Origin of the sequence: Streptomyces sp. NBC_01498, from assembly GCF_036327775.1 — a bacterium.
Lineage (GTDB): Bacteria > Actinomycetota > Actinomycetes > Streptomycetales > Streptomycetaceae > Streptomyces.
The window spans coordinates 1,038,086-1,095,756 of record NZ_CP109598.1 but is presented as its reverse complement, the minus strand read 5'-3'; the positions used below and the strand labels follow the sequence as shown (position 1 = coordinate 1,095,756).

The 57,671-nt window shown below is 72.8% G+C and carries 48 protein-coding genes and 2 pseudogenes (2 of these 50 running past the window's edge); 35 read left to right on the top strand and 15 right to left on the bottom strand.

Features of this window, described 5'->3' with window-relative positions:
- On the bottom strand, positions 1–1,277 hold the 5' portion of the coding sequence (locus OG875_RS04205; protein WP_330172857.1) for a PucR family transcriptional regulator ligand-binding domain-containing protein. Its footprint begins 481 nt before the window's first position; the window shows 1,277 of its 1,758 coding nt (coding positions 1–1,277); the start codon lies at positions 1,275–1,277; the stop codon falls past the left edge of the window.
- Between the two features lie 314 nt (positions 1,278–1,591).
- On the opposite strand from OG875_RS04205, the gene OG875_RS04200 reads away from it, so the two are divergent.
- The 5 genes from OG875_RS04200 (at position 1,592) to OG875_RS04180 (ending at position 8,991) form a co-directional block, all read left to right on the top strand.
- Positions 1,592–2,482, top strand: coding sequence for an FAD binding domain-containing protein (locus OG875_RS04200; RefSeq protein ID WP_330172856.1), 891 nt, complete (start codon positions 1,592–1,594; stop codon positions 2,480–2,482).
- Positions 2,483–2,484: 2 nt separating this feature from the next.
- Complete coding sequence (locus OG875_RS04195) at positions 2,485–3,108, top strand: (2Fe-2S)-binding protein (protein WP_330172855.1); 624 nt, start codon at positions 2,485–2,487, stop codon at positions 3,106–3,108.
- On the top strand, positions 3,105–5,606 hold the full coding sequence (locus tag OG875_RS04190; RefSeq protein ID WP_330172854.1) for a xanthine dehydrogenase family protein molybdopterin-binding subunit: 2,502 nt from the start codon (positions 3,105–3,107) through the stop codon (positions 5,604–5,606). Before OG875_RS04195 ends, OG875_RS04190 begins: the two co-directional genes overlap by 4 nt.
- A 220-nt stretch (positions 5,607–5,826) precedes the next feature.
- Positions 5,827–6,978 carry an XdhC/CoxI family protein gene (locus OG875_RS04185; RefSeq protein WP_330172853.1) on the top strand — a complete coding sequence of 384 codons (1,152 nt, stop codon included), beginning with the start codon at positions 5,827–5,829 and terminating at the stop codon, positions 6,976–6,978.
- 174 nt (positions 6,979–7,152) lie between these two features.
- Positions 7,153–8,991, top strand: coding sequence for a glycoside hydrolase family 9 protein (locus tag OG875_RS04180; RefSeq protein WP_330172852.1), 1,839 nt, complete (start codon positions 7,153–7,155; stop codon positions 8,989–8,991).
- A 51-nt stretch (positions 8,992–9,042) separates the two neighbouring features.
- On the opposite strand, the gene OG875_RS04175 is transcribed toward OG875_RS04180, so the two are convergent.
- On the bottom strand, positions 9,043–10,077 hold the full coding sequence (locus OG875_RS04175) for a LacI family DNA-binding transcriptional regulator (RefSeq protein WP_330172851.1): 1,035 nt from the start codon (positions 10,075–10,077) through the stop codon (positions 9,043–9,045).
- A 249-nt stretch (positions 10,078–10,326) separates the two neighbouring features.
- Between OG875_RS04175 and OG875_RS04170 the strand changes: the two genes are divergently transcribed.
- Together OG875_RS04170 and OG875_RS04165 are read left to right on the top strand one after the other, a co-directional pair.
- The gene (locus tag OG875_RS04170) at positions 10,327–11,100 is read left to right on the top strand and encodes a VOC family protein (RefSeq protein ID WP_330172850.1); all 774 of its coding nucleotides are present in this window, start codon (positions 10,327–10,329) and stop codon (positions 11,098–11,100) included.
- 79 nt (positions 11,101–11,179) lie between these two features.
- A complete protein-coding gene (locus OG875_RS04165) occupies positions 11,180–12,352 on the top strand; it encodes a winged helix DNA-binding domain-containing protein (protein WP_330172849.1) in 1,173 nt (390 codons plus the stop codon).
- Between the two features lie 43 nt (positions 12,353–12,395).
- Here the strand turns inward: OG875_RS04165 and OG875_RS04160 are convergent, their stop codons facing one another.
- Positions 12,396–13,298 carry an SDR family NAD(P)-dependent oxidoreductase gene (locus tag OG875_RS04160; protein ID WP_330172848.1) on the bottom strand — a complete coding sequence of 301 codons (903 nt, stop codon included), beginning with the start codon at positions 13,296–13,298 and terminating at the stop codon, positions 12,396–12,398.
- A gap of 45 nt (positions 13,299–13,343) precedes the next feature.
- Here OG875_RS04160 and OG875_RS04155 point away from each other — a divergent pair, with 45 nt between their 5' ends.
- Positions 13,344–14,084, top strand: coding sequence for a TetR/AcrR family transcriptional regulator (locus tag OG875_RS04155; RefSeq protein ID WP_330172847.1), 741 nt, complete (start codon positions 13,344–13,346; stop codon positions 14,082–14,084).
- 292 nt (positions 14,085–14,376) lie between these two features.
- Complete coding sequence (locus OG875_RS04150; RefSeq protein WP_330172846.1) at positions 14,377–14,550, top strand: hypothetical protein; 174 nt, start codon at positions 14,377–14,379, stop codon at positions 14,548–14,550.
- Between the two features lie 55 nt (positions 14,551–14,605).
- On the opposite strand, the gene OG875_RS04145 is transcribed toward OG875_RS04150, so the two are convergent.
- Positions 14,606–15,427 carry a response regulator transcription factor gene (locus OG875_RS04145; RefSeq protein WP_443079243.1) on the bottom strand — a complete coding sequence of 274 codons (822 nt, stop codon included), beginning with the start codon at positions 15,425–15,427 and terminating at the stop codon, positions 14,606–14,608.
- 153 nt (positions 15,428–15,580) lie between these two features.
- Between OG875_RS04145 and OG875_RS04140 the strand changes: the two genes are divergently transcribed.
- Entirely contained in the window at positions 15,581–17,338 is a 1,758-nt protein-coding gene (locus OG875_RS04140) for an AMP-binding protein (RefSeq protein ID WP_330172844.1), read from the top strand.
- Between the two features lie 113 nt (positions 17,339–17,451).
- Here the strand turns inward: OG875_RS04140 and OG875_RS04135 are convergent, their stop codons facing one another.
- Both OG875_RS04135 and OG875_RS04130 read right to left on the bottom strand, forming a co-directional pair.
- On the bottom strand, positions 17,452–17,988 hold the full coding sequence (locus OG875_RS04135) for a GNAT family N-acetyltransferase (RefSeq protein WP_330172843.1): 537 nt from the start codon (positions 17,986–17,988) through the stop codon (positions 17,452–17,454).
- 328 nt (positions 17,989–18,316) lie between these two features.
- The gene (locus OG875_RS04130; protein ID WP_330172842.1) at positions 18,317–18,967 is read right to left on the bottom strand and encodes a hypothetical protein; all 651 of its coding nucleotides are present in this window, start codon (positions 18,965–18,967) and stop codon (positions 18,317–18,319) included.
- Positions 18,968–19,160: 193 nt separating this feature from the next.
- Between OG875_RS04130 and gcl the strand changes: the two genes are divergently transcribed.
- Positions 19,161–20,948, top strand: coding sequence for a glyoxylate carboligase (gcl, locus tag OG875_RS04125; RefSeq protein ID WP_330172841.1), 1,788 nt, complete (start codon positions 19,161–19,163; stop codon positions 20,946–20,948).
- A 661-nt stretch (positions 20,949–21,609) separates the two neighbouring features.
- Here the strand turns inward: gcl and OG875_RS04120 are convergent.
- Together OG875_RS04120 and OG875_RS04115 are read right to left on the bottom strand one after the other, a co-directional pair.
- On the bottom strand, positions 21,610–22,500 hold the full coding sequence (locus OG875_RS04120; protein ID WP_330172840.1) for a 2-hydroxy-3-oxopropionate reductase: 891 nt from the start codon (positions 22,498–22,500) through the stop codon (positions 21,610–21,612).
- Positions 22,501–22,660: 160 nt separating this feature from the next.
- Positions 22,661–23,527 carry a TIM barrel protein gene (locus OG875_RS04115; protein ID WP_330172839.1) on the bottom strand — a complete coding sequence of 289 codons (867 nt, stop codon included), beginning with the start codon at positions 23,525–23,527 and terminating at the stop codon, positions 22,661–22,663.
- A gap of 124 nt (positions 23,528–23,651) precedes the next feature.
- On the opposite strand from OG875_RS04115, the gene OG875_RS04110 reads away from it, so the two are divergent.
- From OG875_RS04110 to OG875_RS04085, 6 genes are all read left to right on the top strand, one after another.
- Entirely contained in the window at positions 23,652–23,903 is a 252-nt protein-coding gene (locus tag OG875_RS04110; protein ID WP_330172838.1) for a hypothetical protein, read from the top strand.
- Positions 23,904–23,956: 53 nt separating this feature from the next.
- Positions 23,957–24,316, top strand: a complete 360-nt coding sequence (locus OG875_RS04105; RefSeq protein WP_330177600.1) for a helix-turn-helix domain-containing protein — start codon at positions 23,957–23,959, stop codon at positions 24,314–24,316.
- A 142-nt stretch (positions 24,317–24,458) separates the two neighbouring features.
- A complete protein-coding gene (gene uraD / locus OG875_RS04100; protein ID WP_330177599.1) occupies positions 24,459–24,977 on the top strand; it encodes a 2-oxo-4-hydroxy-4-carboxy-5-ureidoimidazoline decarboxylase in 519 nt (172 codons plus the stop codon).
- Between the two features lie 70 nt (positions 24,978–25,047).
- Positions 25,048–25,488 carry a hydroxyisourate hydrolase gene (uraH, locus tag OG875_RS04095; protein WP_330172837.1) on the top strand — a complete coding sequence of 147 codons (441 nt, stop codon included), beginning with the start codon at positions 25,048–25,050 and terminating at the stop codon, positions 25,486–25,488.
- Between the two features lie 3 nt (positions 25,489–25,491).
- Positions 25,492–26,397, top strand: a complete 906-nt coding sequence (gene pucL / locus OG875_RS04090; RefSeq protein ID WP_330172836.1) for a factor-independent urate hydroxylase — start codon at positions 25,492–25,494, stop codon at positions 26,395–26,397.
- 47 nt (positions 26,398–26,444) lie between these two features.
- Positions 26,445–27,821 carry an 8-oxoguanine deaminase gene (locus OG875_RS04085; RefSeq protein ID WP_330172835.1) on the top strand — a complete coding sequence of 459 codons (1,377 nt, stop codon included), beginning with the start codon at positions 26,445–26,447 and terminating at the stop codon, positions 27,819–27,821.
- 171 nt (positions 27,822–27,992) lie between these two features.
- Here OG875_RS04085 and OG875_RS04080 read toward each other — a convergent pair whose 3' ends face one another.
- Entirely contained in the window at positions 27,993–28,826 is an 834-nt protein-coding gene (locus OG875_RS04080; protein WP_330172834.1) for a chitosanase, read from the bottom strand.
- 140 nt (positions 28,827–28,966) lie between these two features.
- Between OG875_RS04080 and OG875_RS04075 the strand changes: the two genes are divergently transcribed.
- Positions 28,967–31,177, top strand: a complete 2,211-nt coding sequence (locus OG875_RS04075; RefSeq protein ID WP_330172833.1) for a HEAT repeat domain-containing protein — start codon at positions 28,967–28,969, stop codon at positions 31,175–31,177.
- 589 nt (positions 31,178–31,766) lie between these two features.
- Here the strand turns inward: OG875_RS04075 and OG875_RS04070 are convergent.
- From OG875_RS04070 to OG875_RS04055, 4 genes are all read right to left on the bottom strand, one after another.
- Complete coding sequence (locus OG875_RS04070) at positions 31,767–32,381, bottom strand: TIGR03086 family metal-binding protein (protein WP_330172832.1); 615 nt, start codon at positions 32,379–32,381, stop codon at positions 31,767–31,769.
- A 108-nt stretch (positions 32,382–32,489) separates the two neighbouring features.
- Complete coding sequence (locus OG875_RS04065) at positions 32,490–33,113, bottom strand: GNAT family N-acetyltransferase (RefSeq protein ID WP_330172831.1); 624 nt, start codon at positions 33,111–33,113, stop codon at positions 32,490–32,492.
- Positions 33,114–33,243: 130 nt separating this feature from the next.
- Positions 33,244–34,866, bottom strand: a complete 1,623-nt coding sequence (gene aceB, locus OG875_RS04060; protein ID WP_330172830.1) for a malate synthase A — start codon at positions 34,864–34,866, stop codon at positions 33,244–33,246.
- A 285-nt stretch (positions 34,867–35,151) separates the two neighbouring features.
- On the bottom strand, positions 35,152–35,817 hold the full coding sequence (locus tag OG875_RS04055) for a nucleotidyltransferase family protein (RefSeq protein ID WP_330172829.1): 666 nt from the start codon (positions 35,815–35,817) through the stop codon (positions 35,152–35,154).
- Positions 35,818–36,113: 296 nt separating this feature from the next.
- Between OG875_RS04055 and OG875_RS04050 the strand changes: the two genes are divergently transcribed.
- A complete protein-coding gene (locus OG875_RS04050) occupies positions 36,114–36,401 on the top strand; it encodes a DUF5955 family protein (RefSeq protein WP_330172828.1) in 288 nt (95 codons plus the stop codon).
- A 367-nt stretch (positions 36,402–36,768) separates the two neighbouring features.
- Here OG875_RS04050 and OG875_RS04045 read toward each other — a convergent pair whose 3' ends face one another.
- Positions 36,769–37,590, bottom strand: a complete 822-nt coding sequence (locus tag OG875_RS04045; protein WP_330172827.1) for an IclR family transcriptional regulator — start codon at positions 37,588–37,590, stop codon at positions 36,769–36,771.
- 494 nt (positions 37,591–38,084) lie between these two features.
- Here OG875_RS04045 and allB point away from each other — a divergent pair, with 494 nt between their 5' ends.
- From allB to OG875_RS04015, 6 genes are all read left to right on the top strand, one after another.
- The gene (gene allB / locus OG875_RS04040; protein WP_443079242.1) at positions 38,085–39,434 is read left to right on the top strand and encodes an allantoinase AllB; all 1,350 of its coding nucleotides are present in this window, start codon (positions 38,085–38,087) and stop codon (positions 39,432–39,434) included.
- Positions 39,435–39,436: 2 nt separating this feature from the next.
- Positions 39,437–40,717, top strand: coding sequence for an allantoicase (gene alc, locus OG875_RS04035; RefSeq protein WP_330172825.1), 1,281 nt, complete (start codon positions 39,437–39,439; stop codon positions 40,715–40,717).
- A gap of 194 nt (positions 40,718–40,911) precedes the next feature.
- Complete coding sequence (locus OG875_RS04030; protein WP_330172824.1) at positions 40,912–42,135, top strand: sensor histidine kinase; 1,224 nt, start codon at positions 40,912–40,914, stop codon at positions 42,133–42,135.
- Entirely contained in the window at positions 42,132–42,815 is a 684-nt protein-coding gene (locus OG875_RS04025) for a response regulator transcription factor (RefSeq protein WP_330172823.1), read from the top strand. Before OG875_RS04030 ends, OG875_RS04025 begins: the two co-directional genes overlap by 4 nt.
- Before the next feature lie 418 nt (positions 42,816–43,233).
- The gene (locus OG875_RS04020) at positions 43,234–44,445 is read left to right on the top strand and encodes a cytochrome P450 family protein (protein ID WP_330172822.1); all 1,212 of its coding nucleotides are present in this window, start codon (positions 43,234–43,236) and stop codon (positions 44,443–44,445) included.
- A gap of 49 nt (positions 44,446–44,494) precedes the next feature.
- On the top strand, positions 44,495–44,917 hold the full coding sequence (locus tag OG875_RS04015) for a PaaI family thioesterase (RefSeq protein WP_330172821.1): 423 nt from the start codon (positions 44,495–44,497) through the stop codon (positions 44,915–44,917).
- Between the two features lie 78 nt (positions 44,918–44,995).
- On the opposite strand, the gene OG875_RS04010 is transcribed toward OG875_RS04015, so the two are convergent.
- Entirely contained in the window at positions 44,996–46,000 is a 1,005-nt protein-coding gene (locus OG875_RS04010) for a Gfo/Idh/MocA family protein (RefSeq protein WP_330172820.1), read from the bottom strand.
- 159 nt (positions 46,001–46,159) lie between these two features.
- On the opposite strand from OG875_RS04010, the gene OG875_RS04005 reads away from it, so the two are divergent.
- The 10 genes and pseudogenes from OG875_RS04005 to pcaDC form a co-directional block, all read left to right on the top strand.
- A complete protein-coding gene (locus OG875_RS04005) occupies positions 46,160–46,963 on the top strand; it encodes a GntR family transcriptional regulator (protein ID WP_443079058.1) in 804 nt (267 codons plus the stop codon).
- Positions 46,964–47,116: 153 nt separating this feature from the next.
- Positions 47,117–48,130, top strand: coding sequence for a substrate-binding domain-containing protein (locus tag OG875_RS04000; protein ID WP_330172819.1), 1,014 nt, complete (start codon positions 47,117–47,119; stop codon positions 48,128–48,130).
- A gap of 154 nt (positions 48,131–48,284) precedes the next feature.
- Entirely contained in the window at positions 48,285–49,316 is a 1,032-nt protein-coding gene (locus OG875_RS03995) for a sugar ABC transporter substrate-binding protein (protein WP_330172818.1), read from the top strand.
- A complete protein-coding gene (locus OG875_RS03990; RefSeq protein WP_330172817.1) occupies positions 49,313–50,392 on the top strand; it encodes an ABC transporter permease in 1,080 nt (359 codons plus the stop codon). Before OG875_RS03995 ends, OG875_RS03990 begins: the two co-directional genes overlap by 4 nt.
- Positions 50,389–51,309, top strand: coding sequence for an ATP-binding cassette domain-containing protein (locus OG875_RS03985; protein ID WP_330172816.1), 921 nt, complete (start codon positions 50,389–50,391; stop codon positions 51,307–51,309). The genes OG875_RS03990 and OG875_RS03985 overlap by 4 nt, the downstream gene beginning before the upstream one ends.
- A 486-nt stretch (positions 51,310–51,795) precedes the next feature.
- Positions 51,796–52,947, top strand: a pseudogene (locus OG875_RS03980) (ROK family glucokinase); the annotation flags it as partial.
- A 365-nt stretch (positions 52,948–53,312) separates the two neighbouring features.
- The gene (locus OG875_RS03975) at positions 53,313–53,888 is read left to right on the top strand and encodes a hypothetical protein (RefSeq protein WP_330172815.1); all 576 of its coding nucleotides are present in this window, start codon (positions 53,313–53,315) and stop codon (positions 53,886–53,888) included.
- A 125-nt stretch (positions 53,889–54,013) separates the two neighbouring features.
- A complete protein-coding gene (locus OG875_RS03970; RefSeq protein WP_330172814.1) occupies positions 54,014–54,919 on the top strand; it encodes an SIS domain-containing protein in 906 nt (301 codons plus the stop codon).
- 560 nt (positions 54,920–55,479) lie between these two features.
- A pseudogene (locus OG875_RS03965) lies at positions 55,480–56,307 on the top strand (class II fructose-bisphosphate aldolase); the annotation flags it as partial.
- Positions 56,308–56,464: 157 nt separating this feature from the next.
- Positions 56,465–57,671, top strand: partial view of a bifunctional 3-oxoadipate enol-lactonase/4-carboxymuconolactone decarboxylase PcaDC gene (gene pcaDC / locus OG875_RS03960; RefSeq protein ID WP_330172813.1) — the 5' portion only. It continues 113 nt past the right edge of the window; the window shows 1,207 of its 1,320 coding nt (coding positions 1–1,207); it begins with the start codon at positions 56,465–56,467; its stop codon lies off the right edge, out of view.

Below are 57,671 nucleotides of genomic sequence, written 5' to 3'. Positions count from 1 at the left end.
TCGGCGTGCAGGCCCCCGCTCATCGGCCCGGGGAGCGCGCCGTCGCCGTCCGGTCCGGGGGCGGACTCCGGCCCCGGCATCGGGAGCAGCGCGACCGCCTCGCCGCCGGAGTGCGCCACCGCGATCCGGTCGCCCGACTCCGGGTCCGCCGTCGCCGGGTCGGCCAGGATCTCCTCCAGCACCGACCGGGCCACCGCGCCCGCCTCGTCCTCGCCCGTCCCGCCGCCCGTCCCGCTCTCCGTGCCCGTGCCGGTCTCGTCCGGCCCCGCCCCGTCCGCCCAGTCGACGCGCGCCACCACCAGCTGCCAGTACGGCTCCGCCCCCCGGCCCGGTACCAGGACCGGAGCCGCGACCCGCAGCCGGGCCGCGATGTCGGCGGGCGGGGCGCCCGTCCGGACCAGCCCCAGGATCTCCTGGGCGAGCCGGCGCCGTACCGTACGCGCCGCCTCCCGCCGGTCCCGTTCGACGGCGATCAGTTCCGTGACGCCCCGGAGCAGATCCAGCCGGGGCGTGCCCCACTCACCGGCGTCCGACTCCACGGCCAGCAGCCAGTCGGACAGGACCCGCGCGCGTACGTCCCCGGCCGGGCCCCCGGACGCCGCACCGGCAGGCCCGGCGGCGCCGCGTACCGGGAACAGCGAGTACGTCTTCCCGCCCAGCGCCACCCGGTGCGGCGCCCGCCGCCCCGCGCGCGTGGCCGCCAGATGCTCGGCCGCCAGCGCCGCGCCCGCCGGGGCGGCCAGCGGACCGCCCGCGATCCGGCGCCCGGTGGGGGAGAGCACCCACGCCCGCAGGTCCAGATCCGTACCGAGCAGGTCCAGCACGACCTCCGGTCCGCCACCGCCCGGCCCCGACGTCATCAGCCGGTGGTGCCGGTCCACGACAGCGGCCAGGTCCCCGGCGCGCTCGCCCGACACCCGCCGCACCACGTACTCGGTGATCGACGCGAACGCGACCGCCTCGTTCACCGCGAACAGCGGCAGCCGGTGCCGCGCGCACGCCCCGACCAGATCGTCCGGGATCGCGCCCAGCTCGGCCTCGCCGGCCGCCAGCCCCGCCACCCCGGCGCCGGTGAGGAGCCGGACGAACGCCTCGGAGTCCTCGGGCGCGCGCCGCCAGGCCAGCCCCGTCAGCACCAGCTCGCCGCCCGACAGATAGCGGCTCGGATCCCGCAGATCGGTGGTCATCACACCCCGAACGGAACGGTCCAGCTCGTCCCCGCCGCCGAGCAGCCGCAGGCCCAGCGCGTCGGTCTCCAGCAGTGCGCGCAGCCGCATCTCGTCGCCGCCGATCTGTTCTCGTCTCGTCCACCGAATTTGTTCGAATCTACAAGACCCGGAAGGCGCCCGGCGAACAGCTTCATGGTTTCGGTGACTGCCCCGGACGGGCTAGGACCGGTGTACTTGAGCCCCCCGGCGTCAACAGCTAGGTCCTGTCCGCCGAACAGGGCCCGGTGCACTCCCGCGTAGGACAACGGCCGGTGCGCCGTGTGGGACCACCGGCGCGAGGACAGCCGCCGGACCGGCGGCCGGCACTCCCGGCCGTCCCCGGGCTCCCGTGAACGCCCGATCACGAATGAAGAGAGCCGCTCATGGACTTCCTTCGCCCCGCCGGCTGGGAGGACGCGCTCGCCGCCAAGGCCGAGCACCCCACCGCCGTCCCCCTCGCCGGCGGCACCGACGTCATGGTCGAGATCAACTTCGACCACCGGCGGCCCGCGTACCTGCTGGACCTCAACCGCGTCGGCGACCTGTTCGAGTGGTCCGTCGGCGAGGACCACGTCCGGCTCGGCGCCTCCGTCCCGTACACCCGGATCATGGAGAACCTGCGGACCGAACTGCCCGGACTCGCGCTCGCCTCGCACACCGTCGGCTCGCCGCAGATCCGCAACCGGGGCTCCGTCGGCGGCAACCTCGGCGCGGCCTCGCCCGCCGGGGACGCGCACCCCGCGCTCCTCGCGGCGGGCGCGGAGGTGGAGGTCGAGTCCGTGCGCGGGGTCCGCCGCATCCCCGTCGAGGAGTTCTACACGGGCGTCAAGCGCAACGCGCTCGCCCCGGACGAGCTGATCAAGGCCGTCCTCATCAAGAAGGCGTCGGGCCCGCAGCAGTTCTCCAAGGTCGGCACCCGCAACGCGATGGTCATCGCGGTCTGCGCGTTCGGCATCGCCCTGCACCCCGACACCCGCACCGTGAAGACCGGCATCGGCTCCGCCGCGCCTACCCCGCTGCGGGCCCGCGTCGCCGAGGACTTCCTCAACGCGGCGCTGGAGGAGGGCGGCTTCTGGGACAACGGCGGGATCATCACCCCGTCCGTCGCCAAGGAGTTCGCCGCTCTCGCCTCCGCCGCCTGCAACCCGATCGACGACGTGCGCGGCACCGCCGCGTACCGCCGCCACGCCGTGGGCGTCATGGCCCGCCGCACCCTCGGCTGGGCCTGGGAGCAGTACCGGGCCACCGGCACCACACTGGAAGGAGCCGCATAACGATGCGCGTCAACTTCACGGTCAACGGCCGCCCACAGGAGGCCGACGACGTCTGGGAGGGCGAGTCCCTGCTGTACGTCCTGCGGGAGCGCATGGGCCTGCCCGGTTCGAAGAACGCCTGCGAGCAGGGCGAGTGCGGCTCCTGCACCGTCCGCCTGGACGGTGTGCCCGTCTGCGCCTGCCTGGTCGCCGCCGGGCAGGCCGAGGGCCGCGACGTGGTCACCGTCGAGGGCCTCGCCGACTACGCCCGCCACCGCGCCGACGCCCACCCCGGCGCCGCCTGCGCCTCCGACGGCTGTTCCACCGGTACGAGCCTGGAGCAGGCCCGGCGCTGGCAGGCCGGCGGCACCGGGGGAACCGACTCCCGGACCGGAGAGGGCGGTGAACTCTCCCCCGTCCAGCAGGCGTTCATCGACGCGGGCGCCGTGCAGTGCGGCTTCTGCACCCCCGGGCTGCTGGTCGCCGCCGACGAGATGCTGGAGCGCACCCCCTCCCCGACCGACGCCGACATCCGCGAGGCACTCTCCGGCAACCTGTGCCGCTGCACCGGCTACGAGAAGATCCTCGACGCGGTCCGCCTCGCCTCCGCCCGCCAGGGATCCGGGGAAGGGACGGACCGGCCATGACGACACCGCTCCCCACCGGGAACAGCCCCGTTCCGGCGCCCCCGCCCGCCCCCGCCGCGTCGCCCCTTCCCGCCGAGCGCGGCGCCGCGCCCGTGCCCGCCGCGTCGACCGTCCCCGCGGGCACCCCCTCCGACGTCACCCAGCACTCCGGGTCCCGCGCCCGGGGCGGCATCGGCGAGTCCACCCCGCGCCCCGACGGCATCCTCAAGGTCACCGGTGAGTTCGCGTACTCCTCGGACATGTGGCACGAGGACATGCTGTGGGGACACACCCTGCGCAGCACCGTCGCCCACGCCGAGATCCGGTCGATCGACATCGCCGAGGCCCTGGCCACCCCCGGTGTCCACGCCGTCCTCACCTACGACGACCTGCCCACCGAAGTGACCCGCTACGGGCTGGAGTTCCAGGACACGCCGGTCCTCGCCCACGGCAAGGTCCGCCACCACGGCGAGCCCGTCGCCCTGGTCGCGGCCGACCACCCGGAGACCGCGCGCCGGGCCGCCGCCAAGATCCGCGTCGACTACGCGGACCTGCCCGTCGTCACCGACGAGGCGTCCGCCACCGCCGAGGGCGCGCCGCTCGTCCACGAGCACCGCGACGACCACCACGCGGACCACGTCCCGCACCCCAACATCGTGCACCGCCAGCCCATCGTGCGCGGCGACGCCGGCGAGGCGGCGAAGCGCGCCGACGTGATCGTCACCGGCGACTACGTCTTCGGCATGCAGGACCAGGCGTTCCTCGGCCCGGAGTCCGGCCTCGCCGTGCCGGGCGAGGACGGCGGGGTGGACCTGTACGTCGCCACCCAGTGGCTCCACTCCGACCTGGGCCAGATCGCGCCCGTCCTCGGACTGCCCGAGAAGAAGGTCCGCATGACGCTCTCGGGCGTCGGCGGCGCCTTCGGCGGCCGTGAGGACCTGTCGATGCAGATCCACGCCTGTCTGCTGGCCCTGCGCACCGGCAAACCGGTCAAGATGGTCTACAACCGGTTCGAGTCCTTCTTCGGGCACGTCCACCGCCACCCGGCGAAGCTGTGGTACGAGCACGGCGCCACCAAGGACGGCAGGCTCACCCATCTGAAGTGCCGGATCGTGCTGGACGGCGGCGCGTACGCCTCCTCCTCCCCGGCCGTCGTCGGCAACGCCTCCTCCCTCTCCGTCGGCCCCTACGTGGTCGAGGACGTCGACATCGAGGCCCTGGCGCTCTACACCAACAACCCGCCCTGCGGCGCGATGCGCGGCTTCGGCGCCGTACAGGCGTGCTTCGCCTACGAGGCGCAGATGGACAAGCTCGCCGCCGCGCTGGACATGGACCCGGTGGAGTTCCGCCGTCTCAACGCCATGGAGCAGGGCAGCCTCCTGCCCACCGGCCAGCGTGTCGACTCACCCGCCCCGGTGGCCGAGTTGCTGCGCCGTGTCAAGGCACGGCCGATGCCGCCGGAACGCCAGTGGCTCACGGCGGGCGAGGCCCCCGACGTACGGGCGCTGCCCGGCGGGCTCTCCAACACCACGCACGGCGAGGGCGTCGTACGGGGTGTGGGGTACGCGGTCGGCATCAAGAACGTCGGATTCTCCGAGGGGTTCGACGACTACTCCACCGCCCGGGTGCGGATGGAGGTCATCAACGGCGAGCCGGTCGCGACCGTGCACACCGCGATGGCGGAGGTCGGCCAGGGCGGCGTCACCGTCCACGCGCAGATCGCCCGCACCGAACTGGGCGTCGCGCAGGTGACGATCCAGCCCGCCGACACCCGTGTGGGGTCCGCCGGTTCGACCTCCGCGTCCCGTCAGACGTATGTCACGGGCGGCGCGGTGAAGAACGCCTGCGAACTGGTCCGCGAGAGGGTCTTCGAGCTGGGCCGCGCCAAGTTCGGCACGTACCACCCCGCCTGGGCCACCGCCGAACTGCTGCTGGAGAGCGGCAAGGTCGTCACCGACGGCGGCGAGGTCCTGGCCGATCTCGTGGACGTGCTGGAGGACGAGTCGGTCGACGTCGAACGGGAGTGGCGCCACCGGCCCACCCAGGCGTTCGACCGGCATACGGGGCAGGGCAACGGCCATGTCCAGTACTCGTTCGCCGCGCACCGCGCGGTGGTCGAGGTCGACACCGAACTCGGCCTGGTCAAGGTGGTCGAACTGGCCTGCGCGCAGGACGTCGGCAAGGCCCTCAACCCGCTGTCGGTCGTCGGCCAGATCCAGGGCGGCACCACCCAGGGCCTGGGCGTGGCGGTCATGGAGGAGATCGTCGTGGACCCGAAGACCGCGAAGGTGCGCAACCCGTCCTTCACCGACTATCTGATCCCCACCATCCTCGACACCCCGACCATCCCCGTCGACGTGCTCGAACTCGCCGACGCGCACGCCCCGTACGGGCTGCGCGGCGTCGGCGAGGCCCCGACCCTGTCCTCGACCCCCGCCGTGCTGGCGGCGATCCGCGACGCCACGGGGCTGGAGCTGAACCGGACACCGGTACGGCCGGAACACCTCACCGGCACCTGACCCGGCCCTGCCCGGCCCAGTCTGACCCGACCCGACCCGACCCGACCCGACCCGACCCGACCCGACCCGACCGTGCGCCGTCGCCGTCGCCGTCGCCGTCGCCGTCGCCGTCCCGCCGTTCCCGACCGTCACGGCCGGTGGCCCCGCGAGAGGGCCCGGCGCGGGCCGACGGGCCCCGATCCCCCGTCCGTCCGATACTGAGAGACCAGAGGAGGCCGACATGCTGGACATCGCCGAGGAACTGGACCGGTGGGTCGGGCAGGGACGCGACTTCGCCGTGGCCACGGTGGTGGCCGTCGGCGGCAGCGCCCCCCGGCAGCCGGGTGCCGCCCTCGCCGTGGACAGCGAGGGCACCGCCATCGGCTCGGTCTCCGGCGGCTGTGTGGAGGGCGCGGTGTACGAGCTGTGCCGGGCGGCCCTGGCGGATGGCGAGACCGTCCTGGAGACCTTCGGCTACAGCGACGAGGACGCCTTCGCCACCGGTCTGACCTGCGGCGGAGTCATCGATGTCCTGGTCACGCCGATCCGCGCGGACACGCCCGGCGCGGCGGTCTTCCGGTCCGTGCTGGCCGCCGCCGCCCGGGGCGAGGCGGCGGCCCTCGCCCGGCTCACCGACGGCCCCCCGGAGCTGCGGGGCCGCCCGCTGCTGGTACGCCCCGGAGGCGCGTACGAGGGCACGCTGGGCGGCCGTCCGGAACTGGACCGTACGGCGGCGGCCGAGGCCCGCGCCCTGCTGGACGCGGGCCGCACCGGCACCGTCACGATCGGCGCCGACGGCGTGCGGTGCGAACGGCCCCTGACCCTCGTCGTGGAGTCCATCGTGCCCGCCCCGCGCATGATCGTCTTCGGGGCGGTGGATTTCGCGTCCGCCCTGGTCGGAGTGGGTTCCTTTCTCGGTTACCGGGTCACGGTCTGCGACGCGCGCCCCGTCTTCGCCACGCGCGCCCGCTTCCCGGAGGCCGACGAGGTCGTGGTGGACTGGCCGCACCGCTATCTGGCGTCGACCGACACGGACGGCCGTACGGTCCTGTGCGTGCTGACGCACGACGCCAAGTTCGACGTCCCGCTGCTGGAACTCGCCCTCCGGCTCCCGGTCGCCTATGTCGGTGCCATGGGCTCCCGCCGTACGCATCTGGACCGCCAGGCGCGGCTGCGGGCGGCCGGTGTCGGCGAACGGGAACTGGCACGGCTGCGCAGCCCCATCGGTCTGGACCTCGGCGCCCGTACGCCCGAGGAGACCGCGCTGTCGATCGCCGCCGAGATAGTCGCCGACCGGCGGGGCGGCACGGGGGCCGCCCTGACCGGCGCGCACACCCCGATCCACCACGACGGGAACCGGGCGACCGCGAGGCGGATCGGCTCCGTCGCCTGAGAGGTACGGCCCCCGGCGGCCCGGGTCCCGGCCCCGGTCCGCGGGTGGGAACCCCCGCCCCGGTCCGCGGGTGGCAAAGGCAGGCGCGGTACCGGGGTGTCGGTCCGCCCGTCCCCGAGTCGTCCGTTAGGTTCTGCCGTCCCGCCCCCGGGTGTGCCGCGGAGGACCCGACCCATGCGTACGAACCTGCTCGCGTCGCTGCCGCTCGCCCTGGCCGTCGCCCTGGTGCCCGCCACGGTCGCCGGGACCGCCGACGACCCGGCTCCTGCCCCCGCCGCGGGGACCGGTCCTGTCCTGGTCAACCAGATCGGTTACGCGGCCGGCGCCGACAAGATCGCGACCGTCGTCACGGCGGCCACCCGGCCCCTGACCTGGCAGCTCCTGGACGACCGGGGCCGTACCGTCGCCTCCGGCACCACCCGCGTCGTCGGCCCCGACAAGGCGTCCGGCGACCATGTCCACCAGGCCGACTTCTCGCACGCCACCGGCCAGGGCGTCCGCCGGCTCACGGTCGCGGGCACCGGGACGAGCGTGCCGTTCACCGTCAGCCGCGCCCCGCTCCACCCCCAGCTCGGCCGCGAGGCCCTGCGGTACTTCTACTTCCACCGCATGGGCACCCCGGTCGAGGCCCGGTACCTCCAGTACGCCGCCCACGCGCACCCCGCCCTGCACCCCGGCGACAGCTCCGTGCCCTGCTGGAAGAACTGGTGCGGCAAGGAAACGGGCGGCGACGGCGGCGCGGGCCGTGAGCGGCGGCTGGACGTCGCGGGCTCCTGGGCCGACGCGGGTGACTTCGGGGTCTACCCCGTCAACCACGCCGTCTCCGCCTGGACCCTGCTCAACCTCTACGAGCGCCGGAAGCACGTGTACGGCGACGGCAGCCTGCCCCTGCCGGAAGCCGGCAACGGGGTGCCCGACATCCTCGACGAGGTCGCCTACGGCTCACGCTTCATGTCCGGCATGCTCCCCGCGTCCGGCCTCGCCTCGCACAAGGTGCACAACCACACCTGGTCCCCCTTCCCGGTCACGGACATCGCCGCCGAGAACGCCCTGCCCCGCTCCGCGATGCCGCCGTCCACCAACGCCACCTACGCCGTGGCCCGTACGAACGCCCAACTCGCCCGCGTCCTGGAGCGGTTCGACGCCGGGAGGGCCCGCGCGCTGTGGGCGTCCGCGCGGGACGCGTGGGCGCGCGCCGAGGCGCGGCCGGACGTCGACCAGCCGGAGAGTGACGACGGCACCGACGCCGAGGGCGGCGGCGACTACCCCGACGCCCGGAACAGCGACGACCGCTACGCGGCGGCGGCCGAGCTCTACCTCACCGCCCGGCAGCGCGCCGACCGCTCCGCCGCCGGCTACCGCGCCGCCGTGACCGGCTCCCCGCACTACGGCGAGATCGGCCCCGTCGACTGGAGCCGGGCGGCGCCCGCCGGCACCCTGTCCCTCCTCGCCGTACCGGGCGACCTGCCCGAGGCCGACCTCGCCCGGATGCGCGCGGACCTGCGGACCGCCGCCGACGCCCTGGTCGACACCCAGCGCCGCGAGGGCTACCCGGCGCTGATCTCCGGGGCCGAGCCCTACCCGTGGGGCTCCAACGCCGCCGTCGTGAACCGGATGCTGCTGCTCGGCACCGCGTACGACCTCGGGCACGACCGCCGCCATCTCAAGGCCATGCACCGGGCCATGGACTATCTGCTGGGCACCAACGCCATGCGGATCTCGTACGTGACGGGCTACGGCGCCCACCGGGAGACCGACCTGCACGACCGGCTCGCCTGGGGGCGCTACCCGGCGACGCCGTATCCCCACGGCTGGCTCTCCGGCGGCCCGAACAGCGTGAACATCAACGACCCGGTCACCCCGCCCGGCCGCCCCGCCGCCAAGTCGTACGCCGGTCCCGGCACCGCGCCGAGCGCCTGGGGCTCGAAGGAGAACACCGTCAACTGGAACGCGCCGCTCGTCTGGGCCGCGACATTTCTGACGTCCACGGCCCCGGACCTCGCGACCCGCTGACCCGCTGACCCGCGACGGGACAGACGGGACGGGGCGGGGCGGGGCAGGCGCTCAGGACGAGGCGCGCCGGACCAACTTCGTCGGCAGTACGACGTGTTGGCCGGGCGCCGCCGGGTTCTCGATCGACTCCAGCAGCACCCGCGCCATCGCGCGTCCCATCTCCTCCACGGGCTGCCGCACGGACGTCAGCCGGGGTTCGGTGTGCCGGGCGATGGGGGAGTCGTCGAAGCCGACGACGGCCACGTCCTCCGGCACCCGCCGTCCGGCGGCCCGCAGCGCGTGCAGGGCGCCCGCCGCCATCACGTCGGAGGCGGCGAACACGGCGTCCAGATCGGGATGGCGGGCCAGCAGCTCCGTCATCGCGCGCAGCCCGCTCTCCTCGGTGAAGTCGCCGTGCTCCGTCCACGACGGGTCCGGGTCGCCGCCGGCCGCCGCCACGGCCTCCTGGTACCCGGTGAGCCGGCACTGTGCCGCGTACATGTCCAGCGGCCCGGTGATCGTGGCGATCCGGCGCCGCCCGGTCTCCGTGAGATGCCGCACGGCGGCGCGGGCCCCGCCGACGTTGTCGGAGTCGACGTACGACACGGGCTCGCCGGCCGACCGGCGACCGCTCAGCACGGTGGGCAGGCCCATCGCGGCGAGCTGGTCCGGCAGGGAGTCGCTGCCGTGGACGGAGACCAGCAGCACACCGTCGACCCGGCCGGCGTGGGCGTACTGGAGGAAACGTGCGCGTTCCTTCTCGGTGCGTACGAGCGTGAGCAGCAACTGCATCTCGGTGTCCGCGAGTTCGGTGCCGACACCGTGGAGCACCTCCGAGAAGTACGGCTCCGCGAAGAACCGTTTCTCGGTCTCCGGGACCACCAGCGCCACCGCGTCGGTGCGGCTCCCGGCGAGGGCGCGGGCCGCCCGGTTGGGCAGGTAGCCCAGTTCGGCGATGGCCTGCTGGACGAGCTGCCGGGTGGAGTCCCGTACCCGTGGCGAGTTGTTGATGACGCGGGAGACGGTGCCGCGACCCACGCCCGCGCGCGCCGCCACCTCTTCGAGGGTGGGCTGGCCCGTCCGTCCCGTCCGTCCCCTTGCCTCCATCGCGCGACCTCCATCGGGGCTCCGCCGGGGCGATCGTCACCCGGAGGGATGGTCATCCAATCATTGGGAGCGCTCCCATGATAAGTGGTTGATCATATTGCGGACAGTCCTGGCCGCCGTGGCGCCCGCGCCGCCGCCCCTCCCCGCATCCCTTCAAACCCCTCAAAGGTGTCTGGCGTGCACGTAAGGGCACTAGCCTTCAGAAGCGGTCCTACCGGAAGGCGGAGGATGCCGAGGGAACGGAGTGGAATGCCGAAAGCACAGGGAGTCGCCGGAGCGCCGTGCTGGGTGAGCCTGCTGGCGCGTGAACTGACGGGCGCCCAGGACTTCTACGGCAAGGTACTGGGCTGGACCTACCGGCGAGCCGGGCTCGGGGACGACTTCTCCGTGGCGCTCACCGACGGTCTGCCGGTCGCCGGGATCGGGGCGCTCGCCTCCTCGCTCCAGGTGGCCGTCTCCTGGACGCCGTACTTCAACGTCACGGACGTGGACGAGGCGGCGGCCCGGATCAGGGAGCGCGGCGGCACGGTCGGGGTCGGCCCGCTGGCCTTCCACACCGGCCGCGCGGCGCTCGCCGTCGACCCGGACGGCGCCGTCTTCGGGATCTGGGAGGGCTCCGTGCGCTCCGACTGGTCCGTGGGGCGCGGCAGCGGCTCGGCCTCCCTGGAACTGCGCACCCGGGACGCGGCCAGGGCCGGCCGTTTCTACTCACTCGCGCTCGGCTGGCAGCCCGAGGGCGAGGGGAAGCTGCGCCTGACGCGCGAGGGGGACCGGTCGGTGCTCCTGGACGGCGACGAACCGCTGGCGCGGATCAGCGGCGGAGCCGTCCAGGCGGCGCCCGACCCGCAGATCCGGCCGCGCTGGCACGTGCACTTCGACGTGCCCGACGTCACGGCGGCCGTCGAGTCGGCGCTGGCCTCCGGCGGCTCCCTCGTGCTGCGCTCCGGCCCGTCGGCCCAGGTGGACGAGGCGACCCTGCGCGACCCGGACGGGGCGCTGTTCACGGTCACCGCCGCGCTCTGAGCGACCGGCGGGGGAGAACACACGGCACGCGCGGGCTTGCGGACAGAACCTGGCCGCGAGCCCGCGTACGGTGCGGACCATGGCCCCGAAGACCCCGGACGGCGCGCCCCGGCCCGTGCTCACCACCCGCGCGCTCAACCGCGCCACCCTCGCGCGCCAGCTCCTGCTGCGGCGCGAGACCCTCTCCGCCCGGGACGCCGTGACCCGGCTGGTCGGGCTCCAGGCGCAGAACGTGAAGCCGCCCTACGTCCAACTCGCCGCCAGGCTCGACGGGTTCGACCCCGGCGAACTGTCCGGGCTGATGGCCTCCCGCGAGGTCGGCCGGATGGTCACACTGCGTTCCACCCTTCACACGCACACCGCCGAGGACTGCTTCGCGCTGCGCGCCTTCGCCCAGCCGCAGATCGCCCGGGAGCTGCGGCTCCTCCGGTCCGGTCCGGCCGGGGTGGACCTGGACCGGCTCACCGCCCACGCCCGGGAACTCGTCGAGGAACAGCCCCTGCCGCTCAAGGAGTTGAAGGCGGCACTGGCCCGGCGGTGGCCCGGCGCCGACCCCGGGTACCTGGCCACCGCCGCCCGCTGTCTGCTGCCGCTCGTCCAGACCACCCCGCGCGGACTCTGGGGCCGCAGCGGGCAGGTCACACTCACCACGGCGCACGCGTGGTTCGGCGCACGGGCCGCCGACGCGGCGGCGGACTTCACCCCCGACGACGCCGTCCTGCGCTATCTCGCCGCCTTCGGCCCCGCCTCCGTCAAGGACGCCCCGACCTGGTGCCGGCTGACCAGGCTCGCCCCGGTCTTCGAACGGCTGCGGGAACGGCTGATCACCTTCCGGGACGAGAACGGCGCCGAACTCTTCGACCTCCCCGACGCGCCCCGGCCGGACGAGGACACCCCGGCCCCGCCGCGCTTCCTCCCCGAGTTCGACAATCTGCTGCTCTCGCACGCGGACCGCACCCGGGTGGTCCCCGCCGCGTACCGGGGGCGCACCTGGACCGTCAACCAGAGCCATCGCACGCTGCTCGTCGACGGATTCCTCGCCGGTGTCTGGCGGCTGGAGGACGGCGCGGAGGGCGACGAACGCGGCACGCTGACCGTACAGACGTTCGCCCCGCTCACCCGGGCCCGGCGGGACGCCGTGGCCGAGGAGGGCCGGCGGCTGCTCGGCGCCCTGTCCGCGTCCCGGTCGCCCTCGTACGCGGTCCGGTTCGCCGACTTCCTCCCGCCCTCGGTCGGCGCCCGGTCGGCGTGATCTCGCGGGGGGGACGGCGCGGGCCCGCCGGGACGTGCCCGGGTCACCCCCGTGAGGGGGCGGCCCCGGCGGGGCGTACGGCCGCCTCCTTCGGGAAGTGGCGGCGCAGGTTGGCGGCGAGGACGCGGTCGAGCGCGCGGTCGGACAGCAACGGGCCCAGCCGCATGATCAGGGCGGCGTCCCGGCCGGCGGTGTAGCGGGTACGCGGTCTGCGGACCGTCACGGCCTTGGCGACGACCCGGGCGGCGGCGTCGGCGGTCAGGCCCGACGCGGTCCCCGAGGCCATCAACGCGTTGTTCGCCCGGACCAGGCCCCCGTAGCGTTCGTGCTGCTCCGGTGTCATCCGGGCGGCCAGGTCGTTCGCCGTCGCGATCCCGCGCGTGGCGAACTCCGTGCGGATACCGCCGGGTTCGACCACGACGACCTGGACGCCCAGCGGGGAGACCTCCCGGCGGAGCGAGTCGCTGACCGCCTCCAGGGCGAACTTCGCGCCGGCGTACGCGCCGTAGGTGGCCATGGCGTACTTCCCGCCGATCGAGCTGATGTTGATCACGCGGCCCCCGGCGCGCAGCAGTGCGGGCAGCAGCGCCTGGGTGACGGCGATGTGGCCGAACAGGTTCACGTCGAACACCCGCCGCCACTCCTCCAGCGGCAGGACCTCGACCGGGGCGTTCACCTGGACACCGGCGTTGTTGACGAGGGCGTGCAGGGCGCGCGGGTCGTCGGCGACCCGCGCGGCGAGCGCCGCCACCTGCTCGGACTCGGTGATGTCGAGCATCACCGGCTCGACGCCGGTCGCTCGCAGCGCGTCGGCGTCCCGGTCGCGGCGCACGCCGGCCAGGACGTGGAATCCCCTGCGGGCCAGTTCCCGGGCGGCCGACGCGCCCATGCCAGCGGAGGCTCCGGTGACGACCACCAGTTTCTGGGTTTCGGTTGACGATTTCATCTCACGAAAGTATCAGATGACATTGTCATCTGTATGATGGGCGCCATGGTCACCCGCGCGGAATCCGCCGCCCTCACCCGCCGCGCGCTTCTCGACGCGGCCACCGAACTCCTCGACCTCGGCGGCCCCGAAGCCGTCACGCTGCGCGAGGTGGGCGCACGGGCGGGGGTGAGCCGGGGAGCGCCGTACCGGCACTTCACGGGCAAGGACAGCCTGCTCACCGCCGTCGCCACCGAGAACTGGGCACGGATCGCCGACCAGGTGCGCGCCCAGCGGACCGACCCGGCCCTGTCGGCCACCGAGAAGCTGCGCGGCACCCTCGGCGTGCTCGTCGATGTCGGGCGCGGCCGGCCGCACCTGTACCTGATGCTGTTCCGGCGCCCGGGGCACCGCCCCGAGGAACTCGGCGAGGGACTCGACCGCGTCCGGCGCCAGTTGTGCGCACCGGAGGACGATCCCGTCGCGGACCGCCTCCGCGCCGTCGGCCGTTTCCAGGACGAGTTCCTGGCGGTCGTCGCCGAGTTGGTGGGGGAGCGGAACACCCGGCACTACGGCGCCCTGCTGCTGGCCGGCGCCCACGGCATCGCGGAGATGCAGCTGAGCGGCCACCTGGACGCCGACCGGCTGCGCACCACCGCGGACGAACTCGTCCGCACCCTCGTCCGCTTGGTCGCGAACGAACACCCGCCGACGCCACCCCGTGAAGGAAGCCGGGTGAAGGAAGAGGAAGGGCCCCGCATGAACGCCACCGATGACGCCGAGATCAGCCAACTGCCGTGCCGGTAAGCCGACATCGCGGACACGAAGGGGTTCACCGAGCTGCCGGGCCTCGTGCACACCGACCCGCTCACGATCGATTTCGAGTCGGCCGCGGGCATCCTCCGATGGAGACGCCGCTCGGCGCGTACGTCGAGGTCCTCCGCCGCGCCTTCGCGCCCTTCGCGGCGACGCACCACCCATCACGGGTCACGTATTCGACATCGACATCGACATCGACCGGGCGACCGTCCACGCGCGTGTCCGCACCGAGCACCGGCTCCGGGACGCACCCTCCGACGGCGGGCCCAACCGCCCGCTCGTGGTCGGCTTCTACGGCAACGACGCGGTCCGCACGCCGGACGGCCGGCACCTCGGCCGCGTCACACACACCTCGACGTACCGGGAGAACACCCACCTGGTGAACGCGGCCCTGCCCCCCGGACCGGAGCGCCGGACCGGGCCTCCGACGACCCACCCGGCCCGTGACGCCTGACGGCCCGCGACACCCGACCAGGCTCCCCGCGTCGTCGCGTCCCGAACGACCGCCCCTACGGCAGCAGCCCCGCCCGCCTCGCGGCCACCACCGCCTCCAGCCTCGTGTGCGCGCCCAACTTCCGCATGGCCGCCCGCAGATACCCCTTCACCGTCTCCGGCCGCAGCCCCAGACGCTCGGCCGCCGCCGCGTTCGTGGAACCCGCCGCCACGCACGCCAGCACGTCCACCTCACGCGGCGCCAGCGTCACCACCCGCTGCCCGGGATCGTCACGCCCGGCCTCCCCGCCCGTCCCCGCCCCCGCCAGCCGGCCGCAGACGTCGTGCAGCCGGTCCCGCAGTCCGGCGTCCACGATGCGCGGCGCCAGCGCCCGCAGTTCGCTGTGCGCCTCCCGGACCTGCTCCCACGCCTCGGGCCGCCCGTACACCGGCTCCCGCGTCATGGACAGCAGCCGCTGCACCTCGTCCCGTACGACCAGTGCCTGCTCCACGTCGCGGGCCGCGGCGACCGCCGCGTCGAAGACCCGCTCGCCCATCGGCCGCGGCTCCCGCAGCGCCCCGTACAGCACCCCCCGCACCCGGCGCCGCACGATCACCGGCACCGCGACCACCGAGCGCAGCCCCTCGGCGGCCACCGCCGCGTCGTACTCGTGGCTGATGTGCCGCGCCTGCCGGTAGTCGGTCACCGCGCACGGCCGCTGGAGGGCGATCGACTTGCCGCCCAGACCGTTCCCGACACCGATCGCGAGGCCCCGCAGCGCGCCCGTCGCGGTGCCGTTCAGCTCCGCGATGCGCACCTGGCGCCCGTCGTGCAGCATCCCGCCGAACGCGACCGGCAGCCCGGTCGTACGGCGCAGGGTGAGCAGCGCCGTACGCATCTCGACCGCCTCGATCGCCTCAGTCACCGCGACTTCCTTCTCTCGGGTCTCTCCGCCGGCGGGACGTGGCCGATTCACCCCCGTCAGGGGGTGGCGAGACGCACGTCACCGACTACACGATGCCAGTGAACGGGCGAATGCCGAGGAGGGCACATGACGACAGTCGACGCGACCGGGCAGTTCCGTGCCGCCAGGGATTTCCTGCTGCGGCACCGGGAGGACTACACCGCCGCGTACGAAGGCTTCGTCTGGCCCCGGCCCGACCACTTCAACTGGGCCCTCGACTGGTTCGACGTCATCGCCGCGGGCAACGACCGGCCCGCCCTGCGGATCGTCGAGGAGGACGGCAGCGAGGCCGTCACCTCCTTCCGGGAGATGGCCACCCGCTCCGACCAGGTGGCCAACTGGCTGCGGGGACAGGGCGTCGCGGCCGGAGACCGGGTCCTGGTCATGCTCGGCAACCAGACGGAGCTGTGGGAGACGGCCCTCGCCGCGATGAAGCTCCGGGCCGTCGTCATCCCGGCCACACCGCTGCTCGCCGCGCCCGACCTCCGGGACCGGATCGCGCGCGGCCGGGTGCGGCATGTGATCGCGCGGGCCGACGACGTCGGGAAGTTCACCGAGGTGCCGGGGGAGTACACCCGGATCGTGGTGGGCTCCGACGGTACCCATGTTGACGCCGGGGGGCGGGAGGTTGACGCGGAGGGGGCCGCCCGCCGCCCGTACGACGGGCCCGACACGCGCGCCGACGGCTGGCGGGCTTACGAGGCGTCCCACCGGGAGTCCGTCGACTTCTCACCCGACGGGGTCACCCGCGCCGACGACACCCTGCTGCTCTACTTCACCTCCGGCACCACCGCCCGCCCCAAACTGGTCGAGCACACCCATGTCTCGTACCCCGTCGGCCACCTCGCGACGATGTACTGGATCGGTCTCCGGCCCGGCGATGTGCACCTCAACATCTCCTCGCCCGGCTGGGCCAAGCACGCCTGGTCGAACCTCTTCGCCCCGTGGAACGCGGAGGCGACCGTCTTCATCCACAACTACACCCGCTTCGACGCCGTCCGCCTCATGGCCGAGATGGACCGCGCCTCGGTGACCAGCTTCTGCGCGCCGCCCACCGTGTGGCGGATGCTGATCCAGGCCGACCTCACCCTGCTGCGCGACCCCCCGCGCGAGGTCGTCGCCGCCGGGGAACCCCTCAACCCCGAGGTCATCGAGACTGTCCGCAGGGAGTGGGGCGCGACCGTACGGGACGGCTTCGGCCAGACCGAGACCGCCGTCCAGGTCGCCAACTCACCGGGACAACTGCTCAAGGCCGGGTCGATGGGCCGCCCCACCCCCGGTTTCGTCGTGGAACTCCTCGACCCGGTCACCGGCGAGCCAGGTGCCACCGAGGGCGAGATCTCCCTGGACCTCCGCCACGCCCCGGTCGGTCTGATGACCGGCTACCACGGTGACCCGGAGCGCACGGCCGAGTCCATGGCCGACGGCTACTACCGCACCGGCGACATCGGCGCGCGCGACGCCGACGGCTACATCACCTACATCGGCCGCGGCGACGACGTGTTCAAGGCGTCCGACTACAAGATCTCGCCGTTCGAGCTGGAGAGCGCGCTGCTGGAGCACGAGGCGGTGGCCGAGGCCGCCGTCGTACCGGCTCCCGACACGCTGCGGCTCAACGTGCCGAAGGCGTACATCGTCCTCGCGGACGGCTGGAAGCCCGGTCCGGAGACGGCGCGGCTGCTCTTCGCGCACTCACGCGCGGTGCTCTCCCCGTACAAGCGGGTACGCCGCATCGAGTTCGCGGACCTGCCCAAGACCGTCTCGGGCAAGATCCGCCGGATCGAACTGCGCGCGTGGACGGCTGCGGGCTCGGACGCCGAGTACGAGGAGAGCGACCCGCGTTGACACACCCGGCGCACACCTGACACATCGTCAGGGTGCTTCTTCCGGGCACGGTGTGGATCGGTGAAGTGAGTGAACCGCTGAGCCGGTACGTCATGAGTCAGTGAGTCAGTGAGTCAGTGAGGAACGGCGGGCCGGGGAGCCGGCTCCGTGGTGCGGCTCATGCAGACCCGGGGCCAGTGGTCGAGACCGTGCGCCGCCTCCGCGCGTCTGATCTCCCGCAGACCGTCGGTGAGTTCGCTCTCCATGAGGGTGCGGAAGCCGAGGCGTGTGTAGTACGGCGCGTTCCACGGCACATCCGCGAAGGTGGTCAGCGTCAGCCCCGCCAGCCCGGCGCTCGCCGCCCGGCCCGCCAGATGCTCGATGAGCGCGCGGCCCAACCCGCGCCGCGCCGCCAGGGGATGGACGGAGACCTGCTCGATATGGGCGGCACCGTCGATGTCGTCGTGGATCAGATACGCCACCGGGCGGCCCGCGTCGTCGTCGCCGACCCAGGCCCGGCCCGCGAGCCGGTAGCGGTCCAGCAGGTCGAGGGGCGGGGGTTCGTCGTCGGCGATCGCGGCCATGCCGACGGCGCGGAAGGGTTCACCGGCGGCCCGTTCGATGTCCTGGAGACGGGGGAGATCGGCGGGGACCGCGGGGCGGATTCGCATGGGGAGAGTATGCCCGCGCGCCCGCGCGCGCGGCCGGGATTCCGCGTTCGCGACGTACGCCCGTCGATGTCCCCCGGAGACGTGCGTCGGCGGACGCCCGTCCGAGAGTCCCCGGGCCGGACTCCGGTGCGTGAGGCGATCCCGTGGGTACGGGGGCGGATGCCGGCTCCCCGTTTCCGGTCCGGCCCCGTGGCGCGGGTTCGCGTGTGGGCCGTGGGCCCGGTTTCCGGTCCTGGCCCGGCCCTTCGTGCGGGTCCGCGTGCCGGTCGCCGGTCGGCCGTCGCCGGATTCCCCTCCAGGAGGAGCGAGTTCGGGGTTCCCGGCCCGGTCAGGCGCCTGACCGGGTGAGTTCGGCCGCCGGGCCGTTGACCGGTTGCGGGGAGCCCGTCGGGTCCAGCACGAACAGCGGCAGACCGAGGGCGTCCGCGCGTACCCGGGCCCCGTCCTCGTAACCGGCCAGGGAGAAGAACACCCCGGCCGCCGACTCGTTCAGCGCGTTGAGCCACAGGCACTCGACGGCGCGCCGGTCGGCGGGACGCGGGCCCTGGTCGACCTGGGCGACAAGGCCCGGACCGCGCAGATCGACGCCGACCGGCTGTCCCTCGGTCCGTACGACGTCCCGGAAGCCGATCCCGCCCAGGCAGCGCGCGGCGGCACGCACCGCGTCGCCCTGGGGGCCGACCGACACGGGCCGTACCGGTATCCGCAGCAACGTCCCGCAGGGGCAGCCCAGTTCGGGCCGGGGCCACTGGTCCAGCCGGCCGCATCCGGCGCAGCTGACGGTCACCCACTCCTCGTCCCAGCTCCGGCGGGTCATCCGGGCGGCGGGCGCGCCTCTCACGAGGGGCGCCGCGACGGCCGTTCCGCACGGGCAGGGGTAGGCCGCCGCCGTGAACCGGTGGTCCCGGCCGCAGTCGGGACAGCGGACCGGAACGCTCTCTCCCACCGTCGACACCGCCTTTCGCCGCTCATCGTCCATCAACGGGCGGCCGTTGGGGAGGGCCTCCGGGCCCTCCCTTGACGACGAGAGGGCCGCACCTTAGATTTGATTCCACATAGTAGAACTAACTTTCCGTATCGCGGAATCAACGAATCCAGCGAATCGAACGGAATCGACGCTCTCAGGTGGCGCGACAGAGCCCGAGTCCACCAGGACGGAGCAGGAGCACTCCATGCCTCGAATGACCGCCGCCCGAGCGGCAGTTGAGATCCTCAAGCGCGAAGGCGTCACCGACGCGTTCGGTGTCCCGGGCGCGGCGATCAACCCCTTCTACAAGGCCCTCCAGCGGGCCGGCGGCATCGACCACACGCTCGCCCGCCATGTGGAGGGCGCCTCGCACATGGCCGAGGGCTACACCCGTGCCCGCGCCGGCAACATCGGTGTCTGCATCGGCACGTCCGGTCCGGCCGGCACCGACATGATCACCGGCCTGTACTCGGCGACCGGCGATTCCATCCCGATCCTGTGCATCACCGGCCAGGCCCCGACCGCGGTGATCCACAAGGAGGACTTCCAGGCCGTCGACATCGCCTCGATCGCCGGTCCGGTCTGCAAGGCCGCCACCACCGTGCTGGAGGCGGCGCAGGTTCCCGGCGTCTTCCAGCAGGCGTTCCATCTGATGCGCTCCGGCCGTCCCGGCCCGGTCCTCATCGACCTGCCGATCGACGTCCAGCTCACCGAGATCGAGTTCGACATCGAGACGTACGAGCCGCTGCCCGTCCACAAGCCGTCCGCGACCCGTGCGCAGGTCGCCAAGGCGCTGGCCATGCTGACCGCCGCCGAGCGCCCGCTGATCGTGGCCGGCGGCGGTGTCATCAACGCCGACGCGTCCGAACTGCTCGTGGAATTCGCCGAGTTGACCGGCACCCCAGTCGTCCCGACCCTGATGGGCTGGGGCACCATCCCCGACGACCACGATCTGAACGCGGGCATGGTCGGCATCCAGACCTCGCACCGCTACGGCAACGAGACCTTCCTGGCCTCGGACTTCGTCCTCGGCATCGGCAACCGCTGGGCCAACCGCCACACCGGCGCGCTCGACGTCTACACGGCGGACCGCACCTTCGTCCACGTCGACATCGAACCCACCCAGATCGGCCGGATCTTCGCGCCGGACTACGGTTTTCCCTCGGACGCGAAGGACGCGCTGGCTCTCTTCGTGGAAGGGGCCCGGGAGTTGCGGGCGGCGGGGGTCCTGCCCGACCGTACGGAGTGGATCGCGTCCGTGGTGGAGCGCAAGAGCACCCTGCACCGCAGGACGCACTTCGACAACGTCCCGCTGAAGCCGCAGCGCGTGTACGAGGAGATGAACCGCGCCTTCGGCCCCGACACCCGCTACGTCACCACCATCGGTCTCTCGCAGATCGCCGGCGCGCAGATGCTGCACGTCTACCGGCCGCGCCACTGGATCAACTGCGGTCAGGCCGGACCGCTGGGCTGGACGATCCCGGCCGCGCTCGGTGTCGCCAAGGCGGACCCGGAGGCCACGGTGGTCGCGCTCTCCGGGGACTACGACTTCCAGTTCATGCTCGAAGAACTGGCGGTGGGCGCGCAGCACCGGATCCCGTACGTCCATGTGCTGGTGAACAACGCCTACTTGGGGCTGATCCGGCAGGCGCAGCGCAATCTGGACATCAACTTCCAGGTCAACCTGGAGTTCGAGAACATCAACTCGCCCGAGCTGGGCGTCTACGGGGTCGACCACGTCAAGGTCGTCGAAGGCCTGGGCTGCAAGGCGATCCGGGTCACCGACCCCGACCAGCTGCTGCCTGCCTTCGAGCAGGCGAAGAAACTGGCGGCGGAGCACCGGGTGCCGGTGGTGGTCGAGGCGGTGCTGGAGCGCATCACCAACATCTCGATGGGCACGAGCATCGACAGCGTCAACGAGTGGGAGGACCTGGCCACCGAGCCCGGCCATGCCCCCACGGAGATCAAGCCGCTGGTCCGGCAGCTCGACTGACGGACCGTCAGGCGTGCGTCACGCGGCTCCTCGTCCCGGGACCCCGGTGCGGGGGCCGCTGTCGTACCCCGTCGTATGCCGTGCCACCGTCGTACGCCGTGCCGTGCCGTACCACGCGGTACCACGCCGTACGCCGCACAGGAGCCCGGCCGATTCGTCGGCCGGGCTCCTGTGGTGGACGGGGCAACCCCGAGGACCGTCCGGCGGTGCTCGGCCGGCGCGACCAGGCACGCGCACCGCCGGACGGCGTCTGACGGAGCCTCCGAAGAGGCGTGGGGACCGCGGCGGCGGCGACCGGGGGCGGGCGGGCCTGCCTTCCCTCATGCCGGAAGGTGACCGTCGCTCCCCGTACCACCGCACTGGCTCGCGCGCCGCCGCGGTCCCGTGGAAGTCCCTCCCACCGGCCACCCCTCACGAGAGCCGCTGGCAGGGACGGCTGTTGGCCGTCGTCCTCGGTGGATCCCGGGCTGCGGCGACGCCTGGGCGCGACAGGACAGGTGTCAGCGCCGCCACAACCCGGAGTGGATGGGGCCCGGCCGGACAACTCCGGCCGGACCGGGTGCTCGTACCCCGTGGTCCGTTCCGGCCCGACACGGTCGGGCCTGCTCCGCCGCGGCCGGCTCGGGTCTGCTCCGGTCCGCTGCGGTCGGGTCGGGTCCGGTCAGACCGGGTCGCCCGACAGCCTCTCGACGGCGCGCAGCAGCGCCGAGTGGTCGAGCCCGCCGTCGCCCTGCGCCCGCAGTGACGCGACCAGTTGCGCGACGACCGCGCCGACCGGCAGCGCGGCACCGACCTCGCGGGCGGCGTCGGTGACGATGCCCATGTCCTTGTGGTGCAGATCGATCCGGAAGCCCGGCGCGAAGTCGCGGTTGATGAAGTTGTCCTTCTTACGGGCCAGGACGGTCGAACCGGCCAGCCCGCCGCCCAGGACGTCCAGCGCGGCGGTCAGATCGACACCGGACTTCTCCAGGAAGACGACGGCCTCGGCGCACGCCTGGATGTTGACGGCGACGATCAGCTGGTTGGCCGCCTTCACCGTCTGGCCCGAACCGTGCGGACCGCACCGGACGATGGTCCTGCCCAGTGCCTCGAAGACCGGCCGGGCCTCGTCGAAGTCCGCCCGGTCGCCGCCGACCATGATCGAGAGGACCGCCTCGACGGCGCCCGCCTCACCGCCCGACACCGGTGCGTCGAGGACGCGGACGCCCTTCTCCCGGCCCGCCTCGGCCAGGTCGATCGAGGTTCCCGGGGTGATCGAGGACATGTCGATCAGCAGGGCGCCCCGCCGGGCGTTCTCCAGGATGCCGTCCGGCCCGTAGGCGACGGCTTCGACCTGGGGCGAGGCGGGGACCATGGTGACCACGACATCCGCGCCGCGTACGGCCTCGGCCACCGAGCCCGCCACCGTGCCGCCGGCCGCCGCCAGCCGGTCCAGCTTCTCCCGCTCCAGCGTCAAGCCGGTGACGGAGTATCCGGCCTTGATCAGATTCTCGGCCATGGGGGAGCCCATGATGCCGAGCCCGATCCAGGCCACCTTGGGAAGAGCGCTCATCGGGGATGCCTCTCTCGCGGTACGCGATACGCGATCCGTCTGCGTGGTCGGTGGTCCGGTGCTTCGGTGCTTCGGTGCTTCGGTGCTTCGGTGCTGCGGTGCTGCGGTGCTGCGGTGCTGCGGTGGGTGTGCCGTCCTGTGCCGGGCCCGGTCCGGTCCCTCAGCGTGCGGCCCGCGCGGCGGCGGGCAGCCAGGCGAAGGACTCGGCGCTCGGCCGGTCGCCGGGCTTGTACTCCAGGCCGACCCAGCCCTCGTAACCGGCCTTGCGGAGCCGGCCGAGCAGATCCTGGAGCGGCAGTGTGCCGGTGCCGGGCGCGCCCCGGCCGGGGTTGTCGGCGATCTGTACGTGCCCGGTCCGGTCGGCGTACCGGTCGACGACCCCGGCCAGCCCGTCGGCGTCCAGACCGTTCATCGACAGGTGGTAGAGGTCGAGGAGGAACGCGGCGTTGCCGAGCCCCGTCGCGGCGTTGACCCGGTCCACGACCCCCACCGCCGCCTCGGCGGTCACCAGCGGATAGTGCGGGGACTCCGGCGCGTTGAGCGCCTCGATCAGCAGGGTCGCCCCGATCCGGTCGGCCGCGCGGGCGGCCAGGACCAGGCTTTCCAGCGCGAGCGCGTCCTGGTCCGCCGGGTCGACGCCCTCGACGCGGTTGCCGTACAGCGCGTTCAGCGCCGTACAGCCGACCGACTCGGCGAAGTCCACCGCCACGTCGATGTTCGCGCGGAAACGGTCCGACTCCTCGCCGGGCAGCGACAGTGCCCCCCGGTCGGGGCCGGGCAGCCGGCCGGCGTAGAAGTTCAGCCCCACGAGCCGGGTGCCCGCCTCGTCCAGGGCGTTCTTCAGGGCGTCCAGCTCGGCCTGCGGCGGAGTGGGCGTCTCGATCCAGGGCCACCACAGCTCCACCGCCGTGAAGCCCGCAGCGGCGGCTGCCGCGGGGCGCTCCAGGAGCGGGAGTTCGGTGAAGAGGATCGAGAGGTTCACATCGAAGCGCTGCCCGGAGCCGGGCTCGTGCGTGAAGGGGGCCATGAGGGGTTCTGCGCTCCTTCCGTATTGCGGAAGTTAGTTTCTGCTTAATGGAAGATTGCCTGGGATCTGGGAGAGCTGTCAAGAGGCGGCCTCGATCTCGGCCCCCGCGCAGTAGGTTGTGCGCGTGCGACTGAGAGTGGAATTCACGACCGAGCCGTTCGACCTGGACGAGCCCCCCGGCCATGCCCTGGTGGCCCGCGACGTCATCCGGACGGCCGATCTGGACGCCGTGGACGTCGGACCCTTCGGCAACACGGCGGAGGGTGGCCGCGACGCCGTCATCGCCGCCGTCGACGCGCTGCTCCGCCGCTCCCTGGATGCCGGGGCGACGCGCGTCTCGCTCCAGGTCAACGTGCTCGCGGAGGGCGGGGAGTGACCGGGCGGGACGCCGCCGGGGCGGATCGGGGCGCGGGGCCGGAGACGGCCGGGGTGCCCGGCCATCCGTTCCTCGCGGCGGTGAAGCCGCTGCTCGACGCCATCGGCGCCGACACGGTACGGCCCGACCGGGCCGGGCCCGACGACGTGGTGCTGAGCTGGGAGGGCGAGCCGGTCGTCGCCGTACGCCTCCCTCAGCTCTCCGAGTCGCTCGACCACCTTCTCGCGGCGCTGGAACGCGGTCACGGCAAGCCCCTGTCGGAGCTCGACCGCAAGGCCAAGCAGTCCGTGGTGCGCTCGCTGGAGGCGCGGGGGGCCTTCGCCGTACGGCACGGCGTGGAGACCGTCGCAGGCGCGCTCGGCGTCAGCCGGTTCACCGTCTACAACTATCTGAACCGGTCGGAAGCGGGCTGACGGAGCGGGCCGGCGGGCCCTGCCGGGAGGGCGGCTCCGGCGGCCGAAAGGCTTCAACAAAGTGTTGACGTCATCCCCGTGAGGGCGTTAGCTGTCCCGCAGCCCGTCAAGCACAGCCACGGAGGCTCCCGTGCCGCCCGATCTGACGACCGATCCGCCACCGGGCCTCACCCGGTTCAACACCTCCGCCGACGGCGCGGCGCGCGCCGCGCTGCGCGAGGTGTGTGCCAGTACGGCCTGGGGGAGCCGGCTGCTCGCCCACCGCCCGTACGCCACCACCGACGCCCTCCTCGCCGCCAGCGACACCGCGACGGCCGCCCTGAGCGACGACGGTCTCGCCGAGGCGCTGGCCGGGCACCCGCCCATCGGCCGCCCGGCACCGGGCGACCCCGCCTCCGCCCGGGAGCAGCGCGGCATGACCGGGGCCTCCGACGCGCTCAAGGCCGAGATGCTCGACCTGAACCTGGCCTACCAGGCGAAATTCGGCCATGTCTTTCTCATCTGCGCCACCGGCAGGACCGGGGAACAGCTGCGGGACGCGGTCCGCGTACGGATCGGCAACCCGCCCGAGGAGGAGCGGGCCGTCGTCCGCGCCGAACTCGGCAGGATCAACCGCCTCCGGCTGACCCGCCTCGTACACGCCGGGCCGGACGCCCCGTGACGGACCACGGACGTGCCGGACGCGTCGGCCCCCAGACGTATCAGGCCCGCAGAGCGAAGGGACCGAACCCTTGAGCACGCGAACCACCGCCTCCGTGTCCACGCACATCCTGGACACCGGCGCCGGACGGCCCGCCGCGGCCGTCACCGTTCTGCTCCGCGTCCGGAGCGGGGCGGGCGAGGCGTGGACCCTACTGGGCCGGTCGGCCACCGACGAGGACGGCCGGTGCACGGACCTGCCCGCCCCGCCCGCAGGAACGACCCAGGTACGCCTGGACTTCGAGACCGAGGCGTACTTCCACCGCACCGGCGCCCACACGGGCACCGGCACGCGCGACAACCATGTCCAGAGCGAGAAGCGAGCCGAGGCACAGCGGGACGCCCCCGCGCCGGGGGACAGCGGCGCGTTCTTCCCGGAGGTCGCGGTCACCTTCGCCGTCACCCCCGGCGAGCACTATCACGTACCGCTGCTGCTCAGCCCGTTCGGCTACTCCGTATACCGAGGGAGCTAGCAGATGCCGACCATTCTCGGCCAGAACCAGTACGGCAAGGCGGAGAACCGCGTCGTCCGGATCGTGCGGGACGGCGCCACCCACCACATCAAGGACCTGAACGTCTCCATCTCCCTCTCCGGCGACATGGAAGAGGTCCACCACTCCGGCTCCAACGCCAACGTGCTGCCGACCGACACCACCAAGAACACGGTGTACGCGTTCGCCAAGGAGTACGGGATCGAGTCCGCCGAGCAGTTCGGCATCCGTCTCGCCCGGCACTTCGTCACCAGCCAGGACCCGATCCACCGGGCCCGCGTCCGGATCGAGGAGTACGCCTGGGAGCGCATAGCCACCGGCGGCGAGGGCGAGCACTCCTTCGTCCGCAAGGGCCAGGAGACACGCGTCGCCCAGATCACCTACGACGGCCGGACCTGGGAGGTCGTCTCCGGCCTCAAGGACCTGACGGTCCTGAACTCCACCGACTCCGAGTTCTCCGGGTACCTCAAGGACAAGTACACGACGCTCCGTGAGGCGTACGACCGCATACTCGCCACCGACGTGTCCGCGCGGTGGCGCCACCGCTGGAGCGACGACGCCGAGCCGATGCCCGACTGGGACGAGTCGTACGCGGGCGCGCGCGCCCAACTGCTGAGCGCCTTCGCGGAGACGTACTCCCTCTCGCTCCAGCAGACCCTCTACCAGATGGGCACACGGGTCATCGACAGCCGGGACGAGATCGACGAGATCCGGTTCTCGCTCCCCAACAACCACCATTTCCTGGTCGACCTCGAACCGTTCGAGATGAAGAACGAGACCGCCGACGGAGCCGTCTACGTCGCCGCCGACCGCCCGTACGGCCTCATCGAGGCGACCGTGCTGCGCGAAGGCGCCGAGCAGCGCATCCCCGTCGACATGACCAACCTCTAGTGCCGGCTCCGGTACGCGCTCCGGCACGGGAAGGACGAGGACCCGCCATGGCGGCTGCACGCATCGTCATAGAGAACTGCGCCATCGCGACCGTGGACGCGCGGGACACCGAGTACGCCTCGGGTCACGTCGTCGTCGCGGACGACCTCATCGAGGCCGTGGGCGCCGGCCCGGCCCCCGAGGGGCTGGCGGACGTCGTCCGGCGGGTCGACGGCACCGGCCATCTCCTCACCCCCGGCCTGGTCAACACCCATCACCACTTCTACCAGTGGATCACCCGGGGCCTCGCCACCGATCACCACCTGTTCGACTGGCTGGTGGCGCTCTACCCGACCTGGGCGCGCCTCGACGAGCCGATGGTGCGGGCCGCCGCCCAGGGCTCGCTCGCCATGATGGCGCGCGGCGGGGTCACCACCGCGATGGACCACCACTACGTGTATCCGCGCGGCACGGGCGATCTGTCCGGCGCGATCATCGGGGCGGCGGCCGAGACCGGCGTACGGTTCACCCTGGCCCGCGGCTCCATGGACCGGGGCCGGTCGCACGGCGGTCTGCCGCCGGACTTCGCCGTCGAGTCGCTGGACGACGCGCTCGCCGCCACCGAGGCGACGATCGACCGCCACCACGACGCCTCGTTCGGCGCGATGACCCAGATCGCGGTCGCGCCCTGCTCCCCGTTCTCGGTCTCCACCGAACTCATGCGACAGGGAGCCGAGTTGGCGCGCCGCAAGGGTGTACGGCTGCACACCCACGGCAGCGAGACGGTCGAGGAGGAGCAGTTCTGCAAGGAACTGTTCGGCATGGGCCCGACCGATTACTTCGAGTCCACGGGCTGGCTCGGCTCCGACGTGTGGATGGCCCACTGCGTCCATATGAACGACTCCGACATCGCCGCCTTCGCCCGCACCGGCACGGGTGTCGCGCACTGCCCGTCCTCCAACGCCCGTCTGGCGGCCGGGATCGCGCGCGTTCCCGACATGCTGGCGGCGGGCGTTCCCGTCGGCCTCGGCGTGGACGGCACCGCGTCCAACGAATCGGGCGAACTTCACACCGAGTTGCGCAACGCGCTGCTCATCAACCGCCTCGGCGCCCGTCGCGAGTCCGCGCTGACGGCCCGTCAGGCGCTCCGCCTCGGCACGTACGGCGGGGCGCGGGTCCTGGGACGGGCGGACCAGATCGGCTCGGTCGAGACCGGGAAACTCGCCGACCTGGTGCTGTGGAAAATGGACACCCTGGCCCACTCCTCCATCGCCGACCCGGTCGCCGCCCTGGTCCTCGGCGCCGCCGCCCCCGTCAGACTCTCCCTCGTGGGCGGCCGGACCGTGGTCGAGGACAACCGTCTGACCACCGTGGACGAGGACACCGTCGCCCGCGCCGCACGGGCCGAGGCACGGCGCCTGGCCCGGATCACGGAGGCGAACTGACCGCCGGGCGGCGGCACGGCGCCTGGCCTGGATCACGGAGGCGAACTGACCGCCGGGCGGCTGCACTTACCGGACACCCCCCCGCGGGGGCGGCGGCCCGCGACCGGCGGCTCCGGACCCTCGGGGCGGCTTCGCGTTCCGTAGGTACCCGGGGCCCGCGCCGGACAGAAGCTACGCGTCGATGCGGTAACTGTCCCCGTACACCTTCCACATGAGCGGCGGATCCAGGTCCAGATTGCCCGCGTCGAGGAAGACACGCTGCGCCGTCTCGATACGACTGGTGTCCGAATGGGACGGCTCACGGCCCATCGCGGCCACCCGGGCGTCGAGGAACGCGCGCAGATACGCGGTCTCGTTCCCGCCCTTCGCGGGCAACCGGGCCTTCTTCAGGGCCTGTTCGCGGATCGTACGGAAGCCGACCGAGCCGGGCGCGTCGCGGAAGCCGTGCATCACATGCGCGTCGTAGTACACGAACTGCCCCAGCACCCCGAGACCGTCGGCCTTCCCGCGGTCGACGGCCGGGGTGAAGTAGACCCGGTCGCGCTCGGCGTCCTGCGTCCTGCGGAACACCGGATCGTCGTCGGCGGCCCGCCGCCACGCGGTGGTGAACGCGTCGCCGAGCCCGTCGTGGGAGTCGCCGCCCTTGACCGCGCGGAGCGCCGGGACGAAGCGCGCCAGGACATTGCCGTCCGGCCGGGCCGCCACGTAACGCTCCACCACCTTCAGCAGATCGCCGCAGGCGGTGCAGAAGCCGACGAGCCCGGCCGTGTAGCCGCGGCCGTCGCCGATGTCCTCGATGTAGCGGTACTGGGCCCTCCAGTCGAGCGAGGAGTTCTCGGCGCTGGAGACCAGCTTCATGGCGATCTCCTTCTTCGCCGGATCGTCCAGCGCCGGGGACGTGTTCGCCGTCGACGCGTCCTCCTGGGCGGACGCGGTGCACGCCGTGCACAGGGTGGCGAGCGTCAGCAGCAGGGCGAGCAGCAGCCGGCGGAGCGCGAGGGGCATGGTGCGGCCTTTCCTTCCGGCCCCCGGCCTGCCCGGGGCACACCCCCAGTGAACAGCCCCGGCGCGGCGAACGTGCCCGTCGTCCACAGGTGGGAGCCGGGCGCAGGGCGTTGTCAGTGGCTCGTGCCAGGATCTTCGCCATGGATCTCGCACAGATTTTCGCCGACCTCGACGCGCAGCCGTGGGAGGAACGGGAGCACGCCTACGGAAGCGCGGAGGACGTTCCCGGCCAGCTGAGGGCGCTGGCGAGCGACGACGCCGGGACAGCGGAAGAGGCGCTGTACGAGCTGTACGGCAACATCGTCCACCAGGGGTCGGTGTACGAGGCCACGGCCCATGCCGTGCCCTATCCCGCCCGGCTGGCGGCGGCGGGGATACGGCCCGCCGAGATGCTTCAGCTGCTCGGGTGCGTCGCGGAGAGCGACGACGAGCGGAGCGACGCGGTGGGCGCGTGCCGGGCGGCCGTCGTCGAGCAACTGCCCCTGATACTCCCGCTGATCGGGTCGGCCGACAGCGACGTACGGCGGTCGGCCGTCTGGGCCGCCGCGAGGACCGGAGCGGCGGAGCAGGTCCTTCCGGTGCTGCGCCGGTGCTGGGAGGAGGAGCGGGACCCGCTGGTGAGGGCCGAGGTGCTGACGGGGACGGCGTGGCTCGACCCGGCGAGCGCGGCGGAGTTCGACAGGTCCGTACTCGCGGCCGGGGGCGCGCGGGTCGCCGAGGAACCGGTCGCCGAGGAACCGGTCGTACGGCTGGCCGCGCTGCTGGCCTGTGCGGACGCGGAGCTGCCGTGGACCACGGTCCACCACGACGCGTTCCTCGCACTGCTGCCCGCCGATCCCCTGGTCGCGGAGCGCTTCGACCAGGAGCGGACCGAGCCGCTGCGATACCTGGTCGATCAACTGCTGGAACGGGACACGGACGACGCGCGGGAAGCCGCCCTCGCCCTGACCGAGGCCGGACTGAGGCATCCGGACGCCGAGGCACGCGAGGAGGCGATCGGGGCGGCCGAGCACGCGTGCCAGGCGTCCCGCACCGCACCGGCCCGCCTCACCGGCCCGCTGACCGCCCTCCTCGGCGACCCCGCGTCGGCGGACTCCGCCCTCTCGGTCGTCGGACAGCTCGGCGAGCACGCCACGACCGCCGTCCCCGTGCTCACCACGCTCGCCACCGAGGACGGGCCCCTGGCCGACCGGGCACTGGCCGTGCTGGTGGCCACGGACCCGGACCGGGCGGCCCCGCTCCTGGCGGCGGAGCTGCCCCGGCGCCCGCGGGCACTCGACGCGGCGGCCAAGGCGAGCCCCGGCGGCTGGACGGGAGCCGGACGGGACGGCGACCCCGGCCCGTTCCCGTTCACCACGGCCCTCCTCGACGCCGTACGGGCCCGGCTGGCGCAGACCGGCATCGGGTGGAACGAGGCGATCCACCTCGGCCTGCTCCTGTTCGGCTGGGGAGAGCGCGCCGCCCCGGCGGTGCCGGACCTCCTCGCCGCGCTGGACCGGCACCCCTTCGTGGTGCTGCGCGCGCTGCCCGCCGTCTGCCCGGCGGAGGAACGGGAGCGGGTGGCGCGGGCACTGCGCGCGGCAGACCTCACCGGCCAGAGCCCACTCGACGTCGGCTCGGCGCTGCACCGGCTCACGGGGGAGACCGGACCACTGGTACGGGCCGTCATGGACGTCCTGGCCGTCGGCGACCGGGACGTGAGCGAGGCGGCGAAAGCCGCGGGCGAGCTGACCGGCACCGAGGCGGCGGACCTGCTGCCGCACCTGCGCGAGGCGCTGAGCGACGCCGCGCGCAAGGCGCCGGACGCCTCGGAGGAAGAGGGGCGCACCAACCCGCGCCTCGACGCCGACACGGAGATCGCCCGCGCGCTGTGGCGGATCACGGGCAGCGCGGACGAGGCCCTGCCGGTCGTCGCGGGGGTGCTGGAGGACGCGGAGGGGGACTGGACACGCTGGCAGAACGTCCGCGCGGCAGGGGCGGCGGGCGCCCTCGGTACGGAAGGCCGCCCGCTCGCCCCACTCCTGGAAGGGAAGCTGGACCACCCCGACCACGCGGCGGCGGCAGCGCTCGCCCTCCTCGCCGTCGACCCGTCGGGCCGGCACGGCACCCGCCTGGCGGACGCGGCCCTCACCTCCGCCGAGACGAACGCGGACCCGAACACGGCGCTGGACTTCCTGCGTGCCTACGGCGCGAGAAACCTGACGGACGACCAACTGCGCCGCTGGACGCACCTGGCGGAGCGCGACGCCCCCGTCTACATACCCGGCCTCTCCCACGACACGGTCCGCGCGGACACCCGCTTCCGTGAGCAGACCCGGCTACTGCTGCGCGGGACGGGCGAGGCGTCGTAGGCGGGGGTTGGAGAACCCCGCGTGACCCGGGGCGCGGGGCTCGGAGACGCCCTCGGGCGACGCGCGGACGGGAGGTGGGTTGTGCGGTGGCGGACGGTTCGGTCTGCCGCGCGCGTTCTCACCTTCCGGGGGCCGTGACGAGGCCGGAGGGGTCGGGGGCGTACGGGTTCCGGTACGGCGCCGGGCCGCCAGCCCCGGTGCCGACGGACCGTATCCGGCTGCTCCGTCGGACGGTTCGGCCTGCCGTGCCCCCTCGGCCTTTCGTGGCGCCGGGGAAGCCGAAGGGATCCTTTCGCGTACGGGGCCTGGCGGGAGCCGGTCCGGTGCCGGTGCCGATGGACCGCACAGGGCGGTGCTGGGCCGCTCCGCGGGGGCGGACGGTTCGCCCCGCATGCCTCCACCCTTCCGGTGCCGGGGACGAAGTCGAAGGGGCCCGTCGGCGTACGGGTCCTGGCGCGGTGGAGTCGGCCCGCCGAGCCTGGTAGAGGGGCCGGGGCTCCGGTGGTGGAGGACCGCGCCCGGCGGTGCGGGGCCGGCCCGTCGTGTCCTGGACGAAGCCCACGACGGGCCGGCCCCGCACGGCAGTTGGCTACTCCCCGGGACGCCAGTCCGGGCGGCGGCCGCTCAGGCCGATGACCCGGTCGAGCAGCGGCGCGTCGGCCGGGAGACGGACCGGCGGGCCGAACAGGCCCTCCGGGCCGTCGCCCGCCTCCGCGCTCGCCGCGGCGGGTTCGAGGAACGAGAACGTCGCTTCCAGGCTGGCCGAGTCGATCTCGTACGCCTGCCCGGTGCTGCGCGCCAGGTCCCAGCCGTGGACCAGCACCTCGTTCAGTGCGACGATCCCCGCCACCTCGCCCGGCAGGTCCACCCCGCCGGCGCGCGTGAAGCCCTCCCAGGCATCGGCTGCCCGCCATGCCTCGACGAGCCCGTTCAACCGCTCGGGAAGTACGGTCCGCCAGTCGTCCTCCAGCGTCGGCAGGTCATTGGTCGGCGGGGTGTCCGTGGTCGGCCCCAGGGCCTTCCGCCCGGCGTCCCGGAAGGCGAGGGTCAGCCCCGTCAGATGCGCGAGCAGATCGCGCACGGTGTAGTCGGGGCAGGGTGTGGGCCCGGCGAGATGCCGGTCCTCGACACCGTCGAGAAGCCGGGCCAGGGCGGCACAGGCAGGGGCGTGGTCGGGAAATCGGGTATCGGTACTGGTCTCCATACGGGGTTGACCCGTCCGGCCGCCGAAACTCATCGCCGCCCGGGTGCCGGGTCGCCCGCACCCGGCAGCCACCCGCCCGGCCGCTGACCATCCTCCCCCGCCGGGTTCTCAACGCGCCGTGCCGCGCACCAAGAACGTGACGTCGTCCGGATCGGAGCCCGGCACGGTGATCTCGTGGAAGCCGACCCGGTCGTAGAACGCCCGCGCCCCGGTGTTCGCGGGGAGCATCGAGAGGTGGATGCCTTCCACGCCCCGGGCGCTCAGGGCGTCGAGGAGGGTGTGGATCAGCGCTCTGCCGTGGCCCTGCCCCTGCCGGTCGGGCAGCAGGTCGATGTGCAAGTGCGCGGGGTGGCCGGCGAGTTCGGGCAGGACCATCCGTTCCGGGTCGTGCAGCATGGCCGCCATGATCTGGCTCGGCGTGGGGTCCTTCACGTCGTCGCCCGGTGCCGGGAAGCGGTCTCCCACGACGGGCAGCCAGTCCCGCCGGTACGCCTCCGCGAAACGAGGGGTGTCCGCGACCCCCAGGATGTACCCGACGGCGCGCCCCTCCCCGTCGTCCAGGACGAACGCCAGGTCCGGCTCCAACTCCAGATACGGCGCGGCGAAGACGCTGGGGACGAGTTCGCTGTCCGGGTACAGATGCCGCGAGTCGCCCCCGGCGTCGGCGGTCCGCACACAGATGTCGAAGACGGCGGCGCGATCGCCGGGACGGTAGGAGCGTATGAAGGCCATGCCGCCATGGTGAGCTCTCTGAGAGCGCTCTCGCAACGGTGATGCGCCTGCCCAGTCACCCCACCCGCCCCGGACCCGGCCCGGCGCAGCGAACACCGGGGCCGGGGCCGGGGGCCAGGTTTGGGTCGGGTCAGCCGCGGAGTTGCTCGTACGCGGGGAGGGTCAGGAAGTCCGCGTACGTCTCGTCCAGTGCCACCGTCAGCAGCAGGTCGTGCGCCTGCTGCCATTTTCCGGCGGTGAACGACTCCTCGCCAATCTCCTCGCGGATCGCGGCCAGTTCGTCCGCCGCGATGGTGCGGACGAGGTCGGCGGTGGCCGGTTGGCCGTTCTCGAAGACCACGCCCGCGTTGATCCACTGCCAGATCTGCGAGCGGGAGATCTCGGCCGTCGCCGCGTCCTCCATCAGATTGAAGATGGCGACCGCGCCCAGCCCCCTCAGCCATGCCTCGATGTAGCGGATGCCGACCCGCACCGCGTTGACCAGGCCCGGGTAGGTGGGCCGGGCGTCGAGTGAGTCGACCGCGATCAGCTCGGCCGCCGACACCGAGACGTCCTCGCGCAGCCGGTCCTTCTGGTTCGGGCGCTCGCCGAGGACCGCGTCGAACGATGCCATGGCGATCGGCACCAGATCGGGGTGGGCGACCCAGGAGCCGTCGAAACCGTCCGCCGCCTCGCGGTCCTTGTCGTCCTTGACCTTCGCGAACGCGACCTTGTTGACCTCGGGGTCGCGCCGGGAGGGGATGAACGCCGCCATGCCGCCGATGGCGTGCGCGCCGCGCCGGTGGCAGGTGCGGACGAGGAGTTCGGTGTACGCGCGCATGAACGGGGCGGTCATGGTGACCGCGTTGCGGTCCGGCAGTACGAACTTCGGCCCGCCGTCCCGGAAGTTCTTGACGATCGAGAACAGGTAGTCCCAGCGGCCGGCGTTCAGCCCGGAGGCGTGGTCGCGCAGCTCGTACAGGATCTCGTCCATCTCGTACGCCGCGGTGATCGTCTCGATCAGCACCGTCGCGCGCACCGTGCCCTGCGGGATGCCCAGGTGGTCCTGCGCGAAGACGAACACGTCGTTCCACAGCCGCGCCTCTAGGTGCGACTCGGTCTTCGGCAGATAGAAGTAGGGGCCCTTGCCGAGGTCGATGAGGCGCTGGGTGTTGTGGAAGAAGTACAGCCCGAAGTCGACCAGCGCGCCCGGTACCGGCCGCCCGTCGACCTGGAGATGGCGTTCGTCGAGGTGCCAGCCGCGCGGGCGGGTGACGACCGTGGCGAGTTCGCCGGCGGCTTTCAGCGCGTACGACTTGCCCGACACCGGGTCGGTGAAGTCGACCCGTCGCGCGTAGGCGTCCCTCAGGTTGAGCTGGCCGGTGATGACGTTCTCCCAGGTGGGGGCAGAGGCGTCCTCGAAGTCCGCGAGCCAGATCCGCGCCCCCGAGTTGAGCGCGTTGATCGTCATCTTGCGGTCGGTGGGCCCGGTGATCTCCACCCGGCGGTCCTCCAGCGCGGCCGGGGCCGGCGCGACCCGCCACGAGTCGTCCTCGCGTACGGCCGCGGTCTCCGGCAGGAAGTCCAGCGTCGACGTACGGGCGATCTCGGCCCGGCGCTCGGCCCTGCGGACCAGGAGTTCGTCCCGCCGTGGGGTGAACCGCCGGTGCAGCTCGGCCACGAAGGCGAGTGCCGCGTCGGTGAGTACCTCGTCCTGCCGGGGCAGGGGGTCGGCGTCGACGACGGCGAGCGAGGACGGCGCTGGTGCGGACATGAACGGTCACTCCTTCGACAGGCGGCCCCGGCGACCGCACCCACACCCCGGAGGCACTGGGTGCCGGGACGCCGGACCCTGGTCACGGGCGCCCTCCGATGGATCGGGCGCTTCTGACCTGTGGATAGTAGTTTTCTCATGGTGGAACTTCAATGGTTTGTTGACGTCGAGAGTCTCCGGGTCGACACACCATGACGCCCGGTGCCACACAGGGGGCGAGCACCCTGGCGCCGGAGGCGGGCGCGGCTCTGATCCGGTGTCAGATTCCCTCCCGTGCCCCCACTTTCACTCAAGGTGTGACAGATCCTCCACCGTGTCGATGTCGTACGCCTCCGCGACATCCCCGCACTCGACGAGCACGATGTCGCGCGCACGGGACCTCAGATAGCCGCGTGCCCCCTGATCGCCCGTCGCATCCGCCGCGATCCCCGCCCAGTGCTCGGCGCCGAACAGCACGGGATGGCCGCGTACGCCGGCGTACGCCGCCGCGGCGAGGGTGCCGGGGGAGCGGTACGCCGCCCGTACCCGCGCCATCGCCGCGGGGCCGATCCCTGGCTGGTCCACCAGCGCCACCAGCGCCGCGCGCGGAACGGGCCCGGGGGAGGCGAGGGCCGAGGGGGCGGAGGGAGCCGAGAGAGTCGGCGGGGCCGGCGCGGCGAGCGCGGCGAGTCCGGCCCGCAGCGACGAGCCCATGCCGCTGCCCCACCCCGGGTTCTCGACCAGGACGCAGCCCGGCAGGACGGCCCGGGACCGTACCTCGTCGGCGGCGGCGCCCAGCACCACGTACACCCGCTCGCAGCCGCCCTCGCGCAGGGAACGCGCGGCGTGTTCCACCAACGGCCGTCCCCGGTACGGCAGCAGCGCCTTCGGCCGCCCGCCCAGCCGCCGCCCTCCGCCGGCGGCCAGCAGAAGTCCGGCGACCGGCGACTCTCCGTGAACGTTGTCCGTCATGGGTTCTGCATACCTCACCGGGAGCCGCGTACGTCCTTTTGCGCCAACACGCCCGGCGCTGTCGCCCGTACGTGAATTCGTTGCGCGGCTCCGACCTGGTACGACGTCAGATGATTAAGTTGAATGTTGTTCATCCGGTGGCGCGGGGCCGCCGGTGTGGCGTTTACTGTGGCGCGTCTCACAGGCGCCGGGTGCGGGGAGCGGGGAAGCACCGGTGGGGCGAGATCCATGCCGAAGCACATGCACCATGGCGTGCGAGGGGGAAAACTTTGTTGCAGAGCGTGGGGCATACGCGAGTGACAGAGCAGCAGGGGGAGGACCCACGACTGGCAGGTCTGCGGTACGCCGTGGCCCGGCTGAGACGGGAACTCGCCGCGTATCCGAGTGAGTTCGGAGACAGGGGAATCGCGGAGGAGGAACTCGCCGCGATGGCCGCGATGGCGGTGGCGGGCGATCCGGAGATTCAGCGGATGCGTCGCTCGTTGCTGCTGATCGTCGGTTCGATCGGTTCGGTGAGCGCCCTGGCGCCCACCTTGATGGATGTCAGAGAGGCGGTAGACCTCTTCGGAGGCTTAGCGCGTTAGGTCCCGTCCGGCGGATCTTCGCGGATTGTCTGTCCGACAGGCGGTTCCGTCGGGCGGGCAGGTTCTCTCCGCCGGACGGGACCCAACTGCACCGAGTGCCACCACGGCCGGGCGTGAGCCACCCGGCGGGCGCCGCCGATCACCCGGTCTTTCAGGTATCGGGTAGCGGCACGGGGCGCCGTGAGCGGTCGTACGTTCCCGGGGATGGGGGCGTACGACCGCTCGGCCCGAGGCGGGCATACGGCCGTTCGGCAGGAAGCGCGCCTCCCACGCGGCCCGGTGCTTCGCCGGCGCCGCCCCTGCTCGCGCGGCCGACGGCCGCGGCCCACGGTCTGACCTACGCGGCCGAGACCCGCAGTGCGCGGACTCAGGAATGCTGATGTGCGGCTGCCGCCGCCGTGCTGGCCAGGACCGCGGACAAGTCCCGGGCCACTTCCTGGAGGATCGGGACGATCCGCTCCGTGGCCTCCTCCGTGACGCGGCCGGCCGGGCCCGAGATCGACAGGGCGGCGGGCGTGGGGGAGTCCGGCACCGGGACGGCCAGACAGCGGACTCCCATCTCCTGCTCGTTGTCGTCCACCGCGTACCCGGCCCCGCGCACCGCCTCCAGCGCTTCGAGGAAGCCGTCGGGCGTCGTGATCGTCTTCTCCGTCGCCGCAGGCATGCCGGTACGCGCGAGCAGCGCCCGTACCTCGTCGGCCGGCGCGTTCGCCAGCAGCGCCTTGCCGACGCCGGTGGAGTGGGGGAGCACCCGTCTGCCGACCTCGGTGAACATCCGCATCGAGTGCTTGGACGGCACCTGCGCGACGTACACGACCTCGTCGCCGTCGAGCAGCGCCATGTTCGCCGTCTCGCCGGTCTCCTCGACCAGCCGGGCCAGATACGGTCGCGCCCAGGTGCCGAGCAGCCGGGAGGCCGATTCGCCCAGGCGGATGAGGCGCGGGCCGAGGGCGTACCGGCGGTTGGCCTGCTGGCGTACGTAACCGCAGGCCACGAGCGTGCGCATCAGGCGGTGGATGGTCGGCAGGGGCAGTCCGCTGCTGGCCGACAGTTCGCTGAGGCCGACCTCGCCGCCCGCGTCCGCCATGCGCTCCAGCAGGTCGAAGGCGCGCTCCAGGGACTGGACGCCGCCGCTCGCTGCTGCGGGCTTCGCTGCGTCGGTGGCGCTTGCGGCGCTGGGCCTCGGCACAACAACGGTCCTCTCGGGGGCGGCTGGACGTCGGATCGGGCGGGCGGTTGAGCAGTTTACCGGGCGGTCCGGCGGGCGGCCGGTCCGTGCAGCCGCCCCCCGGTACCGGTACGAGCCGGTCGGGACGTGGCCGCGTGCCGGTCGGGGAGACGCCTCACCGGGTGTCGGCGGGCGCCTGTCGTGATCGGTTCGTACGGTGGGTGCTGGAGTGAGGTGATTCTGTCTGGTGAAAGTGAGTTTTCGTCAGACGGAAGCGCCTCAGTGTAGTGCAGGGGGTCGGGCTCCGGGTGGAGCGCTCTTGACGGGCCTCGGCCCGGCATGAAGACTCCTTCAACAGTTCGTTGAAATATCGATTCTCCGCGTGGACGCCGAGGTTGTCGAGGGCCTTCTGGGCATCGTGGACAGGAAGCGGACCATGAACGTGTACATGGACGTGTGCACGAACGTGTACATGGACGTGACGGAAGAGAGAGGGAGGAAGGCCGGTGGCCGACCTGGACCGGACCGTGGACCTCGTACTGCGCTCGACCCGCGTCGTCACCCCCGAGGGCACCCGCCCCGCCTCGGTCGCCGTCGCGGACGGCACGATCACGGCCGTGCTCCCCCACGGGCAGCCGTACGGCTCCGCACCCCCGCCCGGCGTCCGGCTGGTCGACGTCGGCGACGACGTCGTCCTCCCCGGCCTGGTGGACACCCATGTTCACGTGAACGATCCGGGCCGCGCCGCCTGGGAGGGCTTCTGGACCGCCACCCGCGCCGCGGCCTGCGGCGGCATCACCACCCTGATCGACATGCCCCTCAACTCCCTTCCACCGACGACCACCCCGGCCCATCTGCGGATCAAGCGCGACGTCGCGGGCCGCAAGGCGCACATCGACGTCGGCTTCTGGGGCGGCGCGCTCCCCGACAACGTCCATGAGCTCAAACCCCTGTACGACGCGGGGGTGTTCGGCTTCAAGGCGTTCCTGTCGCCGTCCGGGGTCGAGGAGTTCCCCGAACTGGACGCCGCACAGCTCGACCGGTCGCTCGCCGAGATCACCGGCTTCGGCGGACTGCTCGTCGTCCACGCCGAGGATCCGCGTGAACTGGCCGCGGCCCCCCAGCGTCCCGGCGCCAAGTACGCCGACTTCCTCGCCTCCCGCCCCCGCGACGCCGAGAACGCGGCGATCGGCACCCTGATCGAGACGGCCCGCCGACTGGACGCCCGCGTACACGTCCTGCATCTGTCGTCCGCCGACGCGCTGCCGCTGATCGCCGCGGCCAGACGGGACGGCGTACGGCTGACGGCCGAGACCTGCCCGCACTTCCTCACCCTCACCGCCGAGGAAGTCCCGGACGGCGCGACCGAGTTCAAGTGCTGTCCGCCCATCCGCGAGGCCGCCAACCAGGACGCGCTCTGGCAGGGGCTGGCCGACGGCACCATCGACTGTGTCGTCTCCGACCACTCGCCCTCCACGGCCGACCTCAAGACCTCCGACTTCGCCACCGCGTGGGGCGGCATCTCCTCCCTCCAGCTCGGGCTGCCCGCCGTGTGGACCGAGGCCCGCCGGCGCGGTCACTCGCCGGACGACGTGGCCCGCTGGATGTCCACGGGTCCCGCCGCGCTGGCCGGGCTGGACCGGAAGGGCGCCATCGAGGCGGGCCGCGACGCCGACTTCGCGGTGTTCGCGCCCGACGACACGTTCACCGTCGATCCCGCCGCGCTCCAGCACCGCAACCGGGTGACCGCGTACGCGGGGCGGACGCTGTACGGCGTCGTCAGGTCGACATGGCTGCGGGGCCGCAGGATCGTCGCCGACGGAGTCATCGCCGAGCCCTCGGGCCGACTGCTCGAAAGGAACTGACCGTGGCCACAACGTCGTTCACCGGTGATGCCCGTCCGTACGGCGGCGGCGACCCGTACGCCGACTACCGCAGCGCCGACCTGCCCTTCACCGGCCTGGTCGATCTGGCCGACCGGAGGCTCGGCGCCGCCGTCGTCGCCGCCAACGACGAGTTCTTCGCCGAGCGGGAGAACCTGCTCACGCCCGGCCCCGCCGTGTTCGACCCCGAGCGCTTCGGGCACAAGGGCAAGATCATGGACGGCTGGGAGACCCGCCGCAGGCGCGGCGCCTCCGCCGCCCGGCCCCATCCCACCGGCGAGGACCACGACTGGGCCCTCGTACGGCTCGGCGTGCCCGGAGTCGTACGCGGGATCGTGGTCGACACCGCCCACTTCCGCGGCAACTACCCGCGCGCGGTGTCGATCGAGGCGACGTCGCTGCCCGGCTCCCCGTCCCCGGAGGAGTTGCTGGCCGACGGGGTGCCCTGGACAACTCTCGTACCGCGTACGGTCGTTGGCGGGCACGCGGCCAACGGCTTCAGCGTCGGTGCTGCGGCCGGCGTCGGTTCCGACGGGGCCGGGCGCCGGTTCACCCATCTGCGGGTCAACCAGCATCCCGACGGCGGCATCGCGCGGCTGCGGGTGTACGGCGAGACCGCGCCCGACCCGGGCTGGCTGGCCGCCCTCGGCACGTTCGACCTCGTCGCGCTGGAGAACGGCGGCCGGGTGGAGGACGCGTCCGACCGCTTCTACTCACCGGCCACGAACACCATCCGGCCCGGCCGTTCACGGCAGATGGACGACGGCTGGGAGACCCGCCGTCGCCGCGACACGGGTCACGACTGGATCCGGTACGCGCTCGCCGAGCGGTCCGAGATCCGCGCCGTCGAGATCGACACGGCCTACCTGAAGGGCAACGCGGCGGGCTGGGCGGCGCTCTCGGTCCGCGACGCCGGCCCCGGCACCGATCCCCACGCCGGTCCCGGCACCGATGCGGACAGCGAACACGGCACCGCTGCGGACACAGGTCCCGGCACCGGCACCGGTGCCGGCGCTGACGCGGACGCCGGACCGGGCGGCGCGACGGGGGCCGGGCCGGGCGGGGACTGGACCGAGATCCTGGCGCGTACGCGGCTCCAGCCCGACAGCGTTCACCGCTTCGTCCTCGACCGCCCGGTCACCGCCCGCCAGGTCCGGATCGACATCTTCCCCGACGGCGGCATCTCCCGGCTGCGCCTCTTCGGTTCCCTCACCGACGACGGGGCGGCCCGACTGGCCGAACGCCACCGGGAGTTGGGCGGCTGACACGGGGCGCCGGTGTCCGAGCCGGAGGCTGTGCGGCGGAGCGGACCGGAGCGGACCGGAGCGGACCGGGGCGGGTCCGGCCGGATCCACGCGGAACCGCCGGCCCCGGGCCCCAAGTCGATTCTCCCGCGACTTTGGTATCGGGCTCCGCCCGGCAGACTCCGTGCCCCGCGCCACCTGCCTAGATTGGTCGTATGACGCGTACGGAGTACTCCTGGCTGCTGCCCTCGGCCATGGCGGGGCCCGCCGAGCACGCCTCCGGCGGGACCGGGGGCGTGCGCCGGCCCCGGCGGACCGTACGCGACTGGGCCGTGGACCTGATGCTCTTCCTCTTCGCCGCGTTCGTCGGCATGCTCGCGCTGGACGCCGCCGAACGAGCTGGCAACGACGAGATGTTGATCATGGCCGATCTGCTGATCGGTCTGTTGGCCTGCTGCACGCTCTGGGTACGGCGGAGCCGGCCCCTGGGCCTGACCGTCTGCCTCGTCTTCGTGCAGGTCGTCGCGCCGACCGCGAGCGGCGCGGTGCTGGTGGCGCTCGTCGGTCTGGCCGTCCACCGGCCGGTCAAGCCCGTGGCGTACGTCGCGGGGCTGGCCCTGGTGAGCATGACCGCCCAGGCGTACCTGCGCCCCGACCCGACCGAGTCCCGGTTCGTCTCGGTCGTCGTCGGAGCGCTCCTCGTCCTGCTCGCACTCGCCTCGGGCATGCTCGTACGGTCCCGCCGCCAACTGGTCCTCGCGCTGCGCGAACGCGCCGTACGGGCGGAGACCGAGGCCGCGCTCCGGGCCGAGCAGGCGCAGCGCCTGGCCCGTGAGGCGATCGCCCGCGAGATGCACGACGTGCTGGCGCACCGGCTGTCGCTGCTCAGCGTGCACGCGGGCGGGCTGGAGTTCAGACCCGACGCGCCCCCCGCCGAGGTGGCCAGGGCCGCGGGCGTGATCCGGGACAGCGCGCACGAGGCGCTCCAGGACCTGCGGACGATCATCGGCGTGCTGCGTGCGCCCGGCGACGAGGGCGAGCGTCCGCAGCCCACCCTCGCCACCCTGGACGCCCTGGTCGAGGAGTCCCGCGAGGCCGGGATGAACGTCACCCTCGACCGCGGCGTCGCGGACCCGGCCGCCGTATCTTCCACCACCGGCCGCACCGCCTACCGCATCGCCCAGGAGGGGCTCACCAACGCGCGCAAGCACGCCCCCGGCACCGCCACGACCGTCCTCGTGAGCGGCGGACCGGGCGACGGACTCACCGTCGAGGTACGCAACGAGGCACCGCGCGGGCCGGTCCCCGACGTGCCGGGATCCGGCCAGGGGCTGATCGGGCTGACCGAACGCGCCACCCTGGCCGGGGGCCGGTTCGAGCACGGCCCCACGGGCGACGGCGGATTCGCCGTCCGGGCCTGGCTACCGTGGTCCCCATGACGACCACGACCGTCCGGCTGCTCATCGTCGACGACGACGCGCTCGTACGCGCGGGGCTGACCTTCATGCTGGGCGGAGCGGACGGCATCGAGATCGTCGGCGAGGCGTCCGACGGCGCCCAGGTCGAGGAACTCGTCCGGGAACGCGCTCCGGACGTCGTGCTGATGGACATCCGCATGCCCGTGATGGACGGTCTCACCGCCACCGAGCGGCTGCGGGCGCGCGCCGGAGCGCCCGAAGTCATCGTCCTCACCACGTTCCACGCGGACGAGCAGGTACTGCGGGCGCTGCGCGCGGGCGCCGCCGGGTTCGTCCTGAAGGACACACCGCCGGCCGAGATCGTCTCGGCGGTACGGCAGGTGGCGGCGGGCGAGCCCGTGCTCTCCCCGGCCGTCACCCGCCAGTTGATGCTCCATGTCGCGGGAACACCGGGCGGCGCGCGGAAGAACACCGCGACCGGCCGGCTGGCCCGTCTCGGTGAGCGTGAGCGGGACGTGGCGCTCGCCGTGGGGCGCGGCAGGTCGAACGCGGAGATCTCGGCGGAGCTGTACATGAGCGTCCCCACCGTGAAGGCGCACGTGTCCCGCGTGCTGGCCAAGCTGGGGCTCAACAACCGGGTGCAGATAGCCCTGTTGGTCCACGACGCCGACCTGGTGACGGACGGCCGGGACACGCCCTGAGCCACCACCCCCGGCCCACCACCCCCGACCCGGGACCGATCCCCGGACTGATCCCTCTACGCATCCCCCGACCCGTTCCCGGACCGATCCCCGGGCCTTCCTTCGACGTGGGGTGACGTCACCTCGGTGCCGCCGGGCGCGTGCGACCCCACGCGCGGCGCGCACCCCCTCGGCACGCGCCCGCACGACCGTCCGCACACGCCGCTTGACCGTCCGCACGAGCCGCACGCGCGCCCTCGCGACCCACCCCGCGACCGTCCGCACGCGCGCACTCACGAGTCCCCGGGCGACCGCTCACAAGACCGCGCACACAAGACCGCGCACACAAGACAGCGCACACAACCGCTCACGAGCACTCATGACCGCTCATATGACCGCGCGTGCGGCGGCGCGCGCCGGAGCGTCGTAATCTGACGGGGTGACCGTTGTCGATCTGGGGGCGTACGGGCCCGACTTCACCGCCGATCCGTACCCGTACTACGCGAAGCTGCGTGCGTCCGGGCCGGTTCACCAGATCCGTACGCCCACCGGCGACCTGCTCTGGCTGATCGTCGGACACCACGAGGCGCGCGCCGCGCTCGCCGACCCCCGGCTCTCCAAGTCCCCGGCCACGGTGGGCCGCACGATGCTCGACGAACGGGTCATCGGCCCGAATCTGCTGGTGGCCGACCCACCTGACCACACCCGTCTGCGCCGGCTCGTCGCCCGCGAGTTCACCGCGCGTAGAGTCGCCGGGTTACGGGAACGCGTCCAGCACCTCACCGACCGGCTGATCGACGCCATGCTCCCCGCGGGCCACGGCGATCTGGTCGACTCCCTGTCGTATCCGCTGCCGATCACCGTCATCTGCGAACTCCTCGGGGTGCCCGCCGCCGACCGCGAGATCTTCCGCGCCTGGTCGACGGAGATCGTGGCCCCCGCCTCCTCCACCGGCGAACACACCGCGGTCCATGAACTCGGCGCCTATTTCGACGAGTTGATAGAGGACAAACGGTGCTCCGGTCCCTCCGACGATCTGATCTCCGCGCTGCTGCGCACCCGGGCCGAGGACGGTGACCGGCTCTCCGCCGCCGAACTGCGCTCGATGGCCTATCTGTTGCTGATCGCCGGTCATGAGACCACGGTCAACCTCATCACCAACGGCGTCCGGGCCCTGCTCCGTCATCCCGACCAACTGGCCGCCCTGCGCGACGACTTCGGGCTGCTGGACGGCGCGATCGAGGAGATGCTGCGCTACGACGGCCCGGTCCTGAACGGCACCGCCCGCTTCACCCGCGAGCCGGTCACCATCGGCGGCACGGTCATCCCCGCGTACGAGGTGGTACTGGTCGGGCTCGGCGCAGCCGGACGTGACCCCGCGCGCTACCCGGCCCCGGACCGCTTCGACATCCGACGGACCCCGACGGCCACCGCCACCGGCGCCAAGGGCCGCAACCACGGACATCTCGCCTTCGGGCACGGCATCCACCACTGCCTCGGCGCGCCACTCGCGCGCCTGGAGGCCCGGATCGCGATCCGTACCCTTCTCGAACGCTGCCCCGACCTGACCCTCGACCCGGACAAGGGGCCGCTGGACTGGCTGCCCGGAATGCTGATCCGTGGGGTGCGGGGTCTGCCGGTGCGGTGGTAGCCAGGAAGGCGCGGAGTGCCGCGCGGGTACGTTCCGGAGGAGTCTGACCATGCGGGAGTTCGACATTGTCCTGGCGCGGAAGGTGCTGGCCGGCCAGCCTTTCAGCAGCCTGCTCGGTACCAGGGTCATGGTCTTCGGTGACGGCGAGGCGGAGCTCGAACTGGACATCCGGGAGGATCTCCAGCAGCAGAACGGTTACTTGCACGGCGGGGTGCTGGCGTACGCGGCGGACAACAGCATCACGTTCGCTGCCGGCACGCTGCTCGGCCCCGCCGTACTGACGGCCGGTTTCTCCATCCAGTACATGCGGCCCGGCGTCGGCCGCACCCTGGTCGCCCGCGCCTCGGTCGTGCACGCGGGCCGGCGGCAGGCCACGGTCCGGTGCGATCTGCTGACCGTGGCGGACGACGGCACGGAGACGCTGTGCGCGGTGGCACAGGGCACGGTGCTCCCGATGCGCAAGGAGGAGTGACCGCCCGGCCCTCGCAGCGACCCCACCGGCAGCGGCCGAAGGACCCGCCCCGGCGGCACCCGGACCGGTCCCGGTCCGTCACACGTCCGGGATCTCGTCCAGCCGCACCGGCCGGTGCTCCCGCCGCGACAGCTCGCACGCCTCGGCGATCCGCAGGGCGTGCAGCGCCTCGTGGCCGTCGCACGGGTTCTCCAGCTCGCCCTGTACGACCCGGATGAAGGCATCCAGTTCCGCCTCGTAGGCCGGGGCGAACCGCTCCAGGAACCCCGGCCACGGGTTGTCGCAGCGCGGCGGGCCCTTCGGCTCGGTCGAGGTGATCGGCGTACGGTCGTCCAGACCGACCGCGAACTGGTCCCGTTCGCCTGCCAGTTCCATCCGTACGTCGTACCCGGCGCCGTTGCAGCGGGTGGCCGTCGCGGTGGCGAGCGTCCCGTCGTCCAGGGTGAGCACGGCGGCGGCCGTGTCGATGTCCCCGGCCTCGCGGAACATCGGGGGGCCGGTGTCCGACCCCGTCGCGTACACCTCCACCACCTCGCGCCCGGTGACCCAGCGCATCATGTCGAAGTCGTGGACCAGACAGTCCCGGTAGAGCCCGCCGGACAGCGGCAGATACTCCGGGGCCGGCGGCGCGGGGTCGGAGGTCAGGGCGCGCACCGTGTGCAGCCGGCCCAGCGCGCCGGACCGTACGAGGTCGCGGGCCGCGCCGTAACCGGCGTCGAAACGGCGCATGAAGCCCAGTTGCAGGACGGTACCGGCCGTGTCCACCTCGCGCAGGGCGCTCAGCGTGCCCTTGAGGTCCAGTGCGATCGGCTTCTCGCAGAACGCGGGCAGCCCGGCCCGCGCGGCGCGGCTGATCAGTTCGGCGTGCGCGGAGGTGGCGGAGGCGATCACGACGGCGTCCACGCCCCAGGCGAAGACCTCGTCCACCGAGGGGGCCGCCGTGGAGCCCGTACGGTCGGCGACGAAAGCGGCCCGCGCCGCGTCCGTGTCGGCGACGACCAGGGAGCCGACCTCGCGATGGCGGCTCAGCACCTCCGCGTGGAAGGTGCCGATCCGGCCGGTGCCGATGAGTCCGATGCGCATGGGCCCCAAGGTGACCTTGGCGCTGTCCTCGTGTCAAGCGTTTGTCCTGACATGAGGACCTGGTGTTGATCTTTGTCCGAACGGCGCCGGTCTGTGCTTGTCCTGACAACCGGACTACAGGACTTTCCGTCAACATCTCACGGGGCTACGCTCGCCACCGTGCCCCAGCAGCCGGAACCAGCGCAGCCGAACGGGCCGGCCTCCCGGCCCGGCGCGCTCCAGGCCGCCGCGCTCCAGCTCGGCGTCGACCGCACCAGCCCCGTCCCGCTCTACTTCCAGCTGTCGCAGCAGCTCGAAGCCGCCATCGAACAGGGCAGGCTCGCACCCGGCAGCCTCCTCGGCAACGAGATCGAACTGGCGGGCCGGCTCGGGCTCTCCCGGCCCACCGTACGACAGGCCATCCAGTGCCTCGTCGACAAGGGTCTGCTGGTACGCCGCCGGGGCGTCGGCACCCAGGTCCTGCACAGCCAGGTCCGCCGGCCCCTGGAGCTGAGCAGTCTGTACGACGACCTGGAGGCGGCCGGCCAGCGCCCCGCCACCCGGGTGCTCCGCAACACCGTCGAACCGGCCGGCGCCGAGGTCGCCGCCGCGCTCGGGATCCCGGAAGGGGCAGACGTACGGCTGGTCGAACGGCTCCGGTACGCCCACGACGAACCGATGGCGCGCCTGCGCAACCACCTCCCCGTCGACCTCCTCGACTGCGACACCGCCCAGCTCGAATCCACCGGCCTCTACCGGATGATCCGCGCCGTCGGCATCACCCTGCACAGTGCCCGGCAGACGGTGGGCGCGCGCGCCGCCGACGCCGAGGAGGCCCGACTGCTCGGCGAGACCACGGGCGCGCCGCTCCTCGCCATGGCACGGACCACGCTCGACGACACCGGCCGCGCCGTCGAGTTCGGTGCCCATGTCTACCGGGCCTCGCGCTACACCTTCGAGTTCCAGCTCCTCGTCCGTCCGTGAGGAACCCCCTGTCCCGGACGGTCTCCACAGGATCTCCGGGGTTCCTCTTCTTTCGTAAGAATGTTCGGACAATGTCTTGACGGGCCCCGGCGCCCGCCGCTAGAACTTCCCCCCAGCCGCAACGGGGCGGCCGGAAGAGAAGGCGGATCCACCATGCGTACGAACCGAAAGGCGGCGGCCCGCGCGGCGGCGGCGCTGCTGACCGCATGCGCGCTCGCCCTCGTCACCGGATGCAGCGGTTCCGGCGGCAAGGAGTCCGAGGACAAGGCCGACGACGGAGGCGGTGGCGGTACGGCGGCCACCACCCCGCGCATGAAGATCGCCATGGTCACGCACTCCGGGGAGGGCGACACCTTCTGGGACATCGTGCAGAGCGGCGCCAAGGTCGCGTCGGCCAAGGACAACGTCCAGTTCCTCTACGCCGCCAACAAGGAGGGCAAGGAGCAGGCCCAGCTCATCCAGAGCTACCTCGACCAGGACGTCGACGGACTCGTCGTCAGCCTCGCCAAGCCCGAGGCGGTCAAGGCCGTCCTCGCCAAGGCCGCCGCGGCCGGTGTCCCCGTCGTCACGATCAACTCCGGAGCCGAGTTCTCCGAGCCCTTCGGGGCGCTCTCCCACATCGGCCAGGACGAGGCCGTCGCCGGTGAGGCCGTCGGCGAGGAACTCAACAAGCGCGGAAAGAAGAAGGCGCTCTGCGTCATCCACGAACAGGGCAACGTCTCGCTCGAAGCCCGCTGCGCCGGTGTCGCGAAGACTTTCGAGGGCACCGTCGAGAATCTGAATGTCGAGGGCACCAACATGCCCGCCTCCACGTCGTCCATCGAGGCCAAGCTCCAGAGCGGCACGGACATCGACGCGGTCGTCACGCTCGGCGCCCCGTTCGCCGCCGCCTCCGTCAAGGCCAAGCAGGGTTCCGGCTCCGGCGCCGAGATCAACACCTTCGACCTCAACGCCGACGTGGTGAAGCAGCTCAAGGCCAAGGAGATCGGCTTCGCCGTCGATCAGCAGCCCTACCTCCAGGGGTATCTCGCGATCGACGAACTGTGGCTCCACAAGACCAACGGCAATGTCATCGGCGGCGGAAAGCCCGTCCTCACCGGACCCGCGCTGGTGACCGAGAAGGACGTCCCCGCACTGGAGAAGTTCACCGCCCGCGGCACCCGATGAACCGGCGCCGCCCGCACCCCGCGACCCCGCCGGCGTGCGCCTGCCGCCACCCGGCGGCCCGCCCCGGACCCGCCATGACCGATACTTGGGCCGCCGGGCCGCGACGTGTCGCGCCCGGCGGTTCCGGTAAACGCAGCGGGAAGGGCACGGCGTCGTGGGTGGGGTTCGGGCGGTTCGGACAGGGGTACGCGCGCTGGGCGCGGTGCTGGCGGCGGTTCTCGGGGCGGCGGCCCTGGCGGGATGCAGCGGCACCGGCGGCAAGCGCGCCGAGGACAGGGCCGCGGCGGCCGAGTCCAGGGCACAGGGGCGGGCCGCGGTGAGCACACCGAAGTGGACCGTCGCCATGGTCACCCACTCCGGCGACGGCGACACCTTCTGGGACATCGTCCAGCGGGGCGCCAAGCAGGCCGCCGCCAAGGACAACATCTCCTTCCTGTACGCGCACAGCGACGAGGGCCAGCAGCAGGCGCAGCTCGTCCAGTCGTACATCGACAAGGGCGTGGACGGGCTGATCGTCACCCTCGCCAAACCGGACGCCATGAAGGCCGTCGTCGCCAAGGCGACCAGGGCGGGAATCCCGGTGATCACCGTCAACTCGGGCTCCGAGCAGTCGAAGGCGTTCGGCGCGCTCACCCACATCGGCCAGGACGAGACCGTCGCCGGCGAGGCGGTGGGCGACGAACTGGACCGCCGGGGCAGGAAGAAAGCCCTGTGCGTCCTGCACGAGCAGGGCAACGTGGGCCACGAACAGCGCTGCGCCGGGGCGAAGAAGACCTTCGACGGCACGATGCGCAACCTGTACGTCGACGGCACCAACATGCCGGACGTCCAGGCGTCCATCGAGGCCCAGCTCCAGACCGACCGGGGCATCGACGCGGTCGTGACCCTCGGCGCGCCCTTCGCCGACACCGCCGTCAAGGCGAAGAAGACGGCGGGCAGCAAGGCCGAGATCGACACGTTCGACCTCAACGAGGCCGTCGCGGGCTCGCTCAAGGCGGGCCGGCTGGGCTTCGCCGTCGACCAGCAGCCCTACCTCCAGGGGTACGAGGCCGTCGATCTGCTCTGGCTCCACCGGTACAACGCGCATGTGCTCGGCGGCGGGCGGCCCGTGCTCACCGGACCGCAGATCGTGGGCCGTCAGGACGCCGCCGAGCTCCAGGAATACGCGGAACGAGGGACCCGATGACCACCACCGCACCACCCGTGAAGGATCTGCCGGGCGACGGCGGGGGCGGCGGTCCGGCCCGCGACGAGCGGCTGCTCGGCGACTCGCCGCTGCGCAAGCTCCTCGGCAGGCCCGAACTGGGCGCGGTCGTCGGCGCCCTCGCGGTGTTCCTGTTCTTCGCGGTCGTCGCCGACTCGTTCCTGAAGACGTCGAGCTTCGGCACCGTCCTGTACGCGGCGTCCACGATCGGGATCATGGCGGTGCCGGTGGCGCTGCTGATGATCGGCGGCGAGTTCGACCTGTCCGCCGGTGTCCTGGTGACCAGTTCGGCGCTGATCTCCTCGATGTTCAGCTACCAGATGACGGCCAACGTGTGGGTCGGCGTCCTGGTGTCCCTGCTGGTCACCCTCGCCATCGGGGTGTTCAACGGATTCATGCTGACACGCACGAAACTGCCGAGCTTCATCATCACCCTCGGCACGTTCCTGATGCTCACCGGTCTCAACCTCGGCCTGACCAAGCTGATCAGCGGCACCGTCTCCACCAAGAGCATCGGCGACATGGCGGGCTTCACGTCGGCGCGTGCGCTCTTCGCCTCCGAACTGACAGTCGGCGGCGTCGAGTTGAAGGTCACCATCCTGTGGTGGGCGGGCCTGGTCGCGCTGGCCACCTGGATCCTGCTGCGTACCCGCTTCGGCAACTGGATCTTCGCGGTCGGCGGCAACGCCGAGGCCGCCCGCGCCGTCGGTGTCCCGGTACGGCTGACGAAGACCGGCCTCTACCTGGGCGTCGGCTTCTGCGCCTGGGTCTCCGGCCAGCATCTGCTCTTCTCGTTCGACGTCGTCCAGTCCGGCGAGGGCGTCGGCAACGAGCTGATCTACATCATCGCCGCGGTCATCGGCGGCTGTCTGATCACCGGCGGCTACGGCTCCGCGATCGGCTCCGCCGTCGGCGCGTTCATCTTCGGCATGACCAGCAAGGGCATCGTGTACGCGGAGTGGAACCCGGACTGGTTCAAGTTCTTCCTCGGAGCGATGCTCCTTCTGGCCACCCTGCTCAACGCATGGGTGCGCAAGCGCGCGGAGGCGACCCGATGACCACGCACGGCACGACGGAGACGACCGGCTCCGCGACGGCGGCCACGCCCCCGCTGGTCGAACTGGACGGCGTCAGTAAGTACTACGGCAACATCCGGGCCCTCGAAGGTGTCTCGCTGGAGGTGCGCGCGGGGGAGATCACCTGCGTACTCGGCGACAACGGCGCGGGCAAGTCCACCCTCATCAAGATCATCGCGGGACTGCACCGGCACGATACGGGCGCGTTCCTCATCGAGGGGGCGCGGACGTCGCTCGGCTCGCCGCGCGAGGCACTGGACCTGGGCATCGCCACCGTCTACCAGGACCTGGCCGTCGTACCGCTCATGCCCGTCTGGCGGAACTTCTTCCTCGGCTCCGAACCGACGAAGGGCGCCGGACCGTTCAAGCGCCTCGACGTCGACCTGATGCGCCGCACCACCCGCGCCGAGCTGCTGCGGATGGGCATCGACCTGCGCGACGTGGACCAGCCCATCGGGACCCTGTCCGGCGGCGAACGGCAGTGCGTGGCGATCGCCCGCGCCGTCCACTTCGGCGCGAAGGTCCTCGTCCTGGACGAGCCGACCGCCGCGCTCGGCGTCAAACAGTCCGGGGTCGTACTGAAGTACGTGGCCGCCGCGCGTGACGCCGGGCTGGGCGTCGTACTGATCACGCACAACCCGCACCACGCGTATCTCGTCGGCGACCGGTTCGTGCTGCTCAAGCGGGGTGTCATGGCGGGCAGCCACACCAGGGAGTCGATCACCCTGGACGAGCTGACGCGCCAGATGGCGGGCGGCTCGGAGCTGGAGGAGCTGAGCCACGAGCTGGCCAAGGCCCCCGGGCCCGCCCGGCTCGGTGGCCGCCCGGTGGACGGCGGCGGGCATCCGGGGGACGAAGACACCAACGCGAAGCGGTCCGGCGGCAGTGCCAAGCCCTGACCGCCCTCCGTACCGTCCGGATGGCAGAATCGGCGGCGGTGGACGCCCGTCCACCGCCGCGGCCCCCCGGACCTCCGGCGCGGCGTGACCACGACCCGCAGGGACGACACGACACGTGCGAGTAGCCAGGCCGCGTTCCGGTAGCAGCGTCGTCCGTACGGCAGGCGGCCCCGACGGGCGTACGGGAAGATCCCGGCCCTCGGCGGGCCCCGGGCCCGGCGGAGGTCTTCGGGCGGCGAAGGGGTCCCGGGCCGCGACGGGTGTCCGGCTCAGGGGAGGCACCCGATCCGTGAGGGGTGTCGGGACCACGACAGGCACCCGATCCGTGACGGGTGTCCGGTCCGTGGGAGGAACCCGGTACGCGAGGGGTGTCGGGACCACGACAGACACCCGACACGCGACAGGCGGCCGGCCCGCGGGAGGAACCCGATCCATGAGAGGTGTCCGGCCTGCGGGAGGAACCCGGTACGCGAGGGGGCCCGTCCGATGAGCACCTACCGTGACTTCACCCACCGCGGCTCCGCCCGCGCCACCGTCCTGCGGACCGTCGGCACCCGCGAACGCCGCTCGCACGCCTCCGCGCCGCGCGTGCCCACCGTCGGGATCGACATCGGCGGTACGAAGGTGATGGCCGGGGTCGTCGACCCGGACGGCAACATCCTGGAGAAGATCCGCACCGAGACGCCCGACAAGTCCAAGAGCCCCAGGGTGGTCGAGGACACCATCGTCGAGCTGGTGCTGGACCTCTCCGACCGCCACGACGTGCACGCCGTCGGCATCGGCGCGGCGGGCTGGGTGGACGCCGACCGGGCCAAGGTCCTCTTCGCCCCGCACCTCGCCTGGCGCGACGAACCCCTCCGGGACTCGATCTCCTCCCGCCTCGCCGTCCCGGTGATGGTCGACAACGACGCGAACACCGCCGCCTGGGCGGAGTGGCGATTCGGCGCTGGCCGGGGCGAGGACCACCTCGTCATGATCACGCTCGGGACCGGTATCGGCGGCGCCATACTGGAGGACGGCCGGGTCAAGCGCGGCAAGTACGGTGTGGCGGGCGAGTTCGGCCATATGCAGGTCGTCCCGGCCGGGCACCGCTGCCCGTGCGGCAACCGGGGCTGCTGGGAGCAGTACAGCTCCGGCAACGCGCTGGTCCGCGAGGCCCGGGAGCTGGCCGCGGCCGACTCCCCGGTGGCGTACAACCTCATCGACCGCGTCAAGGGCCACATCCCCGACATCACCGGACCGCTGATCACCGAACTGGCCCGGGAGGGCGACGCCATGTGCGTCGAACTCCTCCAGGAGATCGGCCAGTGGCTCGGCGTCGGCATCGCCAACCTCGCGGCGGCGCTCGACCCCTCCTGCTTCGTGATCGGCGGCGGTGTCAGCGCGGCGGACGATCTGCTGATCGGCCCCGCCAGGGACGCCTTCCGCCGCCATCTCACCGGTCGCGGCTACCGCCCGGAGGCCCGTATCGCCAAGGCCCAACTCGGCCCGGAGGCGGGCATGGTGGGCGCCGCCGACCTCTCCCGGCTGGTGGCACGCCGCTTCCGCCGGGCGAACCGGCGCAGGCTGGAGCGGTACGAGAAGTACGAGCTGTACGCGGAGGCCATCCGCACCGGCCGGATGCCGCAGGACCTGCGTGAGGAGCAGGAGCTGCGCGAGGCGGAGGAGTCCCGTGCGGCGGAGCTGCGGGAACAGCGGGAGGCCGAGGCGGCGAAGCCCGAGCAGCAGAAGAAGCCGGACGCGGTCACGGACACCGACACCGACACCGAGACGGACATGGACGCGGCAGTGGACTCGAACGCGGATACGGGTGCGGGCAGGGACCCGAAGCCGGATACGCCGGACACGTACGGGGACACGACGCCCGACACGGACACGACGCGCGCGGCGGAACCGCGGACCGGGACGGGGGCGTCGTCCGGGGCGCCGGAGTCCTCCCCGACGCCGCGAGAACCCCGCGACCACCCCAGCCGAGCCCCTCGCACCAGCCAGGAACCTCCCTCATGACCGTGCCCCATCAGGCGAAGTCCCCCGAAGACACCGCGAAGCCGCCGGAGGACCACCGCCACATGGTCCGCCGCCGCTGGCTGACGGCGATAGTGATCGTGCTGCTGATCGGCGTCCCCGCCGGCTATCTGGTGATCTCGGCCGGCCAGAGCCGGCGCAGCGGTCTCGACAAGGAACTGGAGTCCTCGGCGACCGGACTGACCGACGCCGTACCGTCCCGGATGAAGCAGCGGGTCTTCGAGGTGCCCATCCCGGCCCGCGCCACGAACGTGCGCTACTACGAGACGAGCAACTGGAAGTCGAGCAGGCTGTACGTGCAGTTCACCGTGACGTCCGGCAGGCTCGACACCTTCCTCACCGAACTGGGCACGCACCGCGACGCCCTGAAGGAGGGCAACGTCACCATCGCGCCGCGCGACTCGCGCACTGTCGGCTGGGACTTCGTCCCCACCCGCGTGTGGTCGGGCATCACCCACCGGCAGAAGGACCCACTGCCCACCCAGGACATCACCGTCGACCTGAGCGACCCGGCCATGCCACGCGTCTACCTGGTCTCCACGACCACGCCCTGAACCGTCCGGACGGCGACGGGGCGGGAGGTGTCGGGCGTGACGGCCGTCGCGGACGGCGGCGCCCGGGGCGTCGCACTCCGGCGCCCCGGCCCGGCCGCACCGCCCGTAACTCCAAGGAGCACGCAATGTCGTTCATCGGCGAGGAGATCGCCCGTCAGCCCGAGTCCTGGCTCAGGGCCGCCTCCGTCGCGGGCGGGCCCGGGACCGGGCTGCCGCTCCCCGGGGAGCGGGTCGCCGTCGTGGGGTGCGGCACGTCGTGGTTCATGGCCGAGGCGTACGCCGTCCTGCGGGAGAGCCGGGGCCAGGGGGAGACGGACTGCTTCGCGGCCTCCGAGTTCCCCCACGGGCGCGACTACGACCGTCTCGTGGCCATCTCCCGCTCCGGTACCACCACCGAGGTGCTGGAACTCCTCGACCGGCGGCGCGGCCGGTACCCGGCGGTGGCGCTGACGGGCGACACCACCACCCCGATCGTGGACGCGGCCGAGCATGTCGTCGACCTCTCCTTCGCGGACGAGCGGTCCGTCGTGCAGACCCTCTTCGCGACGACCGCGCTCACCGCCCTGCGGGCCGGTCTGGGCGAGCCGGCCGAGCCGCTGGCCGAGGCCGCGCGGGCGGCGCTCGCCGAGCCGCTGCCCGGGGAATGGCTCGACGCCGACCAGATCTCGTTCCTCGGCCGGGGCTGGGCGCACGGCATCGCCCGGGAGGCCGCGCTCAAGATGCGCGAGGCCACGCAGGGGTGGACCGAGGCGTACCCGTCCATGGAGTACCGGCACGGTCCCATCGCCATCGCCGCGCCCGGCCGCCTCGTCTGGCACTTCGGCCCCGACGACGACGGGCTGCGACCGGACGTGGCGCGTACCGGCGCGCTCTTCGTGAACCACCCCGAGGACCCGCAGGCCGACCTGGTGCGAGTCCAGCGACTCGCCGAGGCGACCGCCGTACGCAAGGGACTCGACCCGGACCGGCCGCGGGCGCTGACGCGTTCGGTGGTCCTCGACTCCGTGACCGGGGACCCGGCGGGTTCATGAGGGTCGCGCTCGCCGGAGGCGAAGCGTCGGGGCGGCTCCGGACTCCCCGTACGGCGACGTCCGGACGAAGCGCGGCGGCCTGTACGGGCGCCCGAGGCGGGCGCACGGCGGCACGGGACGTCCCACCGGACGGGGAGCGGGACCGGACCCCGGCTCCGGTCCGGCTCCCCGGTCCCTCAGCCCCGCCCACCCGGGCCGGCGGCGTACGGCGACGTACCGCACCGAGCGTGGTGGCCTGTGCGGGCGCCCGAGGCGGGCGCACGGCGGTACGGGACGAACCACCGGCCCGGGGACCGGACCCGGCGCTACGGCCCAGCGCCCCGGTTCTCAGTTCCGGTCCGGGGGCCGGACCGTACCGAACCCCGACTCCCCGGCTCCCGGTTCCCCGGTCCGCTCCGGGAGCAGTACCGGATCCCTGCCCCTCGTCCCGGGCTTCCGCCGCCCGGCCCCTGACCGGAAGCAGGACCGGACCCCGGCTTCACGGACCCCGGCTCGCCCGCCCCGCCGCCTCCCCGGCCCCCCGACCGGCCGTAGGTCGTCGACCTTCCGAAAGGACCCCCATGCTCGTCCGCAGCGCGGATCTGATCGCCGAAGCCCGTGCCTCGGGTGACGGGATCACCGCCCTCAACGTCATCACCCTCGAACACGTCGAGGCGGTCGCCGAGGCCGCGCGGGCGACCGGTCTGCCCGCGATCCTCCAGATCAGCCAGAACGCCGTCCGCTACCACGGCGGGGACGTCCTGCCGCTGGCCACCGCCGCCGCGGCCGTCGCGCGCCGGAGCGAGGCCCGGCTCGCCCTGCACCTGGACCATGTCGAGGACGTCGAACTGCTGCGCCGTACGGCCGAGTGCGGCGCCAGTTCGGTCATGTACGACGCGTCCGCGCTGCCGGACGAGGAGAACATCGCCGCCACCCGGTCCGCCGTCCGCTGGGCCCATGACAACGGGCTGTTCATCGAGGCGGAACTCGGCGAGATCGGCGGCAAGGGCTCCGCGCACACCCCGGGCGCGCGCACCGACCCCTCCGACGCCGCGCGGTTCGTCGCCGAGACCGGGGTGGACGCCCTCGCGGTCGCCGTCGGCAGCAGCCACGCGATGGTCACCCGTACCGCCGCGCTCGATCTGGAGCTGATCTCCCGGCTCCGGGACGCCGTACCGGTACCGCTCGTCCTGCACGGTTCCTCCGGTGTGCCGCACACGACGCTGCGGGCCGCCGTCGAGCACGGCATGACGAAGATCAACATCGGTACGCTGCTGAACGTCGCCTTCTCCGGGGCGCTCCGCGCCACGCTGGACGAGGCGCCGGAACTGGTCGACCCGCGCCGCTTCCTGGCCCCCGCCCGCGCCGCCGTCGCGGCGTCGGCCGCCGAGTGCCTCAGGACGGTCACCGCCCGCCGCCCCCCGGCCGCCCCCCGGCCCGCCACCCCGCCCCGGGATGTGAAGCCCGGCGCCGAGGATCTTCGCGAGGCTGCCACAACGTGGGACGGCTTGCGCGGGGATCCGACCCACCCGCGTGCGCCCGGGAGGGACGTGGGAGCGTGAGGCGGTGACCGACGTACAGACCACCACCCTCCAGTACCGCCTCGACGGGCCGGACGACGCACCGGTCCTGATCCTGGCTCCGTCACTGGGCACCACCTGGCACATGTGGGACCGGCAGACCCCCGAGCTGGCCAAGCACTGGCGGGTGCTCCGGTTCGACCTGCCCGGCCACGGCGGCGCCCCCGCCCGCCCCGCCACCGGCGTCCCCGAACTGGCGGACCGCCTCATGGCCACGCTCGACGGGCTGGGCGTGCAGCGCTTCGGCTACGTCGGCTGCTCCATCGGCGGGGCGATCGGCGCCGAACTGGCGCTGCGCCGCCCCGACCGGGTCGCCTCGCTCGCGCTCGTGGCGTCCTCGCCGAGGTTCGGCACGGCGGACGAGTTCCGCCAGCGCGGTGTCATCGTCCGTACGAACGGTCTCGAACCGATGGCCCGCGCGGCGCCCGAGCGCTGGTTCACCGCCGGTTTCGCCGCCGCGCAGCCCGCGATCGTCGAGTGGGCGGTGCAGATGGTCCGTACGACCGACCCGGGCTGCTACATCGCCGCGTGCGAGGCCATGGCCGCCTTCGACATACGCGCGGAGCTGGGCCGGATCGGGGTGCCCACGCTCGTCCTGGTCGGCGCCGAGGACCAGGTCACCGGCCCCGCCGAGGCCCGCACCCTGGTCGCCGGGATACCGGACGCCCGGCTCGCGCTCGTACCGGGCGCCTCGCACCTGGCGCCCGTCGAGCAGCCGGCCGCCGTCACCGATCTGCTGCTGCGCCACTTCTCGACCGCCTGGCTGAACCCCTCCGACACCTCGACCGGACTGACGGTGCTGCCCGACTGGGCGACCTACCCGGGGCCGGGGACACCCGTCGGGCCGCCGACCGGGTCGCCGATGACCGTCCCCGTCGCCGAGCTCACCTCCGCCGAGCAGCCGAGGGCCGTGACGGCCGTACGCGCCGATCCGTACGAGGCGGGCATGCGGGTCCGCCGGGAGGTCGTCGGGGACGCCCACGTCGACCGGGTCATGGCGGAGACGGACGCCTTCGCCGCCGACTTCCAGGAACTCCTCACCCGCTATGTCTGGGGCGATGTGTGGAACCGCGAGGGCCTGGACCGGCGCAGCCGCAGCTGTGTGACGCTGACGGCCCTCGTCGTCGGCGGCCACCTCGACGAGCTGGCCGTCGAGACCAGAGCCGCCCTGCGCAATGGGCTGACCCCGGCCG

What these genes read in the sequence shown, in the direction of transcription:
- OG875_RS04175 (WP_330172851.1), bottom strand. Translation starts at nt 10,077, where the DNA reads ATGGAGGCAAGGGGACGGACGGGACGGACGGGCCAGCCCACCCTCGAA.
- OG875_RS04080 (WP_330172834.1), bottom strand. Translation starts at nt 28,826, where the DNA reads ATGCCCCTCGCGCTCCGCCGGCTGCTGCTCGCCCTGCTGCTGACGCTC.
- OG875_RS03975 (WP_330172815.1), top strand. Translation starts at nt 53,313, where the DNA reads ATGACCGTGCCCCATCAGGCGAAGTCCCCCGAAGACACCGCGAAGCCG.
- OG875_RS04195 (WP_330172855.1), top strand. Translation starts at nt 2,485, where the DNA reads ATGCGCGTCAACTTCACGGTCAACGGCCGCCCACAGGAGGCCGACGAC.
- OG875_RS04015 (WP_330172821.1), top strand. Translation starts at nt 44,495, where the DNA reads ATGCGGGAGTTCGACATTGTCCTGGCGCGGAAGGTGCTGGCCGGCCAG.
- OG875_RS04055 (WP_330172829.1), bottom strand. Translation starts at nt 35,817, where the DNA reads ATGACGGACAACGTTCACGGAGAGTCGCCGGTCGCCGGACTTCTGCTG.
- gcl (WP_330172841.1), top strand. Translation starts at nt 19,161, where the DNA reads ATGCCTCGAATGACCGCCGCCCGAGCGGCAGTTGAGATCCTCAAGCGC.
- OG875_RS04010 (WP_330172820.1), bottom strand. Translation starts at nt 46,000, where the DNA reads ATGCGCATCGGACTCATCGGCACCGGCCGGATCGGCACCTTCCACGCG.
- OG875_RS04025 (WP_330172823.1), top strand. Translation starts at nt 42,132, where the DNA reads ATGACGACCACGACCGTCCGGCTGCTCATCGTCGACGACGACGCGCTC.
- OG875_RS04180 (WP_330172852.1), top strand. Translation starts at nt 7,153, where the DNA reads ATGCGTACGAACCTGCTCGCGTCGCTGCCGCTCGCCCTGGCCGTCGCC.
- OG875_RS04165 (WP_330172849.1), top strand. Translation starts at nt 11,180, where the DNA reads ATGGCCCCGAAGACCCCGGACGGCGCGCCCCGGCCCGTGCTCACCACC.
- OG875_RS04085 (WP_330172835.1), top strand. Translation starts at nt 26,445, where the DNA reads ATGGCGGCTGCACGCATCGTCATAGAGAACTGCGCCATCGCGACCGTG.
- aceB (WP_330172830.1), bottom strand. Translation starts at nt 34,866, where the DNA reads ATGTCCGCACCAGCGCCGTCCTCGCTCGCCGTCGTCGACGCCGACCCC.
- OG875_RS04120 (WP_330172840.1), bottom strand. Translation starts at nt 22,500, where the DNA reads ATGAGCGCTCTTCCCAAGGTGGCCTGGATCGGGCTCGGCATCATGGGC.
- OG875_RS04140 (WP_330172844.1), top strand. Translation starts at nt 15,581, where the DNA reads ATGACGACAGTCGACGCGACCGGGCAGTTCCGTGCCGCCAGGGATTTC.
- OG875_RS04170 (WP_330172850.1), top strand. Translation starts at nt 10,327, where the DNA reads ATGCCGAAAGCACAGGGAGTCGCCGGAGCGCCGTGCTGGGTGAGCCTG.
- OG875_RS04065 (WP_330172831.1), bottom strand. Translation starts at nt 33,113, where the DNA reads ATGGCCTTCATACGCTCCTACCGTCCCGGCGATCGCGCCGCCGTCTTC.
- OG875_RS04190 (WP_330172854.1), top strand. Translation starts at nt 3,105, where the DNA reads ATGACGACACCGCTCCCCACCGGGAACAGCCCCGTTCCGGCGCCCCCG.
- OG875_RS04155 (WP_330172847.1), top strand. Translation starts at nt 13,344, where the DNA reads ATGGTCACCCGCGCGGAATCCGCCGCCCTCACCCGCCGCGCGCTTCTC.
- OG875_RS04185 (WP_330172853.1), top strand. Translation starts at nt 5,827, where the DNA reads ATGCTGGACATCGCCGAGGAACTGGACCGGTGGGTCGGGCAGGGACGC.
- pucL (WP_330172836.1), top strand. Translation starts at nt 25,492, where the DNA reads ATGCCGACCATTCTCGGCCAGAACCAGTACGGCAAGGCGGAGAACCGC.
- OG875_RS03985 (WP_330172816.1), top strand. Translation starts at nt 50,389, where the DNA reads ATGACCACGCACGGCACGACGGAGACGACCGGCTCCGCGACGGCGGCC.
- OG875_RS04160 (WP_330172848.1), bottom strand. Translation starts at nt 13,298, where the DNA reads ATGAAATCGTCAACCGAAACCCAGAAACTGGTGGTCGTCACCGGAGCC.
- OG875_RS03970 (WP_330172814.1), top strand. Translation starts at nt 54,014, where the DNA reads ATGTCGTTCATCGGCGAGGAGATCGCCCGTCAGCCCGAGTCCTGGCTC.
- OG875_RS04200 (WP_330172856.1), top strand. Translation starts at nt 1,592, where the DNA reads ATGGACTTCCTTCGCCCCGCCGGCTGGGAGGACGCGCTCGCCGCCAAG.
- OG875_RS04130 (WP_330172842.1), bottom strand. Translation starts at nt 18,967, where the DNA reads ATGGACGATGAGCGGCGAAAGGCGGTGTCGACGGTGGGAGAGAGCGTT.
- OG875_RS04115 (WP_330172839.1), bottom strand. Translation starts at nt 23,527, where the DNA reads ATGGCCCCCTTCACGCACGAGCCCGGCTCCGGGCAGCGCTTCGATGTG.
- OG875_RS04135 (WP_330172843.1), bottom strand. Translation starts at nt 17,988, where the DNA reads ATGCGAATCCGCCCCGCGGTCCCCGCCGATCTCCCCCGTCTCCAGGAC.
- OG875_RS04070 (WP_330172832.1), bottom strand. Translation starts at nt 32,381, where the DNA reads ATGGAGACCAGTACCGATACCCGATTTCCCGACCACGCCCCTGCCTGT.
- OG875_RS04030 (WP_330172824.1), top strand. Translation starts at nt 40,912, where the DNA reads ATGACGCGTACGGAGTACTCCTGGCTGCTGCCCTCGGCCATGGCGGGG.
- OG875_RS03990 (WP_330172817.1), top strand. Translation starts at nt 49,313, where the DNA reads ATGACCACCACCGCACCACCCGTGAAGGATCTGCCGGGCGACGGCGGG.
- OG875_RS04075 (WP_330172833.1), top strand. Translation starts at nt 28,967, where the DNA reads ATGGATCTCGCACAGATTTTCGCCGACCTCGACGCGCAGCCGTGGGAG.
- OG875_RS04000 (WP_330172819.1), top strand. Translation starts at nt 47,117, where the DNA reads ATGCGTACGAACCGAAAGGCGGCGGCCCGCGCGGCGGCGGCGCTGCTG.
- OG875_RS04145 (WP_443079243.1), bottom strand. Translation starts at nt 15,427, where the DNA reads ATGCGTACGGCGCTGCTCACCCTGCGCCGTACGACCGGGCTGCCGGTC.